Below are 53342 nucleotides of genomic sequence, written 5' to 3' on the forward strand. Positions count from 1 at the left end.
CATGGTCAGGAGCTGGCGCAGCGTCACGGGGCCGTTTGCGGGAACCGTGTCATCCAGTGGTCCATCAAGGCGTTTCAGAACCCGGCGGTCGGCAAGCTCCGGCAAGAGGTCATCGACGGGACCATCAAGCGTCAGCACGCCATCCTCCACCAGCATCATGGCCAGCGCCGCCGTGACCGGCTTCGTGATCGAGGCAACGCGGAAGATCGTGTCGCGGGCCATGGGTGCGCCTTCGCCGTTCAGCGCAAACGTGCCGGCAGTGCCGACATGATCCACACCATCGTGATGGATCAGCCATGTCGCGCCGGCCATGCGGCCTTCGGCGACATGCGCTTCCATGGTGTCTTTCAGCGTTTCCAGTGCCTTTGGGGAAAGCGTGTTCATGGCGGTCGCCCTGTTGCTGATGGCGGAAGAAAAGGCCAGTGCCGCACCGCCGGTCATCAGCCGGCGGCGGGAAAGCGAGGGGGCTTCGGTCATCCCGTCGTCTCCGCATCATATTCATCGTGCAGCCGCCACCATTGATAGGGTGCCGTCTGGGAGATGCCTTCGGGCGCGTCTTCCCAGCTTTCCTGACGTCCGAGGGGCGTGAGGTCGAGAAATGTCCAGTTGCTGCCCAGCGCCTCGACACCGCGCCCGCTGGTGAAATAGGTGTGAAACACCGTGTCGCCTTCGTGGATGAAGACGTTGAGGCCGAAGCCGCCTGTAACACCGAAATCCTCGTTGAAGGTGCTGTCTTCCACGGAATACCAGCGCTGTGGCCAGCCCATGCGCCTGCGAAAGGCTTCGATCTCGCTGACGGGCGCACCGGAGACCAGCGCCAGTGTCGTGTCACGGGCGTTCAGATGGGCGGCGTGGCCGAGATTGTCGACGAACATGCAGCAGCCGGCGCATGGCGAAGGATCAGCTGGCCTGAGCATGTGGTGATAGACGATCAGTTGGCGGCGTCCCTCGAACAGATCGTTGAGCGTCAGCGCGCCTTCCGGGCTTTTGAAGGCATAGTCCTTATCGACACGGACCCATGGCAGGCGACGCCGCTCGGCAGCCAGGGCATCATGGGCGCGGGTGAGCGCCTTTTCCTTTTCAAGCAGCGCTGCGCGCGCTTTCTGCCAGTCTTCCCGCGATGCGATTTCTGGGGCGGTCATTGTGGTTTCCTCCTCGCTTCCTTGCATGTTCGAGCGCGGTATCGCGCTCGCGGTCAGGGATAAGACGCAGACGGGTTCCTCCGATCCGACATGCGGTGGCAGAAAATCCGGGGCGATTTTCCTCCGGGCTGCCATTCCCTGTCGATGTTCAAAGACTGATTAAGTTTTGCAACTGGTTGCGAATGAGTCAACCCGGTGGCATCTTGCAATCAGATTCTGGAGGGCAGATTGAACGAGACCCGGAAGACCGCCGCACCGCATCGCTCGGGCTGCCCCATCAACCTCACGCTTGAGGTGCTGGGTGACAAATGGAGCCTGATCGTGGTGCGCGACATGATGTTCGGCGACCGCCGCCATTTCCGCGAACTGCTGACCGGTTCGGAGGAGGGGATTGCCTCCAACATTCTCGCCGACAGGCTGCGCAGGCTTCTGGCGGAGGGCCTTGTCTCGAAGGCGGATGATCCGAGCCACAAGCAGAAGTCGATTTACAGCCTGACCGAGAAGGGCATCGAACTGGTTCCGGTCTTCGCCATGATTGGCGCATGGGGCAGCAAATGGCTGCCGGTGAGCGAGGAGCTGTCGATCCGCGCGAAGCTTTTGGCGGAAGGCGGGCCATCGCTTTGGGATGCGTTCATGGAGGAATTGCGCGAAATGCATCTGGGCTTGGCTTCCGCGCAAAATGCCGGCGAACCGGGGGTGCGCATGCGTTTGCAGGCGGCTTATGAAGAGGTGCTGGCGCGCAAGGCGCCCACCGCACTTGCAAGCCGCGCCGGCGTCGTTTAATGAAGCTCCCATGATCACGCGTCAGACAGATATCTTGTCCAGTCGCGCCGCTTTCGTCGGCGAGACCGTTCGCGCGCTATTTTCCAGCCTCCTTCTTCTTGGCCTTATCGGCGATCGCCGGGTCCGTTGAAGGAGCGCCCGGCGATCGATGTCGCCGCCTGGCATCAGCTCTTTCTCCAAAACCGCGATTTGTTGTTGACAGGCCCGCCGTGCCGAGCGCACGCAACCGGTGCCGGGAGAAAATGGAATGGACGCGCATACAATGACTGACATGGCAGAAAACCGAGTACAGGGTGAAGCAACCGCACAGGGCCGCAAGGGCATGGCGGATGCTTCGATCAAATATCAGCCCTATCCGCAGATCGACCTCGCAGACCGTACCTGGCCCTCCAGGCGCATTGAAAAGGCTCCGATCTGGTGCTCCGTCGATCTGCGTGACGGCAATCAGGCCCTGGTCGACCCGATGGGGCATGACCGCAAGGCGCGCATGTTCAAGCTGCTGGTGGACATGGGCTTCAAGGAAATCGAGGTGGGCTTTCCATCTGCCTCGCAGACCGATTTCGACTTCGCCCGCTGGTGCATCGAGGAAGCCGGCGTGCCGGACGATGTTTCGCTGCAGGTGCTGGTGCAGTGCCGTCCCGAACTGATCACGCGCACCTTCGAGGCGTTGCAGGGCGCGAAGCACCCGATCGTCCATTTCTACAACTCCACCAGTGAGTTGCAGCGCCGTGTCGTGTTCGGCAAGGATGTTGCCGGTATCAAGCAGATCGCCACGGACGCAGCCAAGATGGTCATGGACATGGCTGCCAAGGCCGGCGGTGGATACCGCTTCCAGTATTCGCCGGAGAGCTTTACCGGCACCGAGCTGGGTGTGGCTCTGGAGATCTGTAACGCTGTCATCGAGATCATTGATCCGACGCCCGACAACAAGCTGATCGTCAATCTGCCGTCGACCGTCGAAATGTCGACGCCGAACATCTATGCCGACCAGATCGAATGGATGTGCCGCAATCTCGACCGGCGCGACAGCCTGCTGATTTCGCTGCACCCGCACAATGACCGTGGCACGGGCATTGCAGCCACGGAGCTGGGCCTGATGGCCGGCGCTGATCGCGTCGAGGGCACGCTGTTCGGCAATGGCGAGCGCACCGGCAATGTGGATGTCGTGACGCTGGCGCTGAACATGTACACGCAGGGCGTCGATCCCGAGCTGGACTGCACGGACATCAACCGCATGAAGGATGTCTACGAATACTGCAACCAGCTGGTCATTCCCGAACGTCACCCCTATGTCGGTGAGTTGGTCTACACCGCCTTCTCCGGCTCGCATCAGGACGCGATCAACAAGGGCATGAAGGCCATCAAGACGGCCAACAAGCCGCTGTGGGAAGTGCCTTACCTGCCCATCGATCCGCAGGATGTTGGCCGCTCCTACGAGGCGATCATCCGCATCAACTCGCAGTCGGGCAAGGGCGGCATCGCCTATGTTCTGCAGGCCGATTACGGCCTGAACCTGCCGCGCAATCTGCAGGTCGAGTTCCGTGGCGACATTCAGGACATTACCGACCGTGAAGGCAAGGAACTGCCGGTCAAGCAGATCTATGAGCGCTTCATGGAGCTCTATGTCGACCAGCCGGACGCGCGCATCAAGTTTGTCGATCACCAGACCTTCCCCGACACTTCGGTCAAGGGACAGCGCATTGTCGAGGCGACGATCACCGATGGCGGCAAGGAAACCGTGATCAAGGGCGTGGGCACCGGCCCGGTCGATGGTTTCATCGACGCGCTCTCCAAGCATCTGGGCGTGGACATGTCGGTCATCGACTATTCCGAGCATTCCATGCAGCAGGGCTCCAATGCGGCGGCCATCTGCTACATGGAAGTCCAGCATCCGGGCGGCAAACTGTTTGGCGTGGGCGTGAACACCAACATCGTCGCGGCATCGCTCGAAGCGGTGGTTTCGGCGGCCAACCGGATCATCGGTTGACGGGCGCGCTTTACGCTGACGATACGGGCGAGGGCGAATGCGCCCTCGTTCTGCTGCATGGCTTTGCCGGCAGCCACCGGGTCTGGGAGGGTGTGCGCAAGGCGCTGCCCAAGGCGCTTCCCAAGGGCCTTCGCATTATCGCTTATGATCTGCCGGGCCATGCCCGTTCGCTTGGCCTGCCGGGCGCCGGCAGGGCCAAGTCCGTGGCGCAGATGGTTGTCGACGATCTCGCTGCGCGGGGCATTGCCCGATATCACCTGGCCGGCCACTCCTTCGGCGGAGCGGTCGCCGTTCTTGCCGCCCATCTTGCGCCCCGGTCCGTCGCCTCACTGGCGCTGATTGCGCCGGGTGGGTTTGGCCCGGAGATTGCCGGAGACCTGATGACGGCGCGCGCCCATGCACGCACTGACGATGAAATCACCGCTGCCGTTCAGGCAATGTTCGGAGCGCAGGCGCAGGTTGAGAGCGGCGTCGTGGACGCTGCGGTTGAACTCAATTCTGTTCCGGGGCAACGCGAGAAGCTCATCGAGATCAGTTCTCTCATCGTGCGCAATGGGGAGCAGGGAGCCTTCCCGCGCGCCATGCTGGAGGCGCTTGCCATGCCCGTTCACGTGGCGTGGGGTTCGCGCGATGCGGTGCTGCCGCCGCATCAGGCCGACGGGTTGCCGGGGAGCTTCATCGTGCATCGGTTGCCGGGGCTTGGCCACATGCTGCCCGAGGAGGCTCCGGCCGAGATTGCGCGCATCATCGCTGAAAGCACTGGCGCAGTCTGATCAGGATATTCGGCTTTCCCCTCGTGTTTTTCTTAAACTCGTCTTGTTTACGCCGCTTTCAGGAGCGGAACAAAACGTGATGATTTTCTGTTTTAGCCATGTTAACGATGGGTTAACGCTTCCTTGTCGTCAGGAGTACCGCCCATGAGTGAGGCTGGTCAGTCCGCAGTTTCGGTTACCAATGTGCGCCGGCTTTCCGATGCAATGCGCGAGATGAAGAATGCGGCTGCCGACAGGGCGGATGTGGTCGTGGAGATGCGTGAGGCGAGCCGCACGCGGCTTGAGCTTCTGGCGCAGGAACTCCAGCCCGTTTTCGACGATGTTCCGGCGGACGATCCGACCTTCGATTTCGCCATCTCTTCCGGTGAGCAGCCCCGGCTGTGGATCGATGCCGTTGCCCATGTGGCGATGGGCCGTGACCGCCGCACCTATCGGTTTGTCCGCGATACACGTCTTGGCCGCGTGGTGCTTGCCGAAAGCGCGGAGATCGCTCCCGTCGCCAATCAGGTAACGCGCTACATTGCCGAGCGCCTTGTGGAGCGTCAGCGGGCCGTGGAAGGTGATGTGGAGCCGCTGCCGCGCGGCGATACACAGGAGCAGGAAACTGTTGCTCCCACGCCCTACAGGAGCGCCTGGAGCAGCTTCTTCAGCGGGGTTGCCTTCGTCATCCTGGGCGGCATTGTCGGTGTCGCCACGGTTGTCGTCGCCATGTGGGACCGCTTCCCCGAACTGGATGCGCTCCTCTCCCGCTTCTGAGGAAAAATCAAAGTCTCGCCCGCTTTATGTGGTTTCCTGCGTGATGAAGGGACCTGTTTGCGAGCGATTTTGATGAAGTTTCTGTTCTTTTGCGCCGTTTTTCTGGTTGTGGCCGGTGGCGCTTGTCTGTTTGCAGCCAATTGGATTGGCAGCAGTGTTGATGCCGAAGGTTTTCTGCATGAGCCGTTTGCGCTGATTGCGCTCGGTTCCCTGTCCGTGGCCCTTGGCGCGGCGAGCGGCACATTCGGCCTTGGCATTGCTGCATGGCGGTGTGTGCGCGCCTCCTGATCCTCAGCCGGCCTGCACGTCTCCGGTAAGGAGCGCGCCCGAAACCTCGCCTATCGTGCCATTGCCATCGGTCACGCCGCGGCGGGAAAAGCGGATCTCCCACGCGCCCGGCTTTCCGTCGATTTCGAAGAGATTGTAGTGACCGGGCGGTTTGGCGCTGCCATGGGACTGGCCGGCTGCAGCGACGCCGACGACCGGCACGGAAGCTCCGCTTGGCCCGTCGATGCGGTGGACGGTCGGCTTGTGTGTGTGGCCGTGCAGAATGAGTTCCGCGCCATGCTTGCGGATCAGTTTCTGGAACCGGCCGATGCCGTAAAGGCGCTTGCTCGCATTGGTCGCGCCACGCACGGGGGGATGATGGATCATCACGACCCGGAACAGCCCGGCCTCCCGGGTGGCGTCGAGCATCTTCGCCAACCGCTTGGCCTGCGCTTTCGAGAAATGGCCCGACGCCATGAAGGGCGCGGTTGCGCGGGCCGAGGAAACGCCGATGATGGCGACCTGGTCGCGTACCCGCAGATAGGGGAACGCGTCTTTGCCTTTTGGGGGTGTCCCGTCGTCGCCGGTCATGTAGGCGGCCCAGGCGCGGCAGCAGCGCGCAAGCGCGCCCGGCACATAGGCGTCGTGGTTGCCCGGCACCACCGAGACCCTGTCCGCAGGTCCGAGGCTCTCCAGCCAGAGCCGCGCCATCTCGATTTCCTTGTCGAGCGCGAGGTTGACCAGATCGCCCGTAAGCGCAATGTGGTCGGGCGCGGCTTCGAGCATGTCGTCGGTGATGCGGTCGATCAGGCCGTGGTCGAGATTGAGCCTTCGGTTGCGCCGCCAGTTGATGTAGCCGGTGATGCGCTTGGAAGCGAGCTCACGATAGGTAACAGCGGGGAGAGGCCCCAGATGGATGTCGGAAAAATGCGCAAGGCGAAACATGTTTCGTGTGTAGAACACGCAAACCGCGCTGACCAGCCCGCCAGAGCATCGGAGCGAAAAGTGTCATCCGGTTTTCGGTCTGGCCGCTTCTCTGTCGAAGGCCGATCCGGGGGCAACCGATGAACGCACCCGCTTCACCGCCCCGAAAGGCGGCGCTCAGCGCCCGTCTTTTTCATTTCTGGCTGCGGTTGAGCAGGCCCATGACGCTGGGCATGCGCGGTGTGGTCTATGACGCGGAAAACCATGCGGTCTTCCTCGTGCGGCACACCTATGTGAAGGGCTGGCACTTTCCCGGTGGCGGTGTGGAGCCGGGCGAGAGCACCGAGGCGGCGCTTTCGCGCGAGCTTGTCGAGGAAGGCAATATCGAGATCCTCGAACGGCCGGTTCTGCGGTCGTTTCATTTCAACCGCATGGCCAGCAATCGTGACCATGTGGCGGTCTATCTCATCACCGGCTTTCGCCAGACGCATCCGCATGTGCCTGACCGTGAGATTGCCGAGGCGCGTTTCTTCCCGCTGGACGCGCTGCCGGATGGCACCAGCGACGGCACCCGCCGCCGCATCGCGGAGATTTTCGACAACGCACCCGTTTCCGACGAGTGGTAGCGCGGCGGTGCTGATTTTCGTCCTTCTCCCCGCATGCGGGGAGAAGGGGGCTTTGGCGTTGGCGCACGTTCCTTAGAGGATGAAAAACTCAGGCGGCCTTTGCCCATTCACCGCGATTGTGCGGTGCGTCCAGATTGAGTTCCGGTCCGAGCGGCACCACGCCGGTCGGATTGATGGTCTTGTGGCTGCCGTAGTAGTGGGCCTTGATGTGCAGCATGTCGACGGTCTCGGCCACGCCCGGCGCCTGATAGAGTTCGCGCAGATAGTTCGACAGGTTCGGATAGTCGTCGATCCGGCGCAGGTTGCATTTGAAGTGACCGACATAGACCGGGTCGAACCGCACCAGCGTGGTGAACAGCCGCCAGTCGGCTTCCGTCAGCTGTGAGCCGGTGAGGTAGCGCTGGCGTGAGAGGCGGTCCTCCACCTGATCCAGCGTATCGAAGAGCGCTTTGAACGCCTCTTCATAGGCGGCCTGCGTGGTGGCGAAACCGGCCTTGTAAACACCATTGTTGATGTTGTCGTAGACAAGATCATTGGTGGCGTCGATCTCGGCGCGCAGGTCTTGCGGATAGAAATCCAGCGAGGCGTCGCCCCACTCATCGAACGCTTCGTTCAGCATGCGGATGATCTCCGCCGACTCGTTGGAGACGATGGTTTCCGTCTTCTTGTCCCACAGCACCGGCACGGTGACGCGGCCGGAATAATCCGGGTCGGCCTTGGTGTAGATCTGGTGCATGAAGTCGAAACCGTAGAGGTCGTCGCCCGTCGCACCGTCTTCCCTGAGGAAGGTCCAGCCATTTTCGCCCATGAAGTGATGGACGACCGAAACGGAGATCACGTCTTCCAGCTTCTTCAGCTTGCGGAAGATGAGCGTGCGGTGCGCCCACGGGCAGGCGAGCGATACGTAGAGGTGGTAGCGCCCGGGTTCAGCCCTGAAGCCGCGCTCGCGGCCTTCAGCCGGTGCGCCGTCCTTTGTGACGAAATCCCTGAACTGCGATTTGGACCGCTCGAAGCGGCCGCCGGTCTTGGAAGTGTCGTACCACTGATCGCGCCAGACACCGTCAACGAGCAAACCCATTCTCGAAACTCCTTTGTTCCAGCCGCATGTAGGTTATTGCCGGGGTGAACCCAACCGTTCTGGTTGTAAACACTGCGTCAACAATTTTGGTTCCGCGGTAAAGTTCCAGTGGACGGGGCAGGGAATTGCTGGTAGCGGGAAAACCATTCAGCGAGGAAAACGCACGACATGATCCTGTTTCTGGTGGAGCGACGACGAAAGGACTAAAGGCCCCTGGCATGGGGCGGGCGGGCCTATGGCCGCTTCCACCTTTCGAGACCACCGGACTAGACGATCATGGCTTCTGCCGAAATTCATTACCTGCCGGAACAGCCGGCCCACGACGCTGAAATCGAACTCATCAACGAAGAAGCCTTCGGCCCCGGCCGCTTCACCCGCGCGGCCTACAAGATCCGCGAAGGCGGCCTGCATGATCGTGCGCTCTCTTTTGTCGCCATTCATCAGGATGTGGTGATCGCCTCGGTGCGGATGACGTGGATCGCCGCCGGCGAGGGCAGGGCGCTTCTGCTCGGGCCGCTGGCCGTGCGGCCTGCCTTCAAGAGCATCGGCATCGGCCGCAAGCTGGTGCACATCGCCATTGAGGCCGCGCGTGAGGCCGGAGCGGGCGCTGTCGTGCTCGTGGGAGATGCGCCTTACTACGGGCCGCTGGGGTTTGAGAAAATCCCCTATGGCCAGATCGAGATGCCGCGCCCGGTTGATCCAAACCGGCTTCTGGCGGTGGAATTACAGGAAGGCGCGGTCGCCCGCCTTCAGGGTGATGTCACCCACGCGGCGCTTGCGCGATAGGGCAGTCCAGAAAAACTGCGGAAAATCGCTCCGCCCCCGTGGTTCGACAGGCTCACCATGAGGGCTCGGGTGGCGCCTGTGTTCCAGGCTGATGCCCCCGCTGCACAACCACAGCCCTCATGGTGAGCCTGTCGAACCACGAGGGCGGGAAGCCGATTCCCTCAGCGTCCCTCGCGATACCACATCGCCCCGAAGGCAAAGAGCAGGAGGGCGAGCGCCAGAAGGCCGGTGAAGACGGGCACCCGGCGAACGGCCTTCAGCACGCTGTCATCCGTGGTTCTGAAACCGACCCAGTCATTGCCTGATGCGGTGCCGGTGCGGCGCACGGGAACGATGTTGGGCAGATTGCCATCGGCAATCCGGCGCACCGAGCCACCCGTTGCATCTGTTGCCGGCGTGAGCTTCTCCAGCGTCGAAACCATGTCGCCGAATTCCGGTGCGTTGACCGGGCCGACATGGGCGAGTGTCGTCAGTTCGCCATTGGCGATGCTGTAGATGCCGATCTCGTTGGTTTCCAGACTGGTGGAGAAGCGGCCGGGGCCGGCCGGGCCAAGCTCTGCGGAAAGCAGATTGCCGGACGGCGTGGTGATTTCGGCGGGCGGCGCGCCTTCCTCCATCGTCTGGCGGGTGATCTCGAGCCGCATGCCGCGACCTGCCGCTGAAAGGCGCTCCTCTTCCAGCTCCGGTTCCTTCATCAGCCAATGGGCGATGCGCCGATAAAGCGCCACATGCGGACCGCCGCCTTCGAACCCGCGTGCCCACAGCCAGCCCTGATCGGACAGAAACATGCCGACGCGGCCTTCGCCCTTGCGGTTGAGGATGAGAAGCGGCTGGTCGTTCGCGCCCTGCATCACCACCTGACCGTCAGGCCGGTCGATGCCGATCAGACGGAACCAGCGGCTCCATTCCGGCGGTTCGGATGCCGAGCCCTCAAGGCCGCGCGTGACCGGATGGCGTTCGCCGGTTTCGGTCAGGCGCGGGTAAAACCCCTGTTCGAGCACGTCGCCGGTTGGCAGACCCGGCAGAGCGGAGATGAGCGGGGTGCGCGCGATGGACTGGTTGCCGGCGAATTCCGGTCCGGCTGCAATCAGAAGCGCGCCGCCATTCTCCACATATTCGGCGATGTAGTCGTAATAGAGGATCGGCAGCACGTCGCGGTGCTGGTAGCGGTCGAAGATGATGAGATCGAAATCGTCGATCTTCTCCACGAAGAGCTCGCGGGTGGGAAAAGCGATCAGCGACAATTCGTTGATGGGCGTTCCGTCCTGCTTTTCCGGCGGACGCAGAATGGTGAAGTGAACCAGATCCACCGAGGCGTCGGATTTCAGAAGGTTGCGCCAGGTGCGTTCGCCCGAATGCGGCTCGCCCGAAACCAGCAGAACCCGCAGGTTCTCGCGAATGCCATCGACCAGCGCGACCGCACGGTTGTTCACGTCGGTCAGCTCGCCCTCGACGGGGTCGATGGCGAGTTCGATGATGTTGCGCCCGGCGCTCGGCACGTCGATCTCGAGCCGCGTTTCGCGGCCGATCAGGGCGTCTTCGATGAACAGTTCCTCGCCATTGATGATGACGCGCACTTCCACCGGTCCGCGCTGCTCGTCCGTGGCGATCACCCGGTAGGTCATCTCCAGTGGCTTGCCGACAATGCCGAAGCGCGGCGCGCGTTCGAAACGGATGCGGCGGTCCATTTCGTCCGCTTCGCCGGTGATCAGCCCATGAACCGGCGCGCCAAGGGCTGCCGCATTTTCGGGAATGTCGTGCACCTGCCCGTCGGTGATCAGCACCGCCCCGCCGACGCGGGAGGGCGGCACGTCGCGCAGCGCGCCGTCCAGCGCCTCGAAGAGATGTGTCTGTGCGTTTTCCGTTGCCGAAGACGCGCGGCCCGTGCGCACCACGCGGGTTTCGAATTCCTTGAAACGCGTCAGCCGCGCTTCCAGTTCGGCAGCGGCCTGGTCGGTCATCTCGCTGCGACCGTCGATGGTGGTCTGGCTCTGGCTTTCGTCCACCACCACGGCCACGATGCTCTTGAGCGGTTCGCGTTCCTCATCGAGCAGGACGGGATTTGCAAGTGCTGCACCCAGTGCGGCAAGGGCTGCAAGCCGCAGCCACGCCCCGCGCTGCCGGGTCCACAGACCGGCAAGCGCCAGAAGCGCGACGGGCGCGAGAAGGGCGGCCAGTACTGGCCAGGAGAAGAAGGGTTCGAAACTGAGCGACCAGTTCATGCTACTGCCCCAGTCGTTCAAGCAGGACCGGCACATGCACCTGGTCCGATTTGTAGTTGCCGGTGAGCATGTACATCATGATGTTCACGCCCGCGCGGTAGGCATAAAGGCGCTGCAGCGGATCGTTGGGCACGGTCGGCAGAAGTGGCTCGCCATTGGCGTCGAGCGCCCAGGCTCCGGCCAGATCGTTGCCGGTGATCATGATCGGCGTCACCCCGTCGCCCACCCGCACCGGGCGGTCGGTGCGTGAGGGGGCGTTGAACGAGGCTTCCACCCAGAGCGGGCTTCCGCGATAGCGGCCGGGAAACTCCGGCAGGATGAAGAAGGCCTTGGTCAGCACGTGATCTTCCGGCACCGGTTCCAGCGGCGGAACGTTGAGACCGGAAAGGATGTCGCGCAGGCGCTGCGTTGCTGGCGTCACCGCATCCGAGCCAAAGCCGGTGGAATACTGGTCTCGCGTGTCGAACAGCACCGTGCCGCCCGACTGCATGTAGGCGTCGATGCGGGCGATCGCTTCTTCGCCGGGCATCGGTGCGTCGGGATCGATGGGCCAGTAGATGAGCGGGTAGAAGGAGAGCTCGTCGGTTGCGATGTCGACGCCTGCCGGCTCCCCGGGTTCGAGCGCGGTCTTGGCGGCGAGGAAGGTGGAAAGCCCCTGAAGGCCTGCGCGGCTCGTGGCGTCGAGCGAGGAAAGCCCGGTCAGCACATAGGCAATGCGTGTCTGCGAGATGGCGGCGATGGCGTCGGCCTCGCCGGTACGCTCGTCCTGCGCGCGGGCTGTATCCGGCGACATGATTGCAAGCGCCAGTCCCATGGCGAGCATGGCGGCCGCGCCCCTGGCCAGTTGCGGTTTGCGGCGCAGTCGTCCGCCAAGCCACAGAACGGCCAGCGTATCGAGCGCAAGCAGTGCGAGGGCGGCGGCAAAGAGCGGCCCCTTCAGCGGCTGCTGCTCATCGAAGCCATAGCTGATCGCGGTCATCGGGGCAGGGGCCTCCGGGCGGGTGATCGGGGTGAGTTCCGCATCGGGTGCGAGCAGATTGTGCGCCACGACGCCTTCTTCGCTGCCATAGAGACCGGGCGGGTTCTTGAGCGTGACGGCGGTTGCGCCTGCGGCAAGCGGTTCGGCATCGCCCGATGGCGGGACGAGGCGTCCGTCGGCGGAAATCATGCGGTAGGGGGCAAGTGCCCGTCCGCCTTCGGCACCCGGCTCATTGAGGGTGCCCTGATTGCGCGAGAACTGGACGATCCGGCGCAACATTTCCACGAAACTGCCGGAAATCGGCAGGTTCGACCATGTGGCCTCCGGCGTGACGTGAAAGAGCACGATCTGCCCTTCGCCGCGCGCAATGCCGGTTACCAGCGGTGTGCCGTCGGCCAGATTGGCCCAGCTGCGTTCCACGATGTCGGGCGAAGGTTCGGCGAGAACCTGCCGGTTCACCGTCACGTCGCGGGGCGGGGCGAGATCGGAGAAGGGGCCATTGGGCGGGAACTCCGCCACGGGCTGCGGCTCGGTCCAGGAGAGCGCGCCGCCCAGCGAGCGCTCCCCCAGCCTCAGCCGCACCGGCAGCAGGTCTTCGTCATTTTCGGCTGCGGCGAGCCTTGGGCCGGCAAAACGCACCAGCGTGCCACCGGCGTTGACCCAGTCGATCAGCGCCTGACGGGGTGATGCGGGAAGCGTGCCCACATCGGCCATGACGATCACGGCGGGGTTTTGCTCCAGAAGCTCCGGCAGCGCTTCCGTCAGTTCCGCGCTTGAGGGTTGCAACAGGTCGGCAAAGGGCGAGAGTGCGCGCTCGATATAGTAGAGCGGCGAAAGAAGCGGCTGCGCCTGATCCGCCTCACTCTGGGAGATCAGGCCGATCCGCCGGCGCTTGCTGTTTTCGTCGAGAACCCGAAGGGCGGCGGCCTGGTTTTCACCCTCAAGCCCCACGGAAACGAAATCGTTGCGCAGCTCAAACGGCAGGCGCATCGCGCCCACGGCGCGGGTTTCGCCGACGCCGAACGTGATCGTGGTTTCGGCGATGCGCCGGCCCCTGTCGTCGCTCGCAAAGGCAACCGCCTGACGTGGCCCGGTGTCGCCTGCAGCGCGTGTCGCCGTCACTTCGAAGGCTTCCGCCGTGTTCTGCGCATCCGTTGCTGCGAGAAGGCCGAGCCGCTCGGGCGATGCCCAGAGAACTTCGCCCGGTGCGCTGGCGAACAGTTCGCCGAACGCCACCTCATCGCCCGTTGCCGCGAGCCCGTCGGAGAGCACCGCAATGGCCGCACCCGGAAAGTCTTCCAGCGCGCCTGCCACCCGGCCATAGATTGCAGGCCGGTTGCCCGGCACCGGGCGGGGCTGCGCGGCGTTCAGCCGTTCAAGCGCGGTGTCGGCGTCGAAGGGGCCGATCTCCTGGTTCTGTTCTTCAGCCGTGAGCGCCAGAACGACCGGCTGTTCATTGGCGCGGGCATCTTCGATCAGGCGTGCGGCGGTGGCCACGCGTTCATCCCAGTCGGGCGCGGAAGCCCAGCCATTGTCGAGCACGATGGCGAGCGCAGCGCCGTCGCCGGCCGCCTTCTCGCGCGGGTTCAGCACGGGATCGGCAAGCGCCAGGATCACCAGCGCGGCAAGCAGCAGCCTGAGCAGCGTCAGCCACCACGGACTTTTGTGGGGCGTCTCCTCCCGCTTTGCCACGCGGGCCAGAATTTTCAGGGGCGGAAATGTTTCGGTCTGCGGGCGTGGCGGGGTGAGACGTAAGAGCCACCAGATCACCGGCAGGGCGATCAGACCCCAGAGCAGAAACGGTTGTGCGAAAGAGAGGGAAAACCAGTTCAAAGCCCGCCCTCCATGCCGAAGCCTGCGTCAACGCTCATGGCGTTGTGGACCGTGACAAGCGCCTGTGCGGCGGGCCGGTCCGTGTGATGCACGGTGTAGCTCCAGCCAAGCCGCTTGCACCAGCCGGCAAGTTCTTCGCGCCGCGCGAGATAAAGCCGGCGATAATCGTCGGCCAGTGTTTCGGCGCGGCCTGCCGTCAGCTTGTCGCCTGTTTCCGGATCGGCAAACTCGGTGCGGCCGGAATAGGGAAAACTCTCTTCTGCGGGGTCGGCAATCTCGATCAGATGGGCGCGTGCGCCACGGCCCGCCAGCTGGTCGAGCCAGGCGACGGTTTCTTCCACCGGGTCGAGGAAATCGCTCGCCAGCACCACATCTGAGAAGCGGCGCACCTGCAAGAGGTCGGGCCGTGCGGGAAGGCTCGGCGTGTGCATGAGCTGCGTCGCCAGCCGCTCAGCGCCGCTGCGGGCGGAAAACGGGTCGGTGACACCCGGCCAGGCAATGCGTTCGCCACTGCGCGACAGAAGCTCGGCCAGCGCAAGCGTGAGGACCAGCGCGCGCGATTCCTTGGCGGTTGGCGCAAGCGAGGATTTGAAGAGCATGGACGGCGACGGGTCGGCCCAGAGCCACACCGTGTGGGCAGCCTCCCACTCGCGGTCGCGGACATAAAGATGATCGTCGCGCGCCGAACGCCGCCAGTCGATGCGCGAGATGGCCTCGCCATCCACATAGGGCCGGAACTGCCAGAAATTCTCGCCGATGCCGCGCTTGCGGCGGCCATGCCAGCCGGCGATCACATTGTTGGCCACGCGCCGGGCGTCCACCAGCAGGTCAGGCATCAGCGCGGCCCGCGCGCGAGCGCGAACCAGCGCATCGTTCGATGCAACCGGTGTGGAAACTTCGCCGATCTTTGCCATCAAGATCCTATCTGGGGCAGGCCGCCCATTAGTCGAGCGTTTTCACGAGACGCCGGATCACGTCGCGCACGGTCATGCCTTCTGCACGGGCCGCGAAAGTGAGCGCCATGCGGTGCTGGAGAACGGGTTCGGCGAGTGCGCGCACATCGTCCACCGAGGGCGCGAGCCGTCCGTCATAAAGAGCGCGGGCGCGGGCGCACAGGGTCAGCGCCTGGCTGGCGCGCGGGCCGGGGCCCCAAGCCACATGGCGGTCGGTGTCGGGATTGCCAACACCCGGCCTTGCCGTGCGCACGAGCTGCAGAATGGCGTCGACCACGCTTTCGGGCACCGGCATGCGGCGGATCAGCATCTGGATCTCCTTGAGCCGCTCGGCGGTGAGCACATTGGCGGCTTCCGCTTCGCCCACACCGGTGGTTTCCAGAAGGATGCGGCGCTCGGCTTCGAGTTCGGGATAGAGAATGTCCACCTGCATCAGAAAGCGGTCGAGCTGCGCTTCCGGCAGCGGATAGGTGCCTTCCTGCTCCAGCGGGTTCTGCGTCGCGAGCACGTGGAAGGGCGCGGGCAGGTCGTGCCGGTGGCCGGCCACGGTCACGTGATATTCCTGCATCGACTGGAGAAGGGCCGACTGGGTGCGCGGGCTTGCGCGGTTGATCTCGTCGGCCATCAAAAGCTGCGAGAAGATCGGACCGGGGAGAAATCGGAAGGAGCGCTTGCCCTTCTCATCCTGCTCCATCACTTCCGAGCCCAGAATGTCGGAGGGCATGAGGTCCGGCGTGAACTGGATGCGTCGGGCGTCGAGGCCGAGCACGACGCCCAGCGTTTCCACCAGCTTGGTCTTGGCCAGCCCCGGAACGCCGACGAGAAGCGCATGGCCGCCGGCCAGCAGCGCCACCAGCGTGCGCTCCACCACCGCTTCCTGGCCGAAGATCACCTGTCCGACGCCATCGCGCACCCGGGCGATGTCCGCAAGCGCGCGTTCGGCCTCGGCGATCATCTCCTTGTCGCTCATGGGCTTTTCGCCGGGGACTTCGTTCTTGGAAACAATGCTCATGCCGTCTCGATCCTTGTTGAGGCCCGCGGGTATAGTGCGGGGCGGGAGGAACGGACCAGGCCGGCACGTGTCTGAAGCGATTCGTACCGTCACGTCCCTTTGGGAAATTTAAAACACTGAACAAGGCTGACAAGCGAAACAACAGTGACTATTTCGTGACCATGGACGATGAAACGACTAAGAGCACATCAAGTCTCGCTGAAGCCGGCGACGCCGTCAGTCTTGAGGCAATGATAGCGCGCGCGGCCCGCTCCGGAAAAGGCGCGCCGCCCGTCGAACGCTGGAACCCCGCCTTTTGTGGCGATCTCGACATGGAGATCAAAGCCGATGGCGCCTGGTTCTACATGGGAACGCCGATTGGGCGCCCGGCGCTGGTACAGCTTTTCTCCTCCGTTCTGCGCAAGGATGAGGACGGCAAAACCTATCTCGTAACTCCGGTGGAAAAAGTCGGCATCCGCGTCGAGGATGCGCCTTTCCTCGCCGTGGAGATGGTCGTGACCGGCGCGGGCGAAGACCAGGCGCTCACTTTCCGCACCAATGTCGGCGATGTGGTCGAGGCCGGGCCAGAGCATGAACTGCGCTTCGTGGACCAGCCGGAGACCGGCGGGCTAAAACCCTATCTCCATGTGCGCGGGCGTCTCGAGGCGCTGGTGGCCCGTTCTGTCATGTATGATCTGGTGGAGGCGGGCGAGGAGATCGAGATCGACGGGCAGCTCATGTTTGCCATCCGCTCGCGCGGTTCGGTTTTTCCCGTGATGCCCGTCGCCGAACTGCATAGACTTTCGGAATGACCATGACGACCGCGCCCAAAAGCCTGTTCTCGGCAAAGGAATTCCGCCGCCGCGCTGCAAGACAGCAGGGACCGGCAGGGGCGGAAGACTATGGCGATCACAGCCTGAACCCGGACCTGCGCGAAATGATCGTCCGGCCCGGCCTGCGCGATGCGGCGGTGCTCATTCCGGTTGTCGATCACGCCGATGGCGCGTCGGTCATCCTGACCCAGCGCACGCTGGCGCTGCGCAGCCATTCCGGCCAGATTGCCTTTCCCGGCGGCCGTATCGACCCGGAGGACGTGTCGCCCGAGGCGGCGGCGCTCCGCGAGGCGGATGAGGAAATCGGCCTTCGGCCCCGCATCGTGGATGTGGTCGGGCGGATGCCTGATTATTCGACCGGCAGCGGTTATCGCATCGCGCCGGTGCTTGGTATCGTCCGTCCGGGCTTCCGGTTGCACCTCAATCCCGACGAAGTGGATGCCGCCTTTGAGGTGCCGCTTGCCTTTCTCATGGATCCCGCCAACCATCGGCGCGAGAGCCGTTTGTGGCAGGAGAAGGAACGGTTCTATTACACCATGCCATTCGGCGAGCGCTTCATTTGGGGCGTGACCGCCGGCATTATCCGCACCCTTTACGAAAGACTTTATGCTTGATGGACAAGCGACTGATTTCAGAATCGCAATGGCTGGCCGACGAAAAGCTTCAGAAACTGCTCGCAGCCCTTTCCACCGGGGGCGATGAGGCGCGCGTCGTTGGCGGCGCGGTGCGCAACACGCTGCTTGGCCAGCCTGTCACCGACATCGATATCGCCACCACCACGACGCCGGATGAGACCGTGCGCCGCGCGCGCAAGGCAGGTTTCCGCACCGCGCCGACGGGCATCGATCACGGCACCGTGACGGTGATCGCAGATGGTCACGCCTATGAGGTGACGACGCTGCGCGCCGACGTGGAAACCGATGGCCGCCGCGCCAGCGTCACTTTCGGGCGCGACTGGCAGAACGATGCCGAGCGCCGCGACTTCACGATCAACGCGCTCTATGCCCGCGCCGATGGCGACATCATCGATCTGGTCGGCGGGCTTGCGGATCTCGACAGCCGCACCCTGCGCTTCATCGGCGATGCGGACACCCGCATCACCGAGGACTATCTGCGCATTCTGCGTTTCTTCCGCTTTTTCGCCTGGTATGGCGCTGGCCGTCCGGATGCCGCCGGGCTGAAGGCCTGCACGCGTCACCGCGACGGGCTGGAGCGTCTTTCCGCCGAGCGTGTCTGGGCGGAGCTCAAGAAGCTTCTGTCCGCGCCCGATCCCTCGCGTGCGCTTCTGTGGATGCGCCAGACCGGTGTGCTGACGAAAATCCTGCCGGAATCGGAGAAATGGGGCATCGACACGATCGGCCCACTGATGGAGGCGGAGCGCACGCTTGGCTGGGAGCCGGAGCCGCTTCTGCGTCTTGCGGCGATCATTCCGCCCCATGAGCCGCGCATATCGGAACTTGGCAAGCGGCTGCGCCTTTCCAACGCGGAAAAGGCGACGCTGATGGGCTGGGCGAGGGCACCCGTTCCGCCGCCTGATCTCGATGAGGCCGGATTCAGAAAACTTGCCTACAGGTCTGATGAAAAAGGTCTTTTGTGGCGGCTGAAGCTTGCGCTTGTGAGCGCGCGGGCGCGTGCCGCCGAGGATGACAAGGCGCTGATGGAGGCTGCCGGCTTCACCCGTCTGATGAAGCTCGCCGCCGCATGGCAGAAGCCGGTGCTTCCGGTTGATGGCGGCGATCTGGCAAAGCTCGGGCTGGAAAAGGGGCGCGCGGTCGGTGAAGTCCTGTCGCGGCTTCAGGACGAGTGGATCGAGTCTGATTTCTCGTTGAAGCGCGACGCGCTGCTTGAGCGCGCCGCAGAGATGATTTCGACCGGATGATTTCGACCGCAGGCTGACTCTATCGGGGCTGCGGTCTTTTGGGGCAGGGCGCGGCTCAGGCCGCGTTCTTGGCCTGTCCGATGCGTGAGCGGATGGCTTCCACCATGCTCTCGCGGATCACCGTTTCGCCGTGGGCATCGCGCATATGTTCGGCTGCACGGCGGATCACCTCCGCTTCTTCCTCATGGCGTGTGTGCCAGTCGCAGCCTGGAACGAGCGAGCCGCAATGAAATTCCTTCATGAGACTGTCCTCCTGTTCTCGGTTGATGCGTGCCTTAAACTATAACACGGAATGCGGCGAGAGGTTGCTGACGGAAACAAACGTGATTGAAGCCGGGCGGTGGCCGCCGTGCCGTCAGATCTCCAGCATTTCCGCGATCTCGCCGCGCAGCCATGCCTTGAATTCGCGCACCTTTGCCGGTTCCTGCCGGTTCTCCGAGGTGATCAGCCAATAGCTGTAGCGTGTTCTGGCGCGCTGTTGAAACGGCGCGACCAGACGCCCGCATTGAAGCGCATCATAAGCGAGTGTGTGCCAGGCAAGCATGACGCCCTGTCCGGCGATGGCTGCATCAAGGCAGAGCGCGGCATCGGTGAAACTGTCGCCCTCAACGAGGTCGCGCTGGTCAAGACCAAGCGGTTTCAGCCACACATCCCATGCAATGTTCGAGTTGGCGTCGCGGATGATTGGCGCTGTGAGTATGTCTTCAGGCGTTTCGAGCGCATCTGCCAGCGCCGGGGCGCAGACCGGAAACACTTCCTGCGGCAGGAGATATTCGCTCTTCACGCCCGGCCAGTCGCCTTCGCCCACACGGATCGCCAGATCGATGTCGCTGCTGTCGGGATTGATGAGGTCGGTCGAGGCCTCCAGCCGCAGCTTGGTTTCCGGATGCGCTCTCGTATAGCGCGCCAGCCGCGGCACGAGCCATTTGGATGCGAAGACGGGCGCGACCGAGATGGTCAGGACCGAATCCGTATCGTGACGCGTCATCGCCACCGCCGCATCGAGTGTCTGGAAGCCGAGGCTCAGCCGGTCGATGAACTGCTGGCCGAGCCCGGTTGGCCGGATGCCGCGTCCCGTCCGCTCGAAGATTGCCGCGCCGAGCTGCGCTTCGGTCTTGATGATCTGCTGGCTGACGGCTCCCACCGAAACGCCGAGTTCATCGGCAGCCGCACTGAGCGAGCCGCACCGGCCCGCCGCTTCGACGGCGCGCAATCCGTTCAGGTGAACGCGTGGCAGGTGTTTCATATAGTTTTTCTAAAACAAAGCGCAGGCAATCTCCATTGAAAATAATGCCAAACGCCGGGATTTTGGCTCTCGTAGAGAAATCTCACAGATGGAGAAGGCGCCATGTTTCAGTTTTTCTGGATAATGGTTCAAACCTTCAGGGACAATCACCGGCGAGCGGTGCAGGATGCCTGGGATGACAATTGGTGGCGTGATCCGCTGGCGCATCCGGCTCTTCGCGGCATGTCGGAGCGCGAGCTGGCGGATTTGCCGCTGCGTCGCTCCAGTTTTGAAGACCATGAGGAAGAAGAGCCGATGGCCGCACCATCAGTGCAGCCACCGGCATTCGTGTCCAGGCTTACTCAGCAGCCATCCGTTCGCCCAGAAAGCCACCCGACTGGCGTTTCCACAGCTGGGCGTAAAGCCCGTCCTGTTCCACCAGCGCGTCGTGCGAGCCCTCTTCGACAACGCGGCCCCGGTCCAGCACGATGATCCTGTCGAGAGCGGCGATGGTGGAGAGCCGGTGCGCCACGGCGATAACCGTCTTGTTCTCCATCAGCCGCTCAAGATTTTCCTGAATCACCGCTTCGATTTCCGAATCCAGCGCCGATGTTGCCTCATCAAGGATGAGGATCGGCGCATTCTTCAGCATCATCCGGGCGATGGCGATGCGCTGGCGCTGGCCGCCGGAGAGCTTTACGCCCCGCTCGCCCACCACCGCGTCATAGCCGGTCCGGCCTTTCGGGTCGGTCACATCGAGGATGAACTCATGCGCCGAGGCGCGCTTGGCCGCCGCGATGATTTCCTCTTCGGTGACGTCGCCCCGCCCATAGGCGATGTTGTCGCGGATCGAGCGGTGCATCAGCATCGGCTCCTGGCTCACCACGCCGAACTGCGCGCGCAGCGAGGCCTGCGTCACCTGCGTGATGTCCTGATCATCGAGCAGGATGCGCCCGTGCTCGGCCTCGAAAAGCCGCAGCATCAGGCTGACAATGGTGGTCTTGCCGGCGCCCGAAGGCCCGACCAGCGCCACGCGCTCGCCCGGCTTGATGTGCAGGTTGAGCCCCTCGATGATGCCGCTTTCCTTGCCGTAATTGAACGTCACGTCGTCGAAGCGGATGTCGCCGTCGGCGCGCGGCATGACCTTTGCGCCTTCGGCGTCGCGGATGGACGGTTCCACCGAAACGACGGTGGTTGAGTCCTGCACGGTCGCGTAGTTGCGGATCAGCCCGTTGATGTTGAACATCATCCAGCCCGACATCTGGTTCAGCCGGAAGACGAGGCCCATGGCCGCCGCGATCTCGCCTGTGGTGATGGCGCTGTCGAGCCAGCGCGACACCGCCAGCACGAAGATTGCCGCCATCATGAAGCCGTTGACGATGGCCACCGTCACCCGCACACGGGTGATGGCGCGCGTCAGCTTCTGCACTGCGCTCAGGAAATGCGCCATGCCCTCGCGCACATAGGAATGCTCGCGCTGGCCGCTGTCGAACAGCTTCACCGCCAGAATGTTGGTGAAGGCGTCGACCATGCGTCCGTTGAGGATCGAGCGCTGGTCCGCCGTGCGCCGGCCTGCCCGCCGCAGGGGCGGCAGCAGGAAGCGCGCTATGGCCATGTAAGTCGCGAGCCAGAGCACGATGACCACGCCCATCCACGGGTCGAGCACCGTCAGAATGGAGAGCGCCAGCACCACGAAGGTGAGGAAGCTCCACATGGTCTGCAGCACGTTGATGATGAAGTCGCCCGTGGCTTCACCGCCCTGAAGGATCTTTGTGGCGATCCGGCCGGCGAAGTCGTTCTGGTAGAACTCATAGGGCTGTTCGATCACCCGCCGGAACGACTGCCAGCGCACACGCTGGTAGAAGGCAGGCGCGATGACCTGCTCTTCCAGCACCGTGTTGACGATGATGACCACGGCGCGAATTACCAGAAGCAGGGCCAGAAAACCGGCCAGCTTCGTCCAGTGGTCGGCGATGAGCGTTGCCGGCGAGGAGGAATCCAGCAGGTCGATCAGCCAGCCAAGCGCCCAGTAAAGCCCCGCATCGACGGCCCCCATCATGCCGCCGGCGATCAGCAGCAGGATGAATGGCCATTTGGCCTGCCGGGCGAAGAAGAGAATGAACTCATGCGCCTTGACCGGCAGGACCGCCCGTGGCGTGTCGCCGAAGGGGTCTATGACCTCTTCGAGACTGCGCCACAGGCTGTCGGGTTGGTGGGGCTCCGTCTTTTCGCTGTCTTCCTTCATTCCGCAGCCTCGTTTGCTTCGAGATCGAGAAACCCGCCGGACTGGCGCTGCCAGAGGCTTGCATAGAGCCCACCGGCGGCAACCAGATCGTCATGCGTGCCTTCCTCGACGATCCGGCCCTTGTCCATCACCACCAGGCGGTCCATGGCGGCAATGGTGGAGAGCCGGTGGGCGATGGCGATCACCGTCTTGCCCTGCATCAGGCGGTAGAGGTTTTCCTGGATCGCCGCTTCGACCTCGGAATCGAGCGCGGAGGTCGCCTCGTCGAGGATGAGGATCGGCGCATCCTTGAGCATGACGCGGGCAATGGCAATGCGCTGGCGCTGGCCGCCTGACAGTTTGACGCCCCGTTCGCCCACATGGGCGTCAAAGCCCACGCGGCCCTTCGGGTCCGTCAGTCCGCCGATGAAGCTCATCGCCTCGGCGCGCCGGGCCGCTTCAAGCATCATCTCCTCGGTCGCTTCGGGGCGGCCATAGAGGATGTTGTCGCGTACCGAACGATGCAGCAGGGACGTGTCCTGCGTGACCATGCCGATCGCGGCGCGCAGCGTGTCCTGCGACACGTCGGCGATGTCCTGGCCATCGATGACGATGCGCCCGCGCTCCAGATCGTAGAAGCGTAAGAGCAGGTTCACGAGCGTCGACTTGCCCGCGCCCGAACGGCCCACGAGGCCGACCTTCTCGCCGGGCTTCACGGTTAGCGACAGCTCTTCGATGACGCCACCCTTCTTGCCGTAGTGGAAGCCGATCCCGTCGAAATCGATCTTACCTTCCGGCACTGCAAGGGCCTTTGCGTCCGGCTTGTCATCGACCAGCCGGGGCATGGAGATCGAGCTGATGCCGTCCTGCACGGTGCCGACATTCTCGAACAGCGCCGTCAGCTCCCACATGATCCACTGCGACATGCCCCACAGGCGAAGCACGAGGCCGAGCACCACGGCCACGGCGCCGACGCTTACCGCACCGGCCACCCACAGGGTGACGGAGAGATACCCGACCACGACGAGGCACAGGGCGTTGAGCAGGTAGAGCAGGCCGTAGAGACCGGTGATGTTGCGGAACTGCTCATGCACCGTGTCGAGGAAGCCGCCCATGCCCTCGCGGGCGTAAGACGCTTCGCGTCGGCCATGCGAGAAGAGTTTTACCGTCTGAATGTTGGTGTAGCTGTCGACCACGCGGCCGGTCATCACCGAGCGCGCGTCAGCCTGCCGCTGCGCGATCTTGCCGAGCCTGGGTACGTAATGGCGCATGAGCAGGATGTACCCCACCAGCCAGCCCACCAGCGGTGCTGCCAGCTTCCAGTCGGCCGAGGCCGCGAGAACCAGCATGCCGGTGAAGTACACCGTCACATAGTTCATCACGTCGGTCATCTTGATCACGCATTCGCGCACGGCAAGCGCCGTCTGCATCAGCTTGGTGGCGATGCGGCCGGCAAACTCGTCCTGATAGAAGCTCATAGACTGTTTGAGCAGATAGCGATGCACCTGCCAGCGGATGCGCATGGGATAGTTGCCCATCAGCACCTGATGCGTGACCAGGCCATAAAGGAACACCACCGCCGGCAGGGCGATGCCGACGATTGCAGCCATGCCGATCAGCTTTGCGCCTTCCTCATCCAGAAAGGTCGCGCGGTCCTTTTCGGCCAGCCAGTCGACGATGTTGCCGAGGAAGGAGAACATCCAGACCTCTGCAATGGCGATGATCATCATCAGGACCGCCGAAATGGCGATATAGGGCCATGCCCCTTTGGTGAAGTGCAGGCAGAAGGCGAAGAAGGTGCGCGGCGGCTCCTGCGGTTCTTCGGCGGGGAAGGGCTCAAGTCGTCGTTCGAACCATTGATACATTGTCTTTGGCGTCTTTCATTCTCGTGCCCGCAAACGCGACGCGTCGAGTCGCGTTTGCGGTGTAATCGTCTGTTTTCGTGCTCTTTTCCGCGGGCGGCGGCTGGCGGAAAAGCAAGTGCGTTCGGCTAGATGTGGCCCTTGCGCGGCACGGATGCCGCAGGCCGGTTTGCGCGTTTATTGCCTGGCTCCTTCATGGAGCCGGTATTCAGGATGGTCGGAGGCGTGCCGCCGCTTTGGTCGTGCGGTTTTGTGCGCGGTGGCTGCGCCTGGGTTCCGAGAGCGGCCTTGAAGGCTCCTGAAAGAGACGTGGCAGGAGCGCTGTCATGTCCGCGCAAAAGCGCGGTGGCGGCCGGATCGGTGCCTGAAATCTTGTTATCTTGAGACGCGGTGCGTCCGTTTGGAAAGCGTGCAGTCATGATGCAAATCCCATGTGTCAACCGGAAGAAACGGTCGGCGGATTCGCTCGTGAACTGCTTTGGTAATCTTAGAAAAGCTGAAGAACGAAAGCCGCCGTCAGGCCTGGTATGGCGCCGCGATGTACGGGCGCAGACCAGCGAAGGAGGTAAGCATCTTGTTGTCCATTGCCGCCTCCAGCGGTTTTCGTTGATGGGATGCACCTTATAACCGTGTTGTTCGGGCTTGACCAGAGGATGCGTTTTCTCTGCTGCCATCTGCGGTTGTGTCGGCGCATGCGTGATCGTGCCCGCTCCGCAGGCGTGCGAAGCGGGAAATGAGGGGTGCGAAGAGGGGCAGGCGCTCTTCATCGCAACAGCCGTTTCAGTTTCGCCATCAGGTCGATACGCGCTGCCGGCGCGACCTGTCCGAGGTCGATATCCGGCAATTGGCCGCGATGCGGCCGTTGCGTCCGGTCCTCATGGATGAGGGGCGTTTTCACACCAAGGGTCAGCGCCCACGCTTCAAGCCTGCGGTCCTGCAGGGTAGGGCGTGTGGGGTCTAGTTGTGGAACGAAAAAATCGTCATTGCGGCCGTTTGGCCGCCGGGGGAAGCGGTTGTGCATCGCGAACGTCCTTGGGGAGCGGGAGGAAATCCCGACGGACTGCGATGGGTAGCTGCCTTGGAATGGTGCAGGAGCGTGCCGGACCGAGTCCGCCGTCAGGCCTTGTGGCCACCGGCGAGGAGCCAGATCATGTGATGTCGTCGCATTGTCATGCCTTTCTCCTTCGGTTCGCGTTGACAATGGCGGGCTTATACCCACAGTTGCAGCGACCCGCCACCCGTAATTACGCCTTTCGGTCGACACGTCCTCAGCTGTGTCCGGAAGGCAACACTCAGCCATGTCGAGAGACACAGCCGCATGCGTATCGCGCTTTACCAGCCAGACATTCCCGGAAACACCGGCGCCATTCTCCGTCTCGCCGCCTGCCTCGGCTTCACGGTCGATCTGATCGAGCCTGCCGGCTTTGATCTCTCCGACCGGAATCTGAAGCGCGCGGGGATGGATTATCTTGAGCGCGCCGCGCTCGCCCGCCATCCGTCCTGGGAAACGTTCGAGCTCTGGCGCAAGCGCGAGGGCCGGCGTCTTATCCTGTTCACCACCCGGGCCGAGGCGGGTTACACGGACTTTTCCTATGCCGATGGCGACATTCTTCTGTTCGGTCGGGAATCTTCCGGTGCGCCGGAAGCCGTCCACGCCGCCGCCGATGCGCGGCTGACCATTCCCATGAAAGAGGGCGCGCGCAGTCTCAACCTTGCGATGACGGCCGCGATGGCCGCCGGCGAGGCGCTCAGGCAGTTGCGATAGGTCATCATCCTGGGGCGTTTCACGCTGCATCGGGCTCTTTCCTTGGCTTCGGAAAGAGCTGCCTACGGGTTCAAGCCGACTTTAAGTCAACAGCCGCGAGGCGCGCATATGCTGTTCAGAAACGCAGTCTGAAACAGGTCGTCACGTATATCCGAAATCTCGGATGGAAGAGGCGGGAGGTCAGTCGGCGCTTGGTAATCGGCGCATCGTGAACTCGATCATGTCGCCGGGGCGTTCACACCAGCTTTCGATCTCTGTCCAGTAAGCCTGCTTGGGCCAGCGCTCCAGCCAATCGCGCGCTTTGTCGCGGGCCTGCGCGCGCGGCAGTGCAAAACTCTCCCGTAGAAATCCGTCGCGTGGCAGACGACCCGTCCTTGCGCGATGTTTGTCGAGGCTGCGTTTCAGCCCTTCCAGGGGTGGTTTTGCGGGCACACGCACGAAAGAACTCCTTGACCCGATTGATAAGAAGCTTAGGCAACGCTGTTGAAAAATGCGAGTCATTTGTGGGGCTGTCCGTTTCCTGCGGCGTTGCGTAGGATCGGGCGAAAGGAATGATGATGGAAAGACCAGAACTCCCTACCGGATTGCCGGACGATATCGAAGAAAAAAAAGCAGCCGCGCGCGCCTGGTTCGAGGAACTGCGCGACAAGCTGTGTTCAGCCTTCGAAAATCTTGAAGATGAGCTGACCGGGCCTTTGTCCACGCGCACGCCGGGCCGCTTCGAGCGTACGCCCTGGGAGCGCGACGGCGGTGAAGGCGGCGGGGGCGTCATGTCGATGATGCATGGCCGCGTTTTCGAGAAGGTCGGTATCCATGTCTCGACGGTTCATGGCGAGTTCTCTCCCGAGTTCCGCAAGCAGATACCGGGCGCGGAGCAGGATCCCCGTTTCTGGGCCTCCGGCATTTCGCTGATCGCCCACCCCCAGAACCCCCATGTGCCGGCCGTTCACATGAACACCCGCATGGTGGTGACCACCAGCCAGTGGTTTGGCGGCGGCGCAGATCTGACCCCGGTGCTTGACCGTCGTCGTTCGCAGGAAGACCCCGACACCGTGGCCTTTCACAAGGCCATGCGGTTCGTGTGTGAACGTCATGCCGGGATTGTCGACTACGAGAAGTACAAGGCCTGGTGCGACGAGTATTTCTACCTGCCGCATCGCAAGGAACCGCGCGGCGTGGGCGGCATCTTCTATGACTGGCTCAAAACGCCGGACGAGAAGGGCGGCTGGCAGGCCGACTTTGATTTCACCCGCGATGTGGGACGCGCCTTTGCCGTCGCCTATCCGCATCTGGTGCGCAAGAACTTCAACACCAACTGGACCGAGGCCGACCGCGAAGAGCAGCTCGTGCGCCGGGGCCGTTATGTCGAGTTCAACCTGCTATATGACCGCGGCACGATCTTCGGACTGAAGACCGGCGGCAATGTGAACTCCATCCTGTCCAGCATGCCGCCAGAGGTGAAGTGGCCCTAGCCGCAGCTGGCCGCTCAGTCATGCGATGCGGGCTGGCGTGATCTTTCGCTAAGAATATGCGGGCGGGTGGGGTTCCTTGACGGGAGCCGGCCCGCCCGTTTTCTTCAGGGGCGCATGGTGGCGAGTTTCAGCCCGAACCCGACGAACACCGTTCCGGTCACGGCTTTCAGCCAGCGCTGCATGCTGGCGCTGCCGCCAAGCGACTTCATGCTCGAGAACAGGAGCACGAGCGCTGAGAACCAGAGCACGTTCAGCAGCGAATGGATCGCCACCAGCGCAAACGCCCAGGACGTTGCATCCGCGCTTGCCGGAATGAACTGCGGAAACGCAGCGAGATAGAACATTGAAACCTTGGGGTTCAGCGCGTTGGTCAGGAACCCTTCGAGCCCCGCCTTGGCGAGCGTGCGCCGCCTCTTGGCCGGTGTGATGGAGTGCGGCGCTGCAAGACCGCGCCATGCCTGCCACAGGGCCTTGACCCCGATATAGCAGAGATAGGCAGCGCCCAGCATTTTTACGATGAAGAAGAGCTGGGCTGACTGCACCAGAATGATCGAGATGCCCAGAATGGAAAGAAGGCCGTGCACATAGAACGCGGCGAAGAAGCCCGCGACATTGGCAAAGCCCGCCGCCTTGCCGGAAGTCGGCACGGTTTTGGCGATCAGCACCCCGTTGGGGCCGGGTGACACGACGAGAAGCGCTGCGACGAGAGTGAAGGTTCCAAGCTCAAGCAGTGTCATCAAGGTCACCTTGTCGGTTCATGCGGGACTGGGTGTGATGCTATATAGAAGGCAGTCTTTCGTTTTGTCCATCAACGGTGGAGCCGCGCTGCCCCATGCTGAAGATGCCCAGTTCCATCACCGGCCTCGTGTCTCACCCCTTGAGTGGCGATACGGTTTTGCAGCACGAGATTGCCGCAGAGCAGGCGTCGTCTCTGGGGCATGCAGGCCGGCGGGTCGAGAAGGCGCTGGCGCGGCTTGCCGAAGCGGATGAAAGCGATGTGGAAGCGCGCGACCGCCTGCTTCACGCCGCTGCTGATGCGGTCCATGGCTATTTCATTCAGCGCGAGCTGTGCGGAATGCGCAGGCATGACGATGTCATCAAGGACATGGCCATCCCGGGCAGGGTTCTGGCCCGATTGGGCGCGACCTGACAGCCAGGCCGCATCCGCTCTCTGGTCTGGCGAATCCCGCATTCTGGCCCGCTTGCCGTTGCCGCGTTGCGATGGCAGTCCCGGTTTGCAAACAGATGCAGGCAGAAGAGATTACGCAATGGAAAACCGGTACGGCACGCTGGCCTCCTGGGTCTATCACCTCGACAAGCCCATAGGCCGCTCCTTCGGCGATATCGGGTTTTATCGTGATCGTCTGGCAGGCTGCAGCGGTCCCGTCCTTGAGCCTGCGGCCGGCAATGGCCGGGTGTTGATTCCGCTTCTTGAGGCTGGCTTCGATATTCGTGGTTTCGACGCGTCGGACGAGATGGTCGCCCATTGCCGGGCGGAGTGCGCGAAGAGGGGGCTGTCGGCGCCGGTCGATATCCAGCGCTTCGAGACGTTCTCCTACCCTGAGCGATTTGAGGCCATCATCATTCCCGCCGGCTCTTTCCAGCTTGTCACGGAGCCGGAGGCAGCACTTGGCGTCCTTCGGCGATTCCATGACGCTCTTTGTCCGGGCGGACGCCTGCTGCTTGATCTCGATCCGCTGGCCTCACTCGCCGATACGTCCAGCACCGCGCGTCACTGGCGCGACGGGGACAGTCTTCTGACGCTGTCGGAGCAGCGTGTGGAAACCTGCTTCCAGCGCCAGACCATGCTTTCCCACCTGCGTTACGAGCAGTGGCGCGATGATGTTCTTGTGGCGAGTGAGTTGCAGCTCTTCCATCTGCGTCTATGGGGCGTTCTGGAGATGGAACTCGCCCTGAAAGCCGCGGGTTTCAAGGAAATTCGCGTCCATGGCGACTATTGCGCCGATGAGAAGCCGGGGCCTGAGGCAGTCAGCTTCACCTTCGAGGCGGTCGCCGGCGCGTGATCTGGACGGCAGGTGTCAGGATGGTGGGAGGCGCGTTCGTTGAAAAATAAGAGTTTTTCACTCATCTTTATTCGCTGTGTTTTACCCGCGACAATCTGCCATCTAAAGCCGCCCCCGTCTGGACAAGTTCCTGCGTGGCGCATAGAAACCATCGAAAAATGCCGGGGGTAGAACCGGGCAGCTTTGCCATGCGTGGTAAAATGCCCGTGTTTGAGGTGCAATGAGGCTTCCCGACCGGCCGAACTGAGGTGAAAGGATCGCAGTCCCGTGAGCGCTACCGATTCGACCGAACATACAAGGCGTGACTTTCTTTATGTCGCCACAGGCGTTGCCGGTGCCGTTGGCATCGCCGGCGTCGCATGGCCGTTCATCGACCAGATGCGGCCAGATGCGTCCACCCGGGCGCTGGCGTCTATTCAGGTAGACGTGTCCGGCGTTGAGCCCGGCATGTCCCTGACCGTGAAATGGCGCGGCCGGCCTGTGTTCATCCGCAACCGGACTGAGAAGGAAATTGAGGAAGCCAAGGCTGTTGCTCTGGCCGACCTCAAGGACCCGATCGCACGCAATGCCAACATTGCTGCCGATGCACCGGCGACGGACATCGACCGCTCGGCGGGCGAGGGCAAGGAAAACTGGCTCGTCATGGTTGGCGTCTGCACCCATCTGGGCTGCGTGCCGCTCGGCCAGGCCGGTGATTTCGGCGGCTGGTTCTGCCCGTGCCATGGTTCGCACTACGACACCGCTGGCCGCATCCGCAAAGGTCCGGCTCCAGAAAACCTGGCGGTTCCGACTTTTGAATTCGTGTCCGACACCGTCATCCAGGTCGGCTAAGGCTTGGCGAGAGGGGATTTTCAATGAGCGCTGGACATTCGACCTATACGCCCAAGACCGGCCTCGGCCGCTGGATGGATGCGCGTTTGCCGCTTCCGCGTCTGGTCTATGATTCTTTCGTGGCCTATCCGGTGCCACGCAACCTCAACTATGCATACACCTTCGGCGGCATCCTTTCGCTGATGCTGGTGGCGCAGATCGTGACCGGCATCGTGCTGGCCATGCATTATGCGGCCAACACCGAAGTTGCCTTTGTTTCCGTCGAGAAGATCATGCGCGACGTCAACTCCGGTTGGCTGCTGCGCTACCTGCACTCTAACGGCGCGTCGATGTTCTTCATCGCCGTCTATGTGCACATCTTCCGCGGCCTCTACTACGGTTCCTACAAGGCGCCGCGTGAGATGCTGTGGATCCTCGGCTGCATCATCTACCTGCTGATGATGGCGACGGCCTTCATGGGCTACGTGCTTCCGTGGGGCCAGATGAGCTTCTGGGGCGCAACGGTTATCACCGGCTTCTTCACCGCCATTCCATTGGTGGGTGAGTGGATCCAGCAGCTGCTTCTGGGTGGCTTCGCCGTCGACAACCCGACGCTGAACCGCTTCTTCTCGCTGCACTACCTGCTGCCCTTCATGATCGCCGGCGTTGTCGTCCTGCACGTCTGGGCACTGCATGTGACCGGTCAGACCAACCCGACCGGCATCGAAGTGAAGCAGAAGACCGACACCGTGGCCTTCACGCCCTATGCGACCGTCAAGGACGCGTTCGCCATGGTCGTGTTCATGCTGCTGTTCGCCTACTTCGTCTTCTACATTCCGAACTACATGGGTCACCCCGACAACTATATCGAGGCTGACGCTCTGAAAACCCCGGCGCACATCGTTCCCGAATGGTACTTCCTGCCGTTCTACGCGATCCTGCGTGCGATCACCTTCAACATCGGACCGATCGACTCCAAGCTGGGCGGCGTTCTGGCCATGTTCGGCGCCATCGCGGTTCTGTTTGTCGTGCCCTGGCTCGACACCTCGAAGGTTCGTTCGGCTGTCTACCGTCCGTGGTTCAAGCTCTTCTTCTGGCTCTTCGTCGTGAACGCCGTCTTCCTCGGCTGGCTCGGCTCGCGTCCGGCAGAAGGCATCTACGTGGCGATGGCACAGGGTGCGACGCTGTACTACTTCGCCTTCTTCATCGTGATCATGCCGGTTCTCGGTCTGGTCGAGACGCCCCGCCGTCTGCCCAATTCCATCACGGAAGCGGTGCTTGAGAAGAAGTCCTCCGCCGGCGCGCCGGCCACCGAACAGGCAAAGGGCTGAGCGAGAGAATGCGCAAAGGGATTTTCGAAATGAAGAACGTCCTCAACGGATTGGCCGCGCTCGGTCTCGGTCTGGCTGTCGCTACGGCAGCCGACGCCGCCGAGTTCCCGATCAAGAAGCCGGTCGAGCAGGACTGGTCGTTTGCCGGCCCGTTCGGCACCTACGACAAGGGCCAGCTGCAGCGCGGCTTCAAGGTCTACCGCGAGGTCTGCGCGGCGTGTCACTCGATGAATCTTGTGGCGTTCCGCAACCTCACCGATCTCGGCTACTCCGACGCCCAGGTGCGTGCGATTGCAGCCGAGTATGAGGTCGAGGACGGTCCGGATGATGCCGGTGACATGTACATGCGCCCGGCAAAGCCGTCGGACCGCTTCCCGGCTCCGTTCGCCAACCCGCAGCAGGCTGCCGCCTCCAACAGCGGTGCAGTCCCCCCGGACTTCTCGCTGATTGCCAAGGCGCGCGCTGTCGAGCGTGGTTTCCCGACCTTCGTCTTCGACATCTTCACCCAGTATGCCGAGGCAGGCCCGGATTACATCCACGCCCTGCTGACCGGTTACAGTGACGATACCGAGGGACACGAAGTTCCGGCTGGCACCTACTACAACCCGTATTTCCTCTCCTCGGCTTCGCTGGCCATGGCGCCGCCGCTCTCCGAGGGCATGGTGACCTATGATGACGGTGCGCCCGAGACGGTCGATCAGTATGCGCGCGATATCTCCGCGTTCCTGATGTGGGCAGCCGAGCCGCACATGGAAGCACGCAAGTCCACGGGCTTCGTGGTCATGATCTTCCTTCTGCTCTTCGGCGGTCTGGTCTATCTGACCAAGCGCAAGATCTGGTCTGACGCACACTGACGCGCCGTCCACATAAAGAGATTTGAAAGGGCGCCGCCGGCGCCCTTTTCTTTTGCGCGATGATGCAGTTTACAGTCAGGTGATAACGCCTGATCTCGCGCAGACAGGGCAACAGCAGACCATCTGCCGTTTCATCGTTCTGTGTGAAAGGTGAAGCGGACAATCAGGCGAAACAGGGCAGGGCACATGGCAGCTTCGCAGACACTTCAGGAAACCCTTCTTTCCGCAATCCGCACGATCCCGGACTATCCAAAACCCGGCGTGATGTTCCGCGACATCACCACGCTTCTGGGCAATGCACGCGCCTTCCGCCGTGCGGTGGATGAGCTGGTGCACCCCTATGCCGGCACCAAGATCGACAAGATCGCCGGCATTGAGGCGCGTGGCTTCATTCTGGGCGGCGCCATGGCGCACCAGCTGTCGTCGGGCTTTGTTCCGATCCGCAAGAAGGGAAAGCTGCCGCACGACACCGTGCGCGTGGCCTACAGCCTTGAATACGGCATCGACGAGATGGAGATGCACAAGGACGCGGTGAAGCCGGGCGAGAAGGTTCTTCTGGTCGATGACCTGATCGCCACCGGTGGCACCGCCGAAGGCGCGGTGAAGCTTCTGACCCAGATGGGTGCGGAAATCGTCGCAGCCTGCTTCGTGATCGATCTGCCGGACCTGGGCGGCCGCGCCAAGCTCGAAGCGCTTGGGGTCGACGTCCACACCCTGATCGCCTTCGAAGGCGATTGAATACTGTTGTTTCTTGAAGTTTTTCAGTATACCCTCATAAGGAGTTGTTTTTATTTAATTATATTATAATTTAGATATATATAGATGAGATTGTCTTTTTTGTTGGTGCTCTTCGCTATTGGCGGAGAGCTCTCCACTGCGTGTTTGGCGCAGGAGGGGGCCGTCATTCATTTTCCTGTCGGCTCGACGGGAGACGCGGAAACCGATGCTCAGTGGGGGCTTGCCCGGATCAATGCCCACCTGGCTCACAGGGCCGGGTTCACGGGCGGGGGCATCCTGGTCGGCTTGCTCGACAGCGGAGCCGACGCTTCTCATCCAGAGCTTTTTGGGCGGGTTTCATCGAAGTCGTTTGATCTTCGCGGCCTCATGTATGGCAGCAGTGACCCTGTTGGACACGGCACGATGGTGGGGAGTGTTCTGGTCGGGAACAGGGACGGAAACGGTATGCATGGAGTGGCCTATGACGCCACGCTCATGTCCGTTCAGTTGTCGCACTCCGACCCTCTCGACCTCACATTCGCTTTCTCCTTCATGTATGCGCTGGAGATGGGGGTCGACCTCATCAATGCTTCGTTTGGGCTGCAGACCTACGTGCCTCTGTACCCCGACGATGATCCCGGGGTTCTCAGGCCTTTGCGTTACACTCTGTTTGCGGTGCATGAAGCCGCCGGTGCGGGGATCCTGACAGTTTGGGCGGCGGGCAATCATGGCCGTGAATCTGTTGCGCTTCTTCCGAGCCTCCCGCTTGTCTTTCCTGAACTGGAAAGCACCACGCTTGCCGTCACCGCAGTCAATACGGATGGGCGGCTCGCCTATTACGCCAACAAATGCGGCTTCGCCGCCCGTTGGTGTCTGGCCGCGCCTGGCGGAGAGGCCGGTGCATCAAATGGCATCTACGCGGCCCGGACAGGGGGAGGTTATCTCTCCGGCATGGGCACTTCGCTGGCTGCACCGCATGTCACCGGCGGGCTCGCAATCGCGCGTCAGATGTTTCCGCAGGCTGATACGCGCGACATACGCAAGCTGATCCTTCGCACCGCGATCGATATCGGTGATCCGGGCGTCGATCCGGTTTTCGGCTGGGGCCTGCTTGACCTGGGCAATCTGACGGAAACCATTTCCCCGGCCGGGCGCAGTATCTTTGCCGCTGCTTCCCGCAGCAGGCACATGGCGATGGCGCAGGCGGCACGCGCGCCTTTTGAGACTATGCGGCGACGCGCGCCGCTAAACGACCGGCTCTGGATGAGTGGCAGTTTCCTGCATTCCAGAACTTCCGTCTCACCCGGTTTTCCAGAGGCGCGAGCGAGCATCAGGACGCTCTACACGGGTGTCGATCTGATCGATCAGGTCAATGTTACCGCCGGCTTTGGCGTTGGCTACGCTGAGGTGGGTACCAGTGAGCGTGCCACTGCCAACACCGCGCATGCGAAAGGCGTGCATGGTTTCGCCTATGGGACCTGGGATATTGGCGACTGGCGCCTGCGGGCCAGCGCGGGCGTCAGCCGTTTCCGCCAGACCCACACGCGGCGCACCATCCCGGGGCTTGCCGGCACGGTGACCGCGCTGGGCCAACCGGTGGCGCAGTCGCACAATGTCGCCCATGGTGGTTTCGGAACGATGGAGACCGGTTATCGGCGGGCTTTCGGTTGGGGGGACGCAACGCTCTTTGCGCATTTGTCGGGGATCACCCAGCGCTTCGGGCCGGCACATGAAACGGGGCTGGAACTGCTCGGTCAGACTGTGAGCGCCGGCCGCATCACCACGGTTGAAACCGGCCCGGGCATCCGCCTGTCCGGCAGGTTCGGTCTGGCGGACTGGGAGGTCGAGCCGGGACTGGAGCTCGCTTACGCGCGTGTTCTCAAGCCGGGCGCTTTCGCGGTCGATACCACGCTTCTCGGCCGTGTGCTGGAAGCGCGGGCCGAAGGGGTGGGGCGTGACAGGCTTGATATCGCGGCGAAGCTGGATCTGCATTTGCCGGAAACCGGTGCGTCCGCCAGAATTGGCTATGCCGGCGCGTTTTACGGGGCCGGCAATCAGCACCAGGTTTCGCTCGGCCTGTCGGTCAGCTATTGACTGCGGCCTTCATCAGAACGCCGTTGTCGAACTGCATCACCGTTTCGCCGTCGCCATTGCAGGCGGCGGCCATCAGCGTCACCAGATGCCAGCCGGGGCGTGAGGCGAGCGGACGATGCGCCGTTGCCGTGCGGGTGAAGGTGATCGTGTCGCCTTCAAAGACGGGCTTTAGCCATTTCAGGTTGGAGAAGCCAGGGGAGGGGCCGAATTCGGGTTTTTCGCCGGGGCCGTCCCATGCGCCATGGGCGTCGCGTTCAATGCCTTCGAGATTGTAGCGCATCCACATGGAGCAGGTGTGCCAGCCAGAGGCGCACAGCCGCCCGAACACGCTGTCGCGTGCGGCTTCCGGGTCCGTGTGGAAAGGCTGCGGATCATAGGCGCGGGCGAAGGCGATGATCTCCTCGGCGCTGAATGTGTGCGTGCCCAGCGTCACGGTTTCGCCAAGCCGCAGGAAACGGTCGATACTCATGCTGCCGCTCCCGTCGCACGCATCCTGAACATGATCGGGTTCTCCATCTCCATCACCGTCTCCCCGCGCTGGTTGGTCACCAGATGGCGAAACGTCACCAGGCCGATGCCCGGGCGCGATTTGAGCGGACGGCGCTCCAGCACCGTTGTCTGGCCGCTGAGCGTATCGCCGGCGATGACGGGGCGCTTCCAGCGCGCGTCGGTGATGCCGGGCGAGCCCTGAGACGTGGAATCGACCAGAAACGCGTCATAGAGCATCCGCATGAACATGGCGCAGCTGTGCCAGCCGGAGGCCGCCAGACCGCCCAGTATGCTGGCCTTGCCGGCTTCTTCGTCCAGATGCATGGGTTGCGCGTCGAACTGTCTTGCAAACGCGATGATCTCTTCTGCGCTCACGGTCTTCTCGCCGAACGGGATTGTCAGTCCCGGCTCAAGATCCTCGAACGCCCACTTCTTGTCTGTCATGATTGCTTCCTGTTCAGGCTTGAACCTTATGGCCGCAAGCGCGGCCTTCTTCAAGGACCTGGGGCTGAGGCATTTAGGGTCAGGACCCATTAATCAGGCCGATCCGAAGGACGCTCGTTAGACCGGCGACCTGCGGCGTCAAATCCCTTGACCGGGGGAAGACCCCGCTCTGCGGGCTTCTCCTGGCATCTCTTGGTCTATCGAACGCCATTGCGTATTAATGGGGCCTGGCCCTAGAGCCAGCCGCGCCCCTTGAAATACCAGAAGGGGAGCACTGCCGAGAGGACCATCACGACAAGGGCCAGAGGGTAGCCATAGGTCCATTGCAGCTCCGGCATGAACTCGAAGTTCATGCCGTAGATCGATGCGACGAGGGTGGGCGGCAGGAACACCACCGCCACCACCGAGAAGATCTTGATGATGGCGCTCTGTTCGATGCTGATCATGCCAAGCGTGGCGTCGAGCAGGAAGTTGATCTTGTGGGAGAGGCTGGAAGCATGAACGGAAAGCGCTTCAACATCGCGCGACAGCGTCTTGATATGGGCGCGCAGCTCCTTGCTGTTCTTTGCCGATACGGCGCTGAAGAAGGTGGCAAGACGCTGCATCGTGAGCAGGCTTTCCTGCAGGTTGGCGAGCAGGTCTTCCTTGCCGCCGATCCTGCGCAGAATGATCTGAAAACTGCGGTCGCGGCTGGACGCTTTCTTTTCCGACGGATGGAAAATGCCCTTGGAGAGTTCCTGAACTTCGCGGCCGGCGCGTTCGAGAATGTCCGCGAGCCGTTCCACCACGGCGTCGAGCAGGTTGATCAGAACCGCCTCGCCGGTGGCGCAGCCAAGGGCGCTCTTCTCCGCCCGCTGCGGAAATGTCTGGAATGCGCGGGGCTCGTGAAAGCGTACGGTGACCAGCGGCTTGCCCGGCGACAGGATGAACGTCACCGGCCCCATCTCGGGCTGATCCTTCTCGCTCTGTGCGGGCAGGGTGGTGGTCATGAAGTGCGCGCCGTCTTCGCTGTAGAGGCGGCTGGAGACCTCGATCTCCTCCATGTCCTTGCGGTTTGGCACGTCGATGCCGAGCCAGTCCTCGACGGTTTTTTCTTCTTCGTCGGTCGGGGCGAGCAGGTCTAACCAGACGATTTTTTCACGCTCGGCGTCTGCAAAATCGACAGGCTTAAGGCGTTGGTTCTCAAAAATAAAAGTCTTAATCACATCTACTCTCCTGCAAAATCCCGGGGCGACCATTTCCGGCTATTGTGACGCCGTCAAGACATGATGCCGGGATGTGCAGAAGACAGGGGGTGCAGCCTGTCGGCGACACCCCCGTTTTTCATTGTGGTCCGTGGTGCCTCAGGTGTTGAACTTGAACAGCATCACGTCGCCATCAACCACGACATATTCCTTGCCCTCGTCGCGCGCCTTGCCGGCGTCACGGGCGGCGACTTCACCGCCAAGGGTCACGAAATCATCATAGCCGATGGTCTGGGCGCGGATGAAGCCGCGCTCGAAATCGGTGTGGATCACACCGGCAGCCTGCGGGGCCTTGGCACCCTTGTGCACGGTCCAGGCGCGGGTTTCCTTCGGGCCGGACGTGAAGAAGGTGATCAGGTCGAGAAGTTCGTAGCCGGCCCGGATGAGGCGGTCGAGGCCCGGCTCTTCCAGTCCCATGGCGTCCAGATACTCGACGGCTTCTTCATCGGAAAGCTGGGCGACTTCGGCCTCGATGGCGGCGGAGATGACGACGGTGCCGGCACCCTGCGCAGCAGCCATCTCTTCCACGCGCTTTGTCTGGGCATTGCCCTCGGCTGCGTCGCCTTCCGCCACGTTGCACACATAGAGAACGGGCTTGGAGGTGAGAAGGTTCAGGCTGCGCAGGATCTTCAGATCTTCGGCTGCAATACCGTCGAGCAGCACGCGCACCGGCTTGCCGTCCTGCAGCAGTGCAAGCGACTGCTCCATCATCGGCAGAAGCGTCTGGGCTTCCTTGTCCTTGCCGGTGGCGCGCTTCTGCATCTGCTGCGTGCGGCGCTCAAGGCTCTCCAGGTCGGCAAGCATCAGCTCGGTCTCGACCGTCTCCGCATCGGCGACCGGGTCGATCCGGCCTTCCACATGGGTGATGTCGTCATCCTCGAAGCAGCGCAGCACATGAACGATGGCGTCCACTTCGCGAATGTTGGCGAGGAACTGGTTGCCGAGCCCTTCACCCTTGGACGCGCCACGCACCAGGCCGGCGATGTCGACAAAGGAAATGCGGGTCGGGATGACCTCCTTGGAGCCGGTCACGGCGGAGATCTTCTTCAGGCGCGGGTCGGGCACCGCCACCTCGCCCGTATTGGGCTCGATGGTGCAGAAGGGGTAGTTGGCGGCCTGTGCGGCTGCCGTCTTGGTGAGCGCGTTGAAGAGCGTCGATTTGCCGACATTGGGCAGACCGACGATGCCGCATTTGAAACCCATTTCCTATTCCTTCTGGCCGAGGAGTTTCTTCAGCATGGCCGCCATGGGGCCATTTTCCGGTATTGAGGCCGATGGCCCCTGTTGCCGCGCCTGGCGAATGTGGCTCTGCTTCCGGGCGGGCTTCTTTTCCTGTTTGGCGGCCGGCTCAGCGCCGGACCCTTTCACCGCGAGGCTGACGCGGTTCATGAAACCCGACTCGTCACCCTCGGCCAGCATGGCGATGTTGTCTGCCACCGTGTCGAGAAGCGGTTCGAGCCAGGCCTGGTCCGCCTTGGCGAAATCACCCAGAACATGCGCATTCACACGCGCCTTGTCGCCGGGATGGCCAATGCCGATGCGCACGCGGCGATAGTCCTTGCCGCAATGGGCGTCGATGGACTTGATGCCGTTGTGTCCGCCCGAGCCGCCGCCGGTCTTCAGGCGCAGCTTGCCGGGGGCAAGGTCCAGCTCGTCATAAAAGACGATCAGGTCTTCAAGACCGACCTTGTAGAACCGCATGGCTTCGCCGATCGCCTGGCCAGAAAGGTTCATGAAGGTCTGCGGTTTGATCAGCAGCACCTTCTCGCCGCCGATGCGCCCTTCGGCCACCAGCGCGTTGAATTTCTTTGACCATGACGAAAAATTATGGCGGCGCGCAATCGCGTCCGCCGCCATAAAACCGACATTGTGCCGGTGCCGTTCGTATTGCTGGCCGGGATTGCCGAGCCCTGCAATAAGCAGCATGAGATCTTGCAGGAAAGGGGAGGATTACTCCTCGCCCTCGCCCTCCTTCTCTTCCGAACCGGCTTCTTCGCCCTCGGCAGCTTCTTCCGACTTGAGGCCGGCCGGTGCTGCGACGGTTGCGATGGTGAAGTCGCGGTCGGTGATGGTGGGTTCCACGCCTTCCGGCAGCTTGACTGCGGAGATATGTGCGGAATCGCCGATATCCATGCCAGCCAGATCAACCTCGATGTACTCGGGGATCGCCGTAGCCGGGCAGGTGAACTCGACTTCGTGACGAACGACGTTGAGAACGCCGCCGCGCTTGATGCCGGGTGCGGTTTCTTCATTGATGAAGTGAACCGGCACGTTGACGGTCACGACGGTGCCCTTGCCGATGCGCAGGAAGTCCACATGCATCAGGAAGTCGCGGACGGGATCAAGCTGGTAATCCTTCGGGAGGACCTTGATCTTCTTGCCGTCGACGTCGATCGTCGCGATCGTGGTGAGGAAGCCACCGGCGTGGATCTTCATGAACACTTCCTTGTAGGGAAGCGTGATGGAGATGGGGGCATCCTTGTCGCCGTAGATCACGGCGGGAATCTTTCCGTTGCGCCGAATAGCCCGGGCGGACCCCTTACCGACCCGTTCGCGCGCCTCGGCCTTCAGCTCATAGCTCTGGCTCATGGCCTGTCCTTTCATGTTGTGGAGCGCTTTCAGGCGAACCTGAAAACGTGAAAGCTGTCCGAAACGGAACCGGACGGCGCTACAAGCGCTGCCTGAAGACCGAATTGTATCGGGCGAACTTCCATCCGCGGTGCCTCCAAGGGTGTCTACGCGGACGGCGGGTCTATAGCCGATGGAGGGGGCGTGCGCAAGGGCGCAACGCCTTTTACGGCACGGCAGCGGGCTGTATCGGCTGTGTTTTCTGCCGGCCCGGCTTCTCACCGCCCGTACGCGCATCATACGCAGCGCGTGCGGCCTCCATCCGGCCCGCATTGTCGAGTGCGAACTGTTGCAGCACGGAAAGCGGTTCGGCGAGTTCGTGACCGAACGGGGTGAGTCGGTATTCCACGCTGGGCGGCACCGTCGGATATTCGATGCGCTCCACGAAACCGTCACGCACCAGCGCGCGCAGCGATGCGGTCAGCACCTTCTGGGAGATGCCGTCCACGCGCCGTTTCAGCTCGTTGAAGCGTAGCGGTTCCCCGCGCAGGCGTCCGATGATGAGCGATGTCCACTTGTCGCCGATGAGGGACAGGATTTCGCTGATCGGGCGGCAGCTCTCGGATATGTGCCCATGACGCGGTTTCATAAAGGTGCCTTCTTGCAACGGGTTTCCTGCTGTCAGATATAGGCCTGGTTACCAAAGGATACCACCGGGATTTTGACCCCGGCCGGACAGAGGAATGAAAATGAAGAAAGTTTTGGTTCTCGTCGGCTCCAATCGCAGGGAGTCGATCAATCTCAAATTCGCGCAGGCGCTTGAGAAGCTTGCGGAGGGTCGGCTCGAATTCGAGTATTTCGACCTGTCCACGCTGCCGATGTACAATGATGACGACGCTGCGGATTATCCCGCGGCTGCTCAGCACCTCAAGGATCGAATCGGCGCAAATGATGGTCTTCTGATCGTCACGCCGGAGCACAACCGTTCCATTCCCGCCATTCTGAAGAATGCCATCGACTGGGGTTCGCGTCCCTGGGGCATGAACAGCTGGACCGGTCGGCCGACTGCCGTTGTAGGCGCCAGCCCGGGCGCAATGGGCGCCATCGCCGCGCAGATCCACCTGCGCTCCATTCTGGTAAGCCTTGGCGCAACGCTGATGACCAGCCCCGAGGTCTATCTGCAGATGAAGCCCGACCTCATCGACGGGAACAACGACATCACCAATGAGGACACCAGGGCCTTCTTGGCCGGGTTCGTCGACAGGTTCTCTGCGTGGGTCGGCGCTGATGCGGAGCGCGCCGCCGCCTGACTTCATCAGGCAAGAGCCATAAAAAAAGCCGGCCACAGGGGCCGGCTTTTTTGTGTCGATAGCATTGGTTCAGTCGAACAGGCTCGAAACCGATTCTTCCGATGCCGTGCGCGAGATCGCCTCGCCGATCAGGTCGGCAATGGTGATCGTGCGAATGTTTGGTGCTGCTTCCACCGCAGAGCTCGGCTGAATGGAGTCCGTGATGACCAGCTCCTTGAGCCGCGAGCCACTGATGCGCGCTGCTGCGCCGCCCGAAAGCACACCATGGGTGATGTAGGCGGTGACGCTGGTTGCGCCATTGTTGAGCAGTGCGTCGGCCGCGTTGCACAGCGTGCCGCCCGAGTCGACGATATCGTCGATCAGCAGGCAGTCCTTGCCGCTCACATCGCCGATCACGTTCATGACTTCAGACTCACCCGGCCGGTCGCGACGCTTGTCCACGATGGCAAGCGGCGCATCGATGCGCTTTGCCAGCGAGCGTGCCCGCACCACGCCGCCCACGTCCGGCGAAACCACCATGACGTTGGAGAGCGTGTAGTTGGCCTTCACGTCGCGCGCCATCACGGGCACGGCGAAAAGGTTGTCGGTGGGGATGTCGAAGAAGCCCTGGATCTGGCCTGCATGCAGGTCCAGCGTCAGAACGCGGTCAGCGCCTGCCTGGGTGATCAGGTTCGAGACCAGCTTTGCCGAGATCGGTGTACGGCCCGATGTGCGCCGGTCCTGCCTTGCATAGCCGAAATAGGGCAGCACCGCAGTAATGCGGCGGGCCGAAGAACGGCGGAAGGCATCGATCATGATGAGAAGTTCCATCAGGTGATCGTTGGCCGGATATGCGGTCGACTGCAGGACGAAGACGTCCTCGCCGCGCACATTTTCCTGGATTTCGACGAAAATTTCCTGGTCCGCGAAACGTTTGACCGTCGCTTTGCCAAGAGAAATGTTGAGATAGCGGGAGACGGCCTCTGCCAAAACCCGGTTGGAATTGCCCGCAAAGAGCTTCATGGAATGTCCTCGGAGAACGCCTTGACGCTTGCCCGCGCTTTTAACGGGGTGAGACTGTATTGCAAAGGGAATGACGGAAAAAAACGCATTTTAAGGCAGAACTGTGTGGAAATGTCCCACCTGCTGTTCTTCGCGTCTGTTATCCGGTTTTCTTCCCGAACCAGTTTTTGTCGGCTATCGAGTTGCAAAGGCAGTTTAGGCCCCTCGGAGGGCTTGGGGCTAGCCCTGCCGTTGCGCGAGCCAGGCGGTGAGCTGGCTCATCGTGGAGTCTGCCACGGCTTCCATCGTCGTGCTGGTAACGGAAGACCAGCCATCGCCGCTGCCGCCGGGAGCTGCCTGCTGGCCCTGAATGCGGTGGAGCCGGTTGCCGGACGGATCGAGCACATCCCAGACATAGATCACCGTGGTCTTGCCGCCATCGGCGATCGCCGAGAAATAGCCTTTCATCACCATCGGTGCGCTCGTGCCCTGCGGCACGATTGCTATGCCGCTCTGGCGGGCCCGCGCTTCCAGACGGCGTGAGAGCGCCGGTACGGCCTGCGCGGTCGCGCCGACAACCGGGGCGAACTGGATCCGCTGGTTGCCCGTGACGGCCTGAATGGGCGCTGCGGCAGCCTGTGTGGCGGGATCGGCCGTGGCTGCGAGCGCAGTCGCCAATGGTGCTTCCTGTGGTGCCGCCACCTGCTGCGAGGCTGCGCCGGGAACGGATGCGTCCGGCGTCGGCCCCGAATTCATGTCGAGCACGGAGCCCGTGTTGCAGCCGGCAAGGCTTGCAGCACCCAAAAGGGCAAGGCCCGTTATGATGCGCTTTGCGTGAATGCGACGGTCCCCCGGATACTCTTGGTTGTACATCGTCATATTGCCTCTACCGGGTGATCAGGTCCAGCCCGTAGCGCGAAAGCGGCTCGGGGGCTTCATCCGTTGTCAGGTAGGTGCGGCCAAGGCACATGGCGTTGCCGGATTCCGAATCCATGATGATCATGTGCGCGAACAGCGTCATGCCGGGCGCAATCGGTTCGCTGTTGCCGGCATAGAACATCTGCGGATCCATCCACGAGGGCGCAAAGCGGGCACCAAGGGAATAGCCGCAGGCATTCAGCCTATGCTTGGTCAGGCCATGGGCCTCCATCACGCGGGCGTGCGCGTCAAACACGTCACCGAATGTGTTTCCGGGCATCATCGCCTTCTGCACGGCGCTCAGCGCATCGCGCGCGGCGTCGAACAGTTCCTGATGGCGCTTGGAGACCTTGCCGGTCAGCACGGTCTGCATCATCGCCGCGTGGTAATGGTGATAGACGCCGGCCCATTCGAGTGTGAGCTGGTCGTTCTTGTTGAGCTTGCGGCGGCCAGCCTTGTAGCGGCACAGAAGCGCATCTTCGCCCGAACCGATGATGAACTCATTGGCGGGGTAATCGCCGCCACCGGCCAGAACCGCACCCTGCATGGCGGCGAGAATGGCGGCCTCGTCGCCTCCCTGCTTGATCAGGGGGAGGGCGGCGTCCAGCGCCTCGTCACCGAGTTTGGCGGCCCGCTTCACCTTTTTGATCTCGGCCTCGCTCTTGAAGAGCCTGAGGCGGCTCACGAGGTCGGAGGCATCTTCGATCTTGCCGAAGGTCTGGAGTTGTTCGTCCAGCAGGCGCGTGTTGCGACCGGTCAGGCCATGTGTGTCATATTCCACGCCGATGCGCGCGCCTAGAAGATCGAGATCATTGAGGAGATTGCGCAGGTCGGCGGCCGGGTTGGCGTCGTGCCGGTCGGTCCACAGAACGATGTTCTCGATGGTGGAGGTGTGCCGCGCCTGCCGCAGATCGGCTGAACGCGTGAGAAGCACCATCGAGCCATCGGCCTTCACCACAAGGCACTGGAAGAAGCAGAAGCCGAACGTGTCGTATCCGGTCAGCCAATACATGCTCTCCTGAGCGAAAAGCAGCATCGCATCGAGCTTGCGCTCGGCCATTTCGATAACGAGGCGATCGCGTCGGGAATCGAATTCTGCCTGTTCAAAATGAAGCGCCATCAAATGTCCTCCAAGACGATCGCTGAAATCTGGCGTCCGTAATCGGCTTCACCGCGATGCGTGGCGCGGCGATAGGAATAGAAATGCTCTTCTTCTTCATAGGTGCAGCGGCCAAGCTGTGCGGCGTTCACGCCCGCCGCCGTCAGCCGCGCCACCGTGTAGCCGTTGAGGTCGAACAGCGCGTGGCCCGGCTTGTCCGACGCGCGAAACCAGATCTGATTGGCCGGATTGTGGTTTACGAACCGCTCGACGAACTCCGGCCCCACTTCATAATTTGCCTGGCTGATGGAGGGGCCGAGCACGGCGGTGATGTTCTCCCGCTCCGCGCCAAGCAGCTCCATCGCCGCAATCGTGTTTTCCAGAATGCCGGTCAGCGCGCCTTTCCAGCCGGCATGAGCGGCGGCGATGACCCGCGCCGTGTCGTCGGCAAACAGGATCGGCCCGCAATCGGCGGCCAGCGCGCCAAGCGCCAGCCCCGGCCGGTTTGTCACCAACGCATCGGCCTGCGGGCGTTCGGAACCGAATGCCCCGTCGACGATGATCGCATGCGGCGAGTGAACCTGATGGACTGTCAGGAGGTTGTCGGGCGCAACGCCCAGCCATTCGGCCACGCGGCGGCGGTTTTCCGTCACCGTTTCGCGCTCGTCGCTGGACCCGTAGCCGACATTCAGCCCGTCATAAAGTCCGGTCGAGACGCCGCCTGCACGGGTGAAGAACCCGTGCGCCACGCCATTTTTCCCGGCGCGGTCCAAAAGCGGCGACCGCAGGGGCTCCGGTCTCGTATTCTCGTGCATGCGCCGCCTTCTCAGATAGTCTCAAGCGGGCGGATCGTGAGGCAGGGGCGAAACCAAGTCAATGCGGCGAAACGAATGGTGGAACCGTCACTGTGGATGACGTTACGGCCAGAACCTTGAACAGCGTGCCCATTTGCTCAGGCCCGGCCAGTCGCTCCACGGCGTTGCGGATTGCCTGCTGTTCCGTGCCGTTCTTGTCGGCGCCCAGTCGCCCGGCGCGCTCCAGAATGCCAAGCCCGATGAGGAAGTCGCCCTGATCCATCAGCGCTGCGGCAAGCCCTTCGTCCCGTGCAGCGCGTGCAAGGGCGGAAAAATCCACATGCGCGGTCAGGTCAGCCTTGCCCTGGTCCTTCAGGATATTCGTGTAGGCATGGCTGCGCATGGCCTGAAGCGTGTCGCCCGGTGCGGGGTTGGCATAGCCGTAATCGATGAAGAGGGCCGCGCCGCCCTCAGTGCGAATGCGTTCCGCCATGCGTGTCATCAGCGCGTTGCGTGCCGGTGCGAGCTCGACAATGGCTCCAGAGGGCGCTTCTTTTGCGCCGGGCGGCAGAAGCGTCTCATCGGCTGCGCCTGCGCCGGCCATGAATGAAAGCCGGTCATTGGCGTCGAGGCCGACCGTGCGCTCGCGCCAGCCCGAATCGGTCTTTACGTACTGGCGCACCGGAATGGCGTCGAAAAGCTCATTGCCGATGATGAAGAGCGGGCCGTCCGGCAGCGCGTCGATATCGGTGATCCACCGGGGAGAAGCGCCGGATGCCGCGAGCGTCTTGCGCTGCACCTCGCTCAGCCTTGGGCTCGCTTCGATCATGAAGAGGCGCATCTGCCGGCTGAACGCCGGGTCGATCTTTGCCCAGGTTCGCAGCATGTCCTTCATGAGCGTGCCCCGGCCGGGGCCGATTTCTGCAAGGATGGGATTGCCCGGCGCGCCGCTGGCCTTCCACGCGGTGTAGAGCCAGACGGCGCACAGTTCGCCGAACATCTGGCTGATTTCGGGCGCGGTGGTGAAGTCGCCTGCCGCACCAAAAGGCTCGCGCGTCGTGTAGTAGCCCTGTTCGGGGTCGAACAGGCAAAGCGCCATGTAATCCGCGACGCTCATCGGCCCCGTCGTCGCGATCTGCGCCCTGATCCGCTCTTCCAGTGTTTTCATAGGGCTGTCGCCGGAGCGGCCTTGGCCCGTGCCCGCAGCATTGCCCAGACGCCCACCAGCACCATCGGTGTCGAGAGCACCATGCCCATGGTGAGCCAGTCGCCCGCCAGATAACCGATATGCGCGTCCGGCTCGCGGAAGAATTCGACAATGATGCGCGACAGGCCGTAGCCGCACACAAACGCGCCGGCGACGAAGCCCGGCATCTTGAGCTTCAGCCCCTTATGGGTGAGAAGGCGCAGAACCACGAACAGCACCAGCCCTTCGAGTGCGGCCTCGTAAAGCTGGCTCGGGTGGCGCGGCTCCGGCCCGCCATTGGGGAAGACGAAGGCCCAGGGCGCGTCCGTCACCCGGCCCCACAGTTCCGAATTGATGAAGTTGGCAACCCGCACGAGGCCGAGCCCGATGGGCACAACGGCGGAAATCGTGTCGAACAGGCTCCATGCATTGATGCCGCGCTTTTTCGCAAAGAGAAGCATGGCGAGCGTGACGCCGAGCAGCCCGCCGTGAAACGACATGCCGCCTTCCCACACGGCGAGAATGTCGAGCGGGTTCGCGATGTAGCGGGGGAGATCGTAGAAGAGAATGTAGCCAATGCGTCCGCCGGCCACGATGCCGATGGCGGCCCACAGAACGAAATCGTCGAGATCCGTGACCGTCATTGCCGGCTTGCCGCCGGCCCAAAGACGTTCGTTCGAAACCAGCCGTCGCGCATACCACCAGCCGAGCAAAATGCCGACCACATAGCCAAGCCCGTACCAGTGAATGGCAAGCGGTCCCACCTGCAGCGCCACCGGGTCTATGTTGGGGAAGGGCAGGGCGGCCAGCGGCGTCATCAGATAGTCGGTCAATCGGGCCTCCCGGCGCGTGAATTCAGACGCGGCAGGTATTGCGGAGCATCGGGGCGAGGTCAAGGCGCGCAGTGCCGCGGCTTCTCATCTTCAATCTGGAGAAGGCGCTAAGGCTTTCAGCGTAGTCGCTACCTCAAGTCCCGAGGCGTAGAATTCCGGCTCCTCAGTCTCGGCAACAGATTTCTCGATAAGGAGCAGTATCAACCCCGGGAGGTAATGATGACCGATACCAAGTGGATGATCAGGGGACGTGAATTTATTCACTGCAACTGCGCTTATGGATGTCCATGCCAGTTCAATGCCCGGCCCACACATGGAGGCTGTCACGCTGTCGGGGTGGTGCATATCGATGAAGGCCGGCATGGCGACGTCAAACTCGACGGTCTGAGCATGGCCATGATCGTGTCATGGCCAGGCGCCATTCACGAAGGCCATGGGAGTGTCGTGCCCATCATAGATGAGCGCGCCGATGAAAAGCAGCGCGAGGCAATGCTGCGGATCATGAGCGGTGAGGACACGGAGCCCGGCGCAACCTTCTTCCAGGTTTTCTCAACCACCTATGAGAAAGTGCATGATCCTGTTTTCGCAAAGATCGATTCCGATGTGGACGTCACTGGCCGCTCGGCGACGCTGAACGTGCCCGGCTTGATCGAGGCGCGCGGTGAGCCGATCATCAATCCGGTTAGCGGCCAGCCGCACAACGCACGCATCAACCTGCCGAACGGCTTTGAATATGATGTCTGCGAGGTCGGACGCGGCTGGGCGGACACGCAGGGTCCGATTGCAATGTCGATACCCGACTCGCACGCCCACTTTTCCAGGGTCCACATGACCGGCGAGGGCGTTGTTCACTGACCTGATCCTTCGAGGAGGACAAAGGCATGGCTTCCACCGCACTGGAAATCACTCTGCGGCGTGATCGCCTGATTGTTGGCGCGGCCCTTGCCGCGCTGACGGTCGTTTCCTGGCTCTACATACTGTGGCTGGTCAAGACCATGGATATGGGCATGACCATGCCTGCAGGCGACATGACCTCGCCCATGCAGGATGCTGCGCCGATGAGCGACATGGCGATGGGCGAGACGGTGATGGCGGGCCTGCATCCGTGGAGCTTCACCTATTTCGTCTTCATGTTCGTCATGTGGGCGGTGATGATGGTCGGGATGATGACGCCATCCGCCGCGCCCATGATCCTCATCTATGCCCGCGTCGGTCGCGCCGCTGAAGAAAAGGGCAGGCCGCTTGCGGCGACCGGTTTCTTTGCCAGCGGCTATCTTCTTGCCTGGACCGCATTCTCCCTTATCGCGACTCTCGGCCAATGGGCGCTGGAGCAGGCGCTTCTTTTGACACCCATGATGGCGAGCGCGAGCGCGCTCTTCAGTGGGCTTGTGTTGATTGCCGCCGGTCTGTTCCAGTGGACCCCGCAGAAGGATGCCTGTCTGAGCCATTGTCAGGCGCCGCTTACCTTTGTTCATGCCCATGGCGGCTTCCGGCGCGAGCCTCTGGGTGCGCTGGCGCTTGGCTCCCACCACGGGCTTTACTGCATCGGCTGTTGCTGGGCGCTGATGGCGCTTCTGTTTGTCGGCGGCGTGATGAACGTTCTCTGGATTGCCGCCATTGCGATCTTTGTGCTCGCCGAAAAACTGTTGCTGCCGCGCTGGCCGGTGTCACGCATGGCCGGTGGCGTTCTGATTGCGCTCGGCATCTGGGTGCTTGCCGGCGGCACGCTTTAGGCTGCGTTCTTGATGCCGCTGCGACAGCAAATGACCTTGCATTCGGCGCGCGGGCCCACTACCTCAAATGGATCAACCTGAAAGGCGCGCCATGACCAACGGAAGCAACCGGATCCTCGACGAATTCGCCAAGCTGATGACCGATGCCGCAGGCGCGGCCCAGGGCGTGCGCCGCGAGGTGGAGACCGCGTTTCAAGCGCAGGCCGAGCGGGCCCTGAACGCGATGGACGTCGTTCAGCGTGAAGAATTCGAGATGGTGCGCGAAATGGCGCTCAAGGCGCGCGAAGAAAACGCTGCCCTGACAGCGCGTATCGAAGCACTTGAGGCTCAGCTTGCTGACGCCGGAGTGTCCAAGGCTGCGAAAACTGATTCTAAGCCGGCGTCATCCACCCGGACGAAAAAATAATTTTTTATTACCGTCGCCTGTGTATGGCGTCGAAAAATCCTTGTTCGAGAGTCGCTTACGCCGCGTTGCCCTTGGCAGCGCGGCGTTTCTATCCACACGCCCCCGGTCCTTTCGGCAAAAAAGGTCTGGTCACGCGACTCTGCATCAATAGACTGAATTTACAGCGTGATTCGTAACTGGTCATGCAGTTGGGCAGGGGCGGGCCCGTAGTAGTTCCATGCGTTGTCGTTGTCGCTCCACAATGTGTTTCAGGTTTGAAACGTCTTGCGGGGGAACCCTCCCGCCGTGGATTCTTGCGGGGTGCTTCGGCGCCTCCAGATACGGGAAAGCAGATTAATGAGCCTTCTTGAACTCGACATGACCCGTGATGCGCATCCCGTGGATGTCATCGAACATGTCGCGAACACCAATGACTGGAGCTTCGAGCGCAATGGCGACGACGAGATCGCCATCGCCGTGGCCGGCACCTGGACCGACTACAACGTGTCCTTCTCCTGGATGGAGGAGTTCGAGGCGCTGCATGTGGCATGCGCATTCGATCTGAAGGTGCCCGCGAAGCGCACGCTCGAGGTCATGCGGCTCCTTTCGCTCATCAACGAACAGATGCTGTTCGGTCATTTCGATCTCTGGGAGCGTGAGAACGTCGTCATGTTCCGCCAGGCGCTCGTTCTGTCCGGTGGCGTCGAGCCCACGGGCCAGCAGGTGGAGACCATGCTGAACAGCGCCCTTGAGGCATGCGAGTGCTATTATCAGGCATTCCAGTATGTCATCTGGTCCGGCAGCACCGCACAGGAAGCGCTCAACAGCGTCCTGTTCGAAACGCACGGTAACGCATAAGCTGCAGGGCAGGGGAGCGGGCATGTCCTCCGACAAGACACCGGAAATCACCTTTGACGATTTCCTGAAGGTCGATATTCGCATCGGCACGGTCGTCGAGGCAGAGCCCTATCCCGAAGCCCGCAAGCCGGCGATCAAGCTGAAGGTCGATTTCGGTCCCGAGATCGGCATCAAGAAATCGTCGGCGCAGATCACTGCTCATTACACGCCGGAGGCGCTTGTCGGTCGCCAGGTTGTGGCCGTGGTCAACTTCCCTCCGCGCCAGATCGGCAAGTTCATGTCCGAAATCCTTGTCATGGGTTTTTCGGATGAAGACGGCGCGATCGTTCTGGCAGGCTCCGACAAGAAGGTGCCGAACGGCAGCCGCCTGCACTAGATCGCCCTGCGTCCGTTTGGGTGCATGAAGGACGATCCAGACTGCTGCCCGCGCATCTGGCGTCAACGGTCGCAGTCGCCGATTTTCTCTTCATTGCGGCGCCCTGAGCGCTCAGCCGATCACCGGTGTCTGGCTGATGCTGGCGAAGCCGGTTTTCTGATCCGCCAACTCCTTGCTGAACCGACCGTTCTTCGCGCATGAAAAAGGCCGTGCGGAGGTCCCATTCCGCACGGCCCCAGACGACCTTATGGGCCGAATGCAGTGATTTGCGTCAGGCGAGTTCTTCGTCGCGCTGGTTGACGAAAATCAGAACGCCGAGGATCGCGACGTAGAACTTGAAGGCAGCGTCCTGGCCGTTCCAGATCTTGGACTGCCACATCAGGAACCACTCGCCGCCAACAACCATGAAGCCGAAGAACCATACGAGGAAGCCGATGGTTGCACCCGCGATCATCAGCTTCTTCGAAGCGTTGAATTCTGCGGCCGAGCCGTTGCGGGCGCCGAGCATCTTCAGGCCGCCGAGCAGGAACAGGACGAAGGTCAGGCCTTCACCTGCGATGATGAGCCAGTAGCCGGCATGCCAGAACGCGGGCGTCGTGATCGCGCGGTACATGGCCGAATTGCCTTCGAACGTCGTGTCCATGCTGAACACGTGCTGCACGAACGCGAAGTTCGAGCCGTAGTCGGTGATGTTGTTGAACGTAACCATGAACGCGAAAGCCGCGAGGGCCAGCGTCATGGCGATTTTTGCGTAACGTGAGGTCATTTGCCCCTTCCCTCCGATAAGCGACCGGGCAAAACCATTCGTCTGTGGCCCGGGCGCGACTCAGTGTGTTAGACGAAAGGCGTAGGTGCAATCTTTTGTAAGCAAAACGTCAAGCGCGCGCGTATTTTTCGACAAAAGTTTCGACAGTCTGGAGCGGAATTCTTGAAAACGGCTATTGAACTGACCCAAACCGCGCGCCGGAAGGTGGACGCTGAAGGCCTCGGTGACCGTGTCGCCGGGCTGGTGCTTGGCGAATGGGCGCAGACGGGAGACTTCGTGGAACTCGCAGGCGATGGCGGGGTTCTGGTCTTCATCATCCACGCGCGCCGCATCCGCATTGAGGCTGATGGCCGTCAGACGCTTGTCTTCAAACTGGATCATCCGGCGCGACCGGTCACGCGCTGAACCGGACGGGGCGGGTCCTGCGGCCCGGCCTCAGGCCGGAACCCGGATCACTGCCCGCAGACCGCCAAGCGGACTGTCATCCAGCGACACGTCGCCGCCATGGCTGCGCGCAATGTCGCGCGCGATGGACAGGCCAAGCCCGGTGCCGCTCTCATCCTGATTGCGCGCCTCGTCCAGCCGCACGAATGGCTTGAACACGCTTTCACGCATGTCCTGCGGAATGCCCGGCCCGTCATCGTCCACAGTGATGGTCAGAATGCCGTTTGCATTGCGCGCCGTGATCTCCACCTTGTCGGCATAGCGGAACGCATTGCCGATCACATTGTTGAGCAGGCGGCTGAAGGCATTGGGCCGCACATGCAGAAGCGTGTCGCCCGTTGTCACGATCTTCAGCTCGCAGTCGCGCAGGCCTGCTTCTTCCTGCGCGCGCTCGAAGAAGGCGGCGAGATTGAATTCGCCCGGATCTTCCGCCGCCTCGCCACGGGCGAAGGCAAGATAGCCCTCCAGCATTGAGCGCATGTCCTCGATGTCCTGATTCATCGCCTCAATGTCTTCCTTGCTGCTGGCCACGGCCAGTTGCAGCTTGAAGCGGGTCAGGATGGTGCGCAGATCGTGGCTCACGCCGGTCAGCATGGCCGTGCGCTGTTCGATCTGTCTTTCAATGCGCTCGCGCATCAGCAGGAAGGCGCTGCCGGCGCGGCGCACTTCCTCCGCGCCGCGCGGGTGGAAGCCGCTTGGCGTCGGCCTTCCCTTGCCGAAACTGTCGGCAGCCTCTGCCAGTTGCAGGATCGGACGGATCTGGTTGCGCAGAAAGGCGACGGCGATGGCGATCAGGACAAGCGATGTGCCCACCATCCACAACAGGAAGATGTGCGTGTTCGAGGCATAGGCCTGGCTGCGCCGCGCAAAGACGCGCAGAACCCTGTTGTCGAGCTGGATGCGGATCTCGACAATGTTCGAATTGCCCACCGTGTCCAACCAGAAGGGGCGGTTGATCTGCCGTGTGATCTCTTCGCCCAGCGTCTGATCCAGGATGGAGAAAAAGGGCTTGGGCCCGGGGGCGGGCAGGGGGTCGGGCGGCAGGAGGTCGATCTTCAGCGCCAGCCGCTCCTGCGCAATGCGGATCACCTGGGCATAGCCGTCATCGTCGGGATAGGTCTCGATCATGTCGATGATCGCGGAAATGTCGCGCGTCACAGCCTGGCTGAGGCGCTGCGTGACGGTCTGCCAGTGACGTTCCATGAACACGAAGGCGATGACCGACTGCAAAAGCAGCATCGGCGCAATCACGATGATCAGCGAGCGCGCATAAAGCTGTTTTGGCATATAGCGCGAGATGACGCGCCAGAATCGCCGCCATGGTCTGCGCATCGCCCCCAGTGCCTGCTTCAGGCGCGCCAGCGGCGTGATCTTTTCGTTCGAGTTAACCTGCAAGTTCGCCTTCCGCCCTGTGGGCGCCCATTCCCGAGATGCGATTTCGGTTTGATCGTAGAGCATCAGACCGAAAAGTGGAATCCGGTCTTGCCACATCAGGTACCCGAAACACTGTCTCTCTGGCAGAGGGTAATTTCTGCGCTTGACTTCAAGTCGACTTGAACTTCGACACTCTGCCTGTCGGTGGATGGGCCGCCGGCATTTCAGAAGGAAAGATGCATGTCGACGATTTCGTCAGATGCCGCGTTCGCACCGGTCTACCGGGTCGACAAGTTCGCCGTGCCGGCGGCCGGACGTCAGGAATTTCTGGAGCGCGTATCAGCGACCCA

60 protein-coding genes (2 of these 60 running past the window's edge) are annotated in these 53342 nt (G+C 62.3%); 27 read left to right on the plus strand and 33 right to left on the minus strand.

All coding sequences use genetic code 11. From position 1 onward, the window contains the following. Together AC4PTT_RS06520 and AC4PTT_RS06525 are read right to left on the minus strand one after the other, a co-directional pair. A protein-coding gene (locus tag AC4PTT_RS06520) for a serine hydrolase domain-containing protein (RefSeq protein WP_492162339.1) crosses the window boundary here: on the minus strand, positions 1–477 show its 5' portion. The gene continues 828 nt to the left of window position 1, outside the view; the window shows 477 of its 1305 coding nt (coding positions 1–477); it begins with the start codon at positions 475–477; its stop codon lies beyond the left edge, outside the window. Next, positions 474–1142, minus strand: coding sequence for a DUF899 domain-containing protein (locus AC4PTT_RS06525; RefSeq protein ID WP_492162340.1), 669 nt, complete (start codon positions 1140–1142; stop codon positions 474–476). The genes AC4PTT_RS06520 and AC4PTT_RS06525 overlap by 4 nt, the downstream gene beginning before the upstream one ends. Before the next feature lie 228 nt (positions 1143–1370). Here AC4PTT_RS06525 and AC4PTT_RS06530 point away from each other — a divergent pair, with 228 nt between their 5' ends. The 4 genes from AC4PTT_RS06530 to AC4PTT_RS06545 all read left to right on the plus strand — a co-directional run bounded on the left by AC4PTT_RS06530 (position 1371) and on the right by AC4PTT_RS06545 (position 5441). Next, a complete protein-coding gene (locus AC4PTT_RS06530; protein ID WP_492162341.1) occupies positions 1371–1925 on the plus strand; it encodes a winged helix-turn-helix transcriptional regulator in 555 nt (184 codons plus the stop codon). A gap of 247 nt (positions 1926–2172) precedes the next feature. Then, a complete protein-coding gene (leuA, locus tag AC4PTT_RS06535; protein WP_492162342.1) occupies positions 2173–3912 on the plus strand; it encodes a 2-isopropylmalate synthase in 1740 nt (579 codons plus the stop codon). Next, positions 3909–4685 carry an alpha/beta fold hydrolase gene (locus tag AC4PTT_RS06540; RefSeq protein WP_492162343.1) on the plus strand — a complete coding sequence of 259 codons (777 nt, stop codon included), beginning with the start codon at positions 3909–3911 and terminating at the stop codon, positions 4683–4685. Before leuA ends, AC4PTT_RS06540 begins: the two co-directional genes overlap by 4 nt. A gap of 144 nt (positions 4686–4829) precedes the next feature. Beyond that, positions 4830–5441, plus strand: coding sequence for a hypothetical protein (locus AC4PTT_RS06545; protein ID WP_206544048.1), 612 nt, complete (start codon positions 4830–4832; stop codon positions 5439–5441). A gap of 24 nt (positions 5442–5465) precedes the next feature. Here AC4PTT_RS06545 and AC4PTT_RS06550 read toward each other — a convergent pair whose 3' ends face one another. Continuing rightward, positions 5466–5621 carry a hypothetical protein gene (locus tag AC4PTT_RS06550; protein ID WP_224873384.1) on the minus strand — a complete coding sequence of 52 codons (156 nt, stop codon included), beginning with the start codon at positions 5619–5621 and terminating at the stop codon, positions 5466–5468. Between AC4PTT_RS06550 and AC4PTT_RS06555 the strand changes: the two genes are divergently transcribed. Beyond that, positions 5550–5729: a DUF3955 domain-containing protein gene (locus tag AC4PTT_RS06555; RefSeq protein ID WP_224873383.1), complete on the plus strand. Its 180-nt coding sequence runs from the start codon at positions 5550–5552 to the stop codon at positions 5727–5729. The genes AC4PTT_RS06550 and AC4PTT_RS06555 overlap by 72 nt on opposite strands. Before the next feature lie 3 nt (positions 5730–5732). On the opposite strand, the gene AC4PTT_RS06560 is transcribed toward AC4PTT_RS06555, so the two are convergent. Beyond that, on the minus strand, positions 5733–6653 hold the full coding sequence (locus AC4PTT_RS06560; RefSeq protein ID WP_113155843.1) for a metallophosphoesterase family protein: 921 nt from the start codon (positions 6651–6653) through the stop codon (positions 5733–5735). A gap of 119 nt (positions 6654–6772) precedes the next feature. Between AC4PTT_RS06560 and AC4PTT_RS06565 the strand changes: the two genes are divergently transcribed. Beyond that, positions 6773–7258, plus strand: coding sequence for an NUDIX domain-containing protein (locus AC4PTT_RS06565; RefSeq protein ID WP_206544047.1), 486 nt, complete (start codon positions 6773–6775; stop codon positions 7256–7258). Between the two features lie 88 nt (positions 7259–7346). Here the strand turns inward: AC4PTT_RS06565 and AC4PTT_RS06570 are convergent, their stop codons facing one another. Further along, positions 7347–8336, minus strand: coding sequence for a glutathione S-transferase family protein (locus tag AC4PTT_RS06570; protein WP_206554672.1), 990 nt, complete (start codon positions 8334–8336; stop codon positions 7347–7349). A gap of 276 nt (positions 8337–8612) precedes the next feature. On the opposite strand from AC4PTT_RS06570, the gene AC4PTT_RS06575 reads away from it, so the two are divergent. Then, on the plus strand, positions 8613–9122 hold the full coding sequence (locus tag AC4PTT_RS06575) for a GNAT family N-acetyltransferase (RefSeq protein WP_206994065.1): 510 nt from the start codon (positions 8613–8615) through the stop codon (positions 9120–9122). Positions 9123–9283: 161 nt separating this feature from the next. On the opposite strand, the gene AC4PTT_RS06580 is transcribed toward AC4PTT_RS06575, so the two are convergent. From AC4PTT_RS06580 to AC4PTT_RS06595, 4 genes are read right to left on the minus strand one after another with little or no spacing between them, the layout of a single operon-like run. Further along, the gene (locus AC4PTT_RS06580; RefSeq protein WP_492162344.1) at positions 9284–11344 is read right to left on the minus strand and encodes a hypothetical protein; all 2061 of its coding nucleotides are present in this window, start codon (positions 11342–11344) and stop codon (positions 9284–9286) included. A 1-nt stretch (position 11345) separates the two neighbouring features. Beyond that, positions 11346–14156 (minus strand): DUF4159 domain-containing protein, encoded by a 2811-nt coding sequence (locus AC4PTT_RS06585; protein ID WP_492162345.1) that lies wholly within the window; start codon positions 14154–14156, stop codon positions 11346–11348. Next, positions 14153–15070: a DUF58 domain-containing protein gene (locus tag AC4PTT_RS06590; protein WP_492162346.1), complete on the minus strand. Its 918-nt coding sequence runs from the start codon at positions 15068–15070 to the stop codon at positions 14153–14155. The genes AC4PTT_RS06585 and AC4PTT_RS06590 overlap by 4 nt, the downstream gene beginning before the upstream one ends. 28 nt (positions 15071–15098) lie before the next feature. Beyond that, positions 15099–16121, minus strand: a complete 1023-nt coding sequence (locus AC4PTT_RS06595; RefSeq protein WP_113155836.1) for an AAA family ATPase — start codon at positions 16119–16121, stop codon at positions 15099–15101. A gap of 161 nt (positions 16122–16282) precedes the next feature. Here AC4PTT_RS06595 and AC4PTT_RS06600 point away from each other — a divergent pair, with 161 nt between their 5' ends. From AC4PTT_RS06600 to AC4PTT_RS06610, 3 genes are read left to right on the plus strand one after another with little or no spacing between them, the layout of a single operon-like run. Next, positions 16283–16912, plus strand: a complete 630-nt coding sequence (locus tag AC4PTT_RS06600) for a DUF1285 domain-containing protein (protein ID WP_492162591.1) — start codon at positions 16283–16285, stop codon at positions 16910–16912. Next, positions 16909–17547, plus strand: coding sequence for a CoA pyrophosphatase (locus tag AC4PTT_RS06605; protein ID WP_492162347.1), 639 nt, complete (start codon positions 16909–16911; stop codon positions 17545–17547). Before AC4PTT_RS06600 ends, AC4PTT_RS06605 begins: the two co-directional genes overlap by 4 nt. Next, the gene (locus AC4PTT_RS06610) at positions 17547–18812 is read left to right on the plus strand and encodes a CCA tRNA nucleotidyltransferase (protein ID WP_492162348.1); all 1266 of its coding nucleotides are present in this window, start codon (positions 17547–17549) and stop codon (positions 18810–18812) included. Before AC4PTT_RS06605 ends, AC4PTT_RS06610 begins: the two co-directional genes overlap by 1 nt. 55 nt (positions 18813–18867) lie before the next feature. Here the strand turns inward: AC4PTT_RS06610 and AC4PTT_RS06615 are convergent, their stop codons facing one another. From AC4PTT_RS06615 to AC4PTT_RS06645, 7 genes are all read right to left on the minus strand, one after another. Continuing rightward, positions 18868–19053, minus strand: a complete 186-nt coding sequence (locus AC4PTT_RS06615) for a DUF1059 domain-containing protein (RefSeq protein ID WP_113155833.1) — start codon at positions 19051–19053, stop codon at positions 18868–18870. A gap of 114 nt (positions 19054–19167) precedes the next feature. Further along, complete coding sequence (locus tag AC4PTT_RS06620; protein ID WP_297564051.1) at positions 19168–20058, minus strand: LysR substrate-binding domain-containing protein; 891 nt, start codon at positions 20056–20058, stop codon at positions 19168–19170. Positions 20059–20067: 9 nt separating this feature from the next. Continuing rightward, positions 20068–20337: a hypothetical protein gene (locus AC4PTT_RS06625; RefSeq protein WP_297564050.1), complete on the minus strand. Its 270-nt coding sequence runs from the start codon at positions 20335–20337 to the stop codon at positions 20068–20070. Between the two features lie 58 nt (positions 20338–20395). Then, positions 20396–22282 carry an ABC transporter ATP-binding protein gene (locus tag AC4PTT_RS06630; RefSeq protein WP_492162349.1) on the minus strand — a complete coding sequence of 629 codons (1887 nt, stop codon included), beginning with the start codon at positions 22280–22282 and terminating at the stop codon, positions 20396–20398. After that, positions 22279–24126, minus strand: coding sequence for an ABC transporter ATP-binding protein (locus tag AC4PTT_RS06635; RefSeq protein ID WP_492162350.1), 1848 nt, complete (start codon positions 24124–24126; stop codon positions 22279–22281). The genes AC4PTT_RS06630 and AC4PTT_RS06635 overlap by 4 nt, the downstream gene beginning before the upstream one ends. 125 nt (positions 24127–24251) lie before the next feature. Then, on the minus strand, positions 24252–24797 hold the full coding sequence (locus AC4PTT_RS06640; RefSeq protein WP_492162351.1) for a hypothetical protein: 546 nt from the start codon (positions 24795–24797) through the stop codon (positions 24252–24254). Positions 24798–24886: 89 nt separating this feature from the next. Further along, on the minus strand, positions 24887–25144 hold the full coding sequence (locus AC4PTT_RS06645; protein WP_206994072.1) for a hypothetical protein: 258 nt from the start codon (positions 25142–25144) through the stop codon (positions 24887–24889). Between the two features lie 297 nt (positions 25145–25441). On the opposite strand from AC4PTT_RS06645, the gene AC4PTT_RS06650 reads away from it, so the two are divergent. Beyond that, entirely contained in the window at positions 25442–25888 is a 447-nt protein-coding gene (locus AC4PTT_RS06650; RefSeq protein ID WP_206544035.1) for a tRNA (cytidine(34)-2'-O)-methyltransferase, read from the plus strand. A 180-nt stretch (positions 25889–26068) separates the two neighbouring features. Here the strand turns inward: AC4PTT_RS06650 and AC4PTT_RS06655 are convergent, their stop codons facing one another. After that, the gene (locus AC4PTT_RS06655) at positions 26069–26326 is read right to left on the minus strand and encodes a hypothetical protein (protein ID WP_492162352.1); all 258 of its coding nucleotides are present in this window, start codon (positions 26324–26326) and stop codon (positions 26069–26071) included. A gap of 119 nt (positions 26327–26445) precedes the next feature. On the opposite strand from AC4PTT_RS06655, the gene hemF reads away from it, so the two are divergent. After that, positions 26446–27360: an oxygen-dependent coproporphyrinogen oxidase gene (gene hemF / locus AC4PTT_RS06660; RefSeq protein ID WP_206544320.1), complete on the plus strand. Its 915-nt coding sequence runs from the start codon at positions 26446–26448 to the stop codon at positions 27358–27360. Positions 27361–27464: 104 nt separating this feature from the next. Here hemF and AC4PTT_RS06665 read toward each other — a convergent pair whose 3' ends face one another. After that, the gene (locus AC4PTT_RS06665) at positions 27465–28097 is read right to left on the minus strand and encodes a LysE family translocator (protein ID WP_206548253.1); all 633 of its coding nucleotides are present in this window, start codon (positions 28095–28097) and stop codon (positions 27465–27467) included. A 95-nt stretch (positions 28098–28192) separates the two neighbouring features. Between AC4PTT_RS06665 and AC4PTT_RS06670 the strand changes: the two genes are divergently transcribed. The 7 genes from AC4PTT_RS06670 to AC4PTT_RS06700 all read left to right on the plus strand — a co-directional run bounded on the left by AC4PTT_RS06670 (position 28193) and on the right by AC4PTT_RS06700 (position 35190). Then, on the plus strand, positions 28193–28510 hold the full coding sequence (locus AC4PTT_RS06670) for a DUF6665 family protein (protein WP_206548252.1): 318 nt from the start codon (positions 28193–28195) through the stop codon (positions 28508–28510). A 118-nt stretch (positions 28511–28628) separates the two neighbouring features. After that, positions 28629–29384 (plus strand): class I SAM-dependent methyltransferase, encoded by a 756-nt coding sequence (locus AC4PTT_RS06675; protein WP_475081109.1) that lies wholly within the window; start codon positions 28629–28631, stop codon positions 29382–29384. Between the two features lie 267 nt (positions 29385–29651). After that, positions 29652–30215, plus strand: a complete 564-nt coding sequence (gene petA, locus AC4PTT_RS06680; protein WP_113155823.1) for a ubiquinol-cytochrome c reductase iron-sulfur subunit — start codon at positions 29652–29654, stop codon at positions 30213–30215. 23 nt (positions 30216–30238) lie between these two features. Then, complete coding sequence (locus AC4PTT_RS06685) at positions 30239–31525, plus strand: cytochrome b (protein WP_113155822.1); 1287 nt, start codon at positions 30239–30241, stop codon at positions 31523–31525. A gap of 29 nt (positions 31526–31554) precedes the next feature. Next, positions 31555–32379 (plus strand): cytochrome c1, encoded by an 825-nt coding sequence (locus AC4PTT_RS06690; RefSeq protein WP_206544031.1) that lies wholly within the window; start codon positions 31555–31557, stop codon positions 32377–32379. Between the two features lie 186 nt (positions 32380–32565). Further along, positions 32566–33117, plus strand: coding sequence for an adenine phosphoribosyltransferase (locus tag AC4PTT_RS06695; RefSeq protein WP_113155821.1), 552 nt, complete (start codon positions 32566–32568; stop codon positions 33115–33117). Between the two features lie 84 nt (positions 33118–33201). After that, positions 33202–35190 (plus strand): S8 family serine peptidase, encoded by a 1989-nt coding sequence (locus AC4PTT_RS06700; RefSeq protein WP_492162353.1) that lies wholly within the window; start codon positions 33202–33204, stop codon positions 35188–35190. Here AC4PTT_RS06700 and AC4PTT_RS06705 read toward each other — a convergent pair. From AC4PTT_RS06705 to AC4PTT_RS06735, 7 genes are all read right to left on the minus strand, one after another. Continuing rightward, on the minus strand, positions 35180–35659 hold the full coding sequence (locus tag AC4PTT_RS06705; protein ID WP_206548249.1) for a MaoC family dehydratase: 480 nt from the start codon (positions 35657–35659) through the stop codon (positions 35180–35182). The two genes, AC4PTT_RS06700 and AC4PTT_RS06705, sit on opposite strands and share 11 nt — an antisense overlap. Further along, positions 35656–36123: a MaoC family dehydratase gene (locus tag AC4PTT_RS06710; RefSeq protein WP_113156391.1), complete on the minus strand. Its 468-nt coding sequence runs from the start codon at positions 36121–36123 to the stop codon at positions 35656–35658. The genes AC4PTT_RS06705 and AC4PTT_RS06710 overlap by 4 nt, the downstream gene beginning before the upstream one ends. A 233-nt stretch (positions 36124–36356) precedes the next feature. Further along, positions 36357–37328, minus strand: coding sequence for a magnesium/cobalt transporter CorA (corA, locus tag AC4PTT_RS06715; RefSeq protein ID WP_492162354.1), 972 nt, complete (start codon positions 37326–37328; stop codon positions 36357–36359). A 138-nt stretch (positions 37329–37466) separates the two neighbouring features. Next, on the minus strand, positions 37467–38570 hold the full coding sequence (ychF, locus tag AC4PTT_RS06720) for a redox-regulated ATPase YchF (RefSeq protein ID WP_113155817.1): 1104 nt from the start codon (positions 38568–38570) through the stop codon (positions 37467–37469). A 3-nt stretch (positions 38571–38573) separates the two neighbouring features. Beyond that, positions 38574–39293 carry an aminoacyl-tRNA hydrolase gene (pth, locus tag AC4PTT_RS06725; RefSeq protein WP_113155816.1) on the minus strand — a complete coding sequence of 240 codons (720 nt, stop codon included), beginning with the start codon at positions 39291–39293 and terminating at the stop codon, positions 38574–38576. Positions 39294–39317: 24 nt separating this feature from the next. Continuing rightward, positions 39318–39956 carry a 50S ribosomal protein L25/general stress protein Ctc gene (locus AC4PTT_RS06730; RefSeq protein WP_206544027.1) on the minus strand — a complete coding sequence of 213 codons (639 nt, stop codon included), beginning with the start codon at positions 39954–39956 and terminating at the stop codon, positions 39318–39320. Between the two features lie 205 nt (positions 39957–40161). After that, positions 40162–40584 (minus strand): winged helix-turn-helix transcriptional regulator, encoded by a 423-nt coding sequence (locus AC4PTT_RS06735; protein WP_113155815.1) that lies wholly within the window; start codon positions 40582–40584, stop codon positions 40162–40164. 100 nt (positions 40585–40684) lie between these two features. On the opposite strand from AC4PTT_RS06735, the gene AC4PTT_RS06740 reads away from it, so the two are divergent. Next, positions 40685–41245, plus strand: coding sequence for an NADPH-dependent FMN reductase (locus tag AC4PTT_RS06740; protein WP_206548246.1), 561 nt, complete (start codon positions 40685–40687; stop codon positions 41243–41245). Between the two features lie 69 nt (positions 41246–41314). On the opposite strand, the gene AC4PTT_RS06745 is transcribed toward AC4PTT_RS06740, so the two are convergent. From AC4PTT_RS06745 to lgt, 6 genes are all read right to left on the minus strand, one after another. Then, positions 41315–42247, minus strand: a complete 933-nt coding sequence (locus AC4PTT_RS06745; protein WP_206544024.1) for a ribose-phosphate pyrophosphokinase — start codon at positions 42245–42247, stop codon at positions 41315–41317. A 219-nt stretch (positions 42248–42466) separates the two neighbouring features. Beyond that, positions 42467–43105 (minus strand): hypothetical protein, encoded by a 639-nt coding sequence (locus AC4PTT_RS06750; protein WP_475081135.1) that lies wholly within the window; start codon positions 43103–43105, stop codon positions 42467–42469. 7 nt (positions 43106–43112) lie between these two features. After that, the gene (locus AC4PTT_RS06755) at positions 43113–44264 is read right to left on the minus strand and encodes a M24 family metallopeptidase (protein ID WP_206994079.1); all 1152 of its coding nucleotides are present in this window, start codon (positions 44262–44264) and stop codon (positions 43113–43115) included. Further along, positions 44264–45058, minus strand: a complete 795-nt coding sequence (pgeF, locus tag AC4PTT_RS06760; protein ID WP_206548244.1) for a peptidoglycan editing factor PgeF — start codon at positions 45056–45058, stop codon at positions 44264–44266. Before pgeF ends, AC4PTT_RS06755 begins: the two co-directional genes overlap by 1 nt. 58 nt (positions 45059–45116) lie before the next feature. Next, positions 45117–46205 (minus strand): class I SAM-dependent methyltransferase, encoded by a 1089-nt coding sequence (locus tag AC4PTT_RS06765; protein WP_492162355.1) that lies wholly within the window; start codon positions 46203–46205, stop codon positions 45117–45119. Continuing rightward, positions 46202–47041 (minus strand): prolipoprotein diacylglyceryl transferase, encoded by an 840-nt coding sequence (gene lgt, locus AC4PTT_RS06770; RefSeq protein ID WP_113156388.1) that lies wholly within the window; start codon positions 47039–47041, stop codon positions 46202–46204. The genes AC4PTT_RS06765 and lgt overlap by 4 nt, the downstream gene beginning before the upstream one ends. Positions 47042–47275: 234 nt before the next feature. Between lgt and AC4PTT_RS06775 the strand changes: the two genes are divergently transcribed. The 5 genes from AC4PTT_RS06775 (at position 47276) to AC4PTT_RS06795 (ending at position 50408) form a co-directional block, all read left to right on the plus strand. Next, complete coding sequence (locus AC4PTT_RS06775) at positions 47276–47911, plus strand: DUF1326 domain-containing protein (protein ID WP_113156387.1); 636 nt, start codon at positions 47276–47278, stop codon at positions 47909–47911. A gap of 26 nt (positions 47912–47937) precedes the next feature. Then, on the plus strand, positions 47938–48789 hold the full coding sequence (locus AC4PTT_RS06780; RefSeq protein WP_492162356.1) for a DUF2182 domain-containing protein: 852 nt from the start codon (positions 47938–47940) through the stop codon (positions 48787–48789). A 91-nt stretch (positions 48790–48880) separates the two neighbouring features. Beyond that, the gene (locus AC4PTT_RS06785; RefSeq protein WP_492162357.1) at positions 48881–49195 is read left to right on the plus strand and encodes an accessory factor UbiK family protein; all 315 of its coding nucleotides are present in this window, start codon (positions 48881–48883) and stop codon (positions 49193–49195) included. Between the two features lie 336 nt (positions 49196–49531). Further along, complete coding sequence (locus AC4PTT_RS06790) at positions 49532–50032, plus strand: type III secretion system chaperone family protein (protein WP_113155808.1); 501 nt, start codon at positions 49532–49534, stop codon at positions 50030–50032. A 22-nt stretch (positions 50033–50054) separates the two neighbouring features. Next, on the plus strand, positions 50055–50408 hold the full coding sequence (locus AC4PTT_RS06795; protein ID WP_113155807.1) for a tRNA-binding protein: 354 nt from the start codon (positions 50055–50057) through the stop codon (positions 50406–50408). A gap of 271 nt (positions 50409–50679) precedes the next feature. Here the strand turns inward: AC4PTT_RS06795 and AC4PTT_RS06800 are convergent, their stop codons facing one another. After that, complete coding sequence (locus AC4PTT_RS06800) at positions 50680–51174, minus strand: DUF2165 family protein (RefSeq protein ID WP_113155806.1); 495 nt, start codon at positions 51172–51174, stop codon at positions 50680–50682. 162 nt (positions 51175–51336) lie between these two features. On the opposite strand from AC4PTT_RS06800, the gene AC4PTT_RS06805 reads away from it, so the two are divergent. Further along, positions 51337–51579: a hypothetical protein gene (locus AC4PTT_RS06805; RefSeq protein ID WP_317087665.1), complete on the plus strand. Its 243-nt coding sequence runs from the start codon at positions 51337–51339 to the stop codon at positions 51577–51579. Between the two features lie 30 nt (positions 51580–51609). Here the strand turns inward: AC4PTT_RS06805 and AC4PTT_RS06810 are convergent, their stop codons facing one another. Further along, positions 51610–52950, minus strand: coding sequence for an ATP-binding protein (locus tag AC4PTT_RS06810; RefSeq protein WP_113156386.1), 1341 nt, complete (start codon positions 52948–52950; stop codon positions 51610–51612). A 282-nt stretch (positions 52951–53232) separates the two neighbouring features. Between AC4PTT_RS06810 and AC4PTT_RS06815 the strand changes: the two genes are divergently transcribed. Next, positions 53233–53342, plus strand: the beginning of a protein-coding gene (locus AC4PTT_RS06815; protein WP_492162358.1) for an antibiotic biosynthesis monooxygenase family protein. Its footprint extends 235 nt past the window's final position; 110 of the gene's 345 nt are visible here — the first part of the coding sequence; it begins with the start codon at positions 53233–53235; the stop codon falls past the right edge of the window.

The organism is Nitratireductor sp. WH36-1 (assembly GCF_058725515.1).

What these genes read in the sequence shown, in the direction of transcription:
- AC4PTT_RS06525 (WP_492162340.1), bottom strand. Translation starts at nt 1,142, where the DNA reads ATGACCGCCCCAGAAATCGCATCGCGGGAAGACTGGCAGAAAGCGCGC.
- leuA (WP_492162342.1), top strand. Translation starts at nt 2,173, where the DNA reads ATGGACGCGCATACAATGACTGACATGGCAGAAAACCGAGTACAGGGT.
- AC4PTT_RS06545 (WP_206544048.1), top strand. Translation starts at nt 4,830, where the DNA reads ATGAGTGAGGCTGGTCAGTCCGCAGTTTCGGTTACCAATGTGCGCCGG.
- AC4PTT_RS06550 (WP_224873384.1), bottom strand. Translation starts at nt 5,621, where the DNA reads ATGCAGAAAACCTTCGGCATCAACACTGCTGCCAATCCAATTGGCTGC.
- AC4PTT_RS06560 (WP_113155843.1), bottom strand. Translation starts at nt 6,653, where the DNA reads ATGTTTCGCCTTGCGCATTTTTCCGACATCCATCTGGGGCCTCTCCCC.
- AC4PTT_RS06565 (WP_206544047.1), top strand. Translation starts at nt 6,773, where the DNA reads ATGAACGCACCCGCTTCACCGCCCCGAAAGGCGGCGCTCAGCGCCCGT.
- AC4PTT_RS06570 (WP_206554672.1), bottom strand. Translation starts at nt 8,336, where the DNA reads ATGGGTTTGCTCGTTGACGGTGTCTGGCGCGATCAGTGGTACGACACT.
- AC4PTT_RS06575 (WP_206994065.1), top strand. Translation starts at nt 8,613, where the DNA reads ATGGCTTCTGCCGAAATTCATTACCTGCCGGAACAGCCGGCCCACGAC.
- AC4PTT_RS06580 (WP_492162344.1), bottom strand. Translation starts at nt 11,344, where the DNA reads ATGAACTGGTCGCTCAGTTTCGAACCCTTCTTCTCCTGGCCAGTACTG.
- AC4PTT_RS06590 (WP_492162346.1), bottom strand. Translation starts at nt 15,070, where the DNA reads ATGGCAAAGATCGGCGAAGTTTCCACACCGGTTGCATCGAACGATGCG.
- AC4PTT_RS06595 (WP_113155836.1), bottom strand. Translation starts at nt 16,121, where the DNA reads ATGAGCATTGTTTCCAAGAACGAAGTCCCCGGCGAAAAGCCCATGAGC.
- AC4PTT_RS06600 (WP_492162591.1), top strand. Translation starts at nt 16,283, where the DNA reads ATGGACGATGAAACGACTAAGAGCACATCAAGTCTCGCTGAAGCCGGC.
- AC4PTT_RS06605 (WP_492162347.1), top strand. Translation starts at nt 16,909, where the DNA reads ATGACCATGACGACCGCGCCCAAAAGCCTGTTCTCGGCAAAGGAATTC.
- AC4PTT_RS06610 (WP_492162348.1), top strand. Translation starts at nt 17,547, where the DNA reads ATGGACAAGCGACTGATTTCAGAATCGCAATGGCTGGCCGACGAAAAG.
- AC4PTT_RS06615 (WP_113155833.1), bottom strand. Translation starts at nt 19,053, where the DNA reads ATGAAGGAATTTCATTGCGGCTCGCTCGTTCCAGGCTGCGACTGGCAC.
- AC4PTT_RS06620 (WP_297564051.1), bottom strand. Translation starts at nt 20,058, where the DNA reads ATGAAACACCTGCCACGCGTTCACCTGAACGGATTGCGCGCCGTCGAA.
- AC4PTT_RS06625 (WP_297564050.1), bottom strand. Translation starts at nt 20,337, where the DNA reads ATGGTCTTCAAAACTGGAGCGACGCAGCGGCAAATCCGCCAGCTCGCG.
- AC4PTT_RS06630 (WP_492162349.1), bottom strand. Translation starts at nt 22,282, where the DNA reads ATGAAGGAAGACAGCGAAAAGACGGAGCCCCACCAACCCGACAGCCTG.
- AC4PTT_RS06635 (WP_492162350.1), bottom strand. Translation starts at nt 24,126, where the DNA reads ATGTATCAATGGTTCGAACGACGACTTGAGCCCTTCCCCGCCGAAGAA.
- AC4PTT_RS06640 (WP_492162351.1), bottom strand. Translation starts at nt 24,797, where the DNA reads ATGGCAGCAGAGAAAACGCATCCTCTGGTCAAGCCCGAACAACACGGT.
- AC4PTT_RS06645 (WP_206994072.1), bottom strand. Translation starts at nt 25,144, where the DNA reads ATGCACAACCGCTTCCCCCGGCGGCCAAACGGCCGCAATGACGATTTT.
- AC4PTT_RS06650 (WP_206544035.1), top strand. Translation starts at nt 25,442, where the DNA reads ATGCGTATCGCGCTTTACCAGCCAGACATTCCCGGAAACACCGGCGCC.
- hemF (WP_206544320.1), top strand. Translation starts at nt 26,446, where the DNA reads ATGGAAAGACCAGAACTCCCTACCGGATTGCCGGACGATATCGAAGAA.
- AC4PTT_RS06665 (WP_206548253.1), bottom strand. Translation starts at nt 28,097, where the DNA reads ATGACACTGCTTGAGCTTGGAACCTTCACTCTCGTCGCAGCGCTTCTC.
- AC4PTT_RS06670 (WP_206548252.1), top strand. Translation starts at nt 28,193, where the DNA reads ATGCTGAAGATGCCCAGTTCCATCACCGGCCTCGTGTCTCACCCCTTG.
- AC4PTT_RS06675 (WP_475081109.1), top strand. Translation starts at nt 28,629, where the DNA reads ATGGAAAACCGGTACGGCACGCTGGCCTCCTGGGTCTATCACCTCGAC.
- AC4PTT_RS06685 (WP_113155822.1), top strand. Translation starts at nt 30,239, where the DNA reads ATGAGCGCTGGACATTCGACCTATACGCCCAAGACCGGCCTCGGCCGC.
- AC4PTT_RS06690 (WP_206544031.1), top strand. Translation starts at nt 31,555, where the DNA reads ATGAAGAACGTCCTCAACGGATTGGCCGCGCTCGGTCTCGGTCTGGCT.
- AC4PTT_RS06695 (WP_113155821.1), top strand. Translation starts at nt 32,566, where the DNA reads ATGGCAGCTTCGCAGACACTTCAGGAAACCCTTCTTTCCGCAATCCGC.
- AC4PTT_RS06700 (WP_492162353.1), top strand. Translation starts at nt 33,202, where the DNA reads ATGAGATTGTCTTTTTTGTTGGTGCTCTTCGCTATTGGCGGAGAGCTC.
- AC4PTT_RS06705 (WP_206548249.1), bottom strand. Translation starts at nt 35,659, where the DNA reads ATGAGTATCGACCGTTTCCTGCGGCTTGGCGAAACCGTGACGCTGGGC.
- AC4PTT_RS06710 (WP_113156391.1), bottom strand. Translation starts at nt 36,123, where the DNA reads ATGACAGACAAGAAGTGGGCGTTCGAGGATCTTGAGCCGGGACTGACA.
- ychF (WP_113155817.1), bottom strand. Translation starts at nt 38,570, where the DNA reads ATGGGTTTCAAATGCGGCATCGTCGGTCTGCCCAATGTCGGCAAATCG.
- pth (WP_113155816.1), bottom strand. Translation starts at nt 39,293, where the DNA reads ATGCTGCTTATTGCAGGGCTCGGCAATCCCGGCCAGCAATACGAACGG.
- AC4PTT_RS06730 (WP_206544027.1), bottom strand. Translation starts at nt 39,956, where the DNA reads ATGAGCCAGAGCTATGAGCTGAAGGCCGAGGCGCGCGAACGGGTCGGT.
- AC4PTT_RS06735 (WP_113155815.1), bottom strand. Translation starts at nt 40,584, where the DNA reads ATGAAACCGCGTCATGGGCACATATCCGAGAGCTGCCGCCCGATCAGC.
- AC4PTT_RS06740 (WP_206548246.1), top strand. Translation starts at nt 40,685, where the DNA reads ATGAAGAAAGTTTTGGTTCTCGTCGGCTCCAATCGCAGGGAGTCGATC.
- AC4PTT_RS06745 (WP_206544024.1), bottom strand. Translation starts at nt 42,247, where the DNA reads ATGAAGCTCTTTGCGGGCAATTCCAACCGGGTTTTGGCAGAGGCCGTC.
- AC4PTT_RS06750 (WP_475081135.1), bottom strand. Translation starts at nt 43,105, where the DNA reads ATGACGATGTACAACCAAGAGTATCCGGGGGACCGTCGCATTCACGCA.
- AC4PTT_RS06755 (WP_206994079.1), bottom strand. Translation starts at nt 44,264, where the DNA reads ATGGCGCTTCATTTTGAACAGGCAGAATTCGATTCCCGACGCGATCGC.
- pgeF (WP_206548244.1), bottom strand. Translation starts at nt 45,058, where the DNA reads ATGCACGAGAATACGAGACCGGAGCCCCTGCGGTCGCCGCTTTTGGAC.
- AC4PTT_RS06765 (WP_492162355.1), bottom strand. Translation starts at nt 46,205, where the DNA reads ATGAAAACACTGGAAGAGCGGATCAGGGCGCAGATCGCGACGACGGGG.
- lgt (WP_113156388.1), bottom strand. Translation starts at nt 47,041, where the DNA reads ATGACGCCGCTGGCCGCCCTGCCCTTCCCCAACATAGACCCGGTGGCG.
- AC4PTT_RS06775 (WP_113156387.1), top strand. Translation starts at nt 47,276, where the DNA reads ATGACCGATACCAAGTGGATGATCAGGGGACGTGAATTTATTCACTGC.
- AC4PTT_RS06780 (WP_492162356.1), top strand. Translation starts at nt 47,938, where the DNA reads ATGGCTTCCACCGCACTGGAAATCACTCTGCGGCGTGATCGCCTGATT.
- AC4PTT_RS06785 (WP_492162357.1), top strand. Translation starts at nt 48,881, where the DNA reads ATGACCAACGGAAGCAACCGGATCCTCGACGAATTCGCCAAGCTGATG.
- AC4PTT_RS06790 (WP_113155808.1), top strand. Translation starts at nt 49,532, where the DNA reads ATGAGCCTTCTTGAACTCGACATGACCCGTGATGCGCATCCCGTGGAT.
- AC4PTT_RS06795 (WP_113155807.1), top strand. Translation starts at nt 50,055, where the DNA reads ATGTCCTCCGACAAGACACCGGAAATCACCTTTGACGATTTCCTGAAG.
- AC4PTT_RS06800 (WP_113155806.1), bottom strand. Translation starts at nt 51,174, where the DNA reads ATGACCTCACGTTACGCAAAAATCGCCATGACGCTGGCCCTCGCGGCT.
- AC4PTT_RS06810 (WP_113156386.1), bottom strand. Translation starts at nt 52,950, where the DNA reads ATGCGCAGACCATGGCGGCGATTCTGGCGCGTCATCTCGCGCTATATG.